Origin of the sequence: Sunxiuqinia indica, from assembly GCF_009847015.1 — a bacterium.
GTDB lineage: Bacteria > Bacteroidota > Bacteroidia > Bacteroidales > Prolixibacteraceae > Sunxiuqinia > Sunxiuqinia indica.
Genome location: NZ_WVEM01000011.1, coordinates 1 through 57,671, shown reverse-complemented (window position 1 = coordinate 57,671; position 57,671 = coordinate 1). Strand labels below are relative to the sequence as shown.

The following is a 57,671-nucleotide window of genomic DNA, read 5'->3' as shown; positions in this document are numbered from 1 at the left end:
TTTCGGTCAAAATAATAAAGTTCATTAATATAGTCAGCATACAGGTTATCATCAATAACCCAAACACCTAAATTAGTATTGAAATAAACAAAATAGGAACCATTTGAGTAAACTTGATATCCTTCGCCATCACCTTTATCCTGAATATTTACTGCAGAATAAACTCCGTCAACATCGGCAGTACCAGCCCCAGAGATTGCAAAAACATCACCGCTAAAGGATCCTGTTGGAATTGGATCAGCCCCGAGCATTCCTGATGGAACACCTGTTGTTACATTCGCGGAAGGAGGAAACGCATTGGACACCCGGCTGTACTTTAAATTAGATTTAGAATCAGATGTTTTAGCTTTACCACCCCACACCGGAATTAAATTTGACCAAACGGCATCTGCCAAATTAAGAGATCGAGTTTCATCCAAATAATATAGTTCATCCCAATCACCTGCCACTAAATTATCATCAATTAGCCAAGCCTCGGGACCCCAATGAAAATAAATAAAAAAGACCCCATTGGAATAGATGTCATTCAAACCAGCATCTCCACGATCGAGAGGAAAAACTGGAGAATAAATACCATTAGCATCTGCTGTTCCAGCTCCTTCAACTAAATAAGTATTTCCCGCGCCTTGTACGGAAATAAATATCGCACCATTGTTTCCATTAGTACAAGAAGCACTGATGACGGAATCAAGGCTGACCTCAACTGACGTAGTTGGAACAACATCAATAGAAAATGCCAGAAAGCTAATCAATACAAAAGAAAAAAAAGTAAAAATGTGTTTCATAATTTTATTATTCTGGTTTTTAATTCGAAAACTGACCTAAATGTATCATATTTCATTGTTTTAAACATCATAGAATCATTCTGAATTATCAAACATGTGTTCACAGCTATCACCTGAATAGGCAGCATCGTCTTTTAAGAAAAATATCTGACTCTTTGCTGTGATTGCGTGTGCAGCTCATTCACTTGCCGAGAACAGGATCCATCCGGGTAACCTTTTAGACAATACGATTTTTTTTTATAGTATTGCCTCTTCTTTTTTGAATTATTTTGAATTTGATTACTTCTTAATAATCTTCTTGGTAAATTCCTTGTCGCCCAATTTTAGTGTGACAAAATAAATACCACCAACCTGCCCAGACAGGTTAATCATAATCGGATCAGACAATTGATATACCTGACGATGAATTTCCTGACCAACAAGGTTACGAACAAAAATTTCTCCTTCTAACAAATCACCATTCTTCACATCAACTTTAATAAATCCATCAGTTGGGTTAGGATAAACTCGGTAGCCAAATTCACTAGTCAGCTCATCGAAACCAGTTGGAATTTGAACAACTACAACTATTTCTACGCTTGCAGTTGCACCCATTTTATCAGTTGCGGTTAGCATAAACTTATGCTCTCCCAACTCATCTGCTGTGGGAGAAAGAGTCAGTTTCATATCCGCTTCGTTCATGCTGATCCAGTCCGGAAGTGCAGAACCATCTTCTGCAGTTGCAGAAATGCTCAACTCATCACCCTCATCATTATCGCTAAATAAGCCGGATGCAGCCGCCAACTCAACTGTTTTCGTACTGTTTTTATCGATATAAACAGTATCGATTGAACCATTTGCTTCGGGTGCTGAATTAGGCAGAACAGTTACGGTAAAGCTGGTACTTGTTTCATCAACTCCTCCGTTAGCAGTACCTGCGTTATCTTTCAATGTCACGGTAATTTCGGAGCTTCCACTGACCTGTCCTGCTAAAGTGAGGGTCAGCACAGCTGTTTCTTCTTCTTCGATGTAAGTTACAACCGCTACTGTTACCAAAGATGGGTCTGCAGCTTCTGCTGTAATTGTGCTTACAATTTGCTCCATGCAATCATCTCCAGCACTAATGCCTGATAATGGCACTTCCATTGTTACGATATAAGGTGATACGGTTTGATCTGCGATAGCGTCGATCACCGGAGCTTTATTGATTCCTGCAACGGTAACTGCAAATGAGCTTTCTGACGTATTTCCGGATGCATCAGTGGCAGTAAATGTAACAACAGTTGTTCCTACGGGAAATTCGCTTCCGCTAGCTAAACCTGCCGTTTGCTCTACCGTAACTCCGCCACAAATATCAGTTGCAGTTGGAGTTTCAAACTCAACCACCACAGAACAGTCATCAGCTGATGCAACAACAGTGGAGATGTCCTCCATGCTATCAATTTCCGGTTTGATACTGTCTGCTACTGTAACAATACTTTCGCAAAAATCATAATTACCATGATAATCATTAACGGTCAGTGTAATCAGATTTGGACCTAAATCGTCACAATGAAACTTCTCTGTATTTACGTAAGGAACAATGTGAACTCCACAAGCATCATACGAGCCATTATCTACCGTTGGTCCATCAATTTGTACAAAGCCTGTTTCATCCAGATAAACCGTTACATCTTTACAGATAGCAACAGGCTTGGAATTATCCTCGACAGTAACAGTTGAAACACAGGTAGAAACATTTCCATAGATATCTGTTACACTCAAGGTCAATTCATTCTCTCCTATTTGTTCACAACTCAATGTAATCGCGGCATCAGATTCAATCTCCAAAACAACCTCAGTACAAGCATCATAAGAGCCATTATCAATCATGTCGGGAGTAATAATAACAGCTCCCAGCGTATCTAACGATATCGTGATGTCTTTACAAATAGCAATTGGGGCAATAGTATCCAGAACCGTTACGGTTGATTGACATTGACTTGAATTTCCTGAAGCATCTTCAGCCGTTAGAACAACTGCATTCTCTCCAACATTGGAACAATCAAAGGCAGTAATATCAAGTGAAAGGTCAAAACTACAGTTATCAGACGAACCATTGTCTATAAATGTGGGATCAATCGCAATATTACCAGTTGCATCCAGGTAAACGGTAGTGTCCTGACAAATGGCAACCGGTGTAATGGTATCCAAAATAGTAACGGTAGAAACCTCAACTGTCGAGTTACTGTTAACGTCAGTTAATGTAACATCTACTGGTACCGGAGTAAACAGATCATCACAACTAAATGAGCTAATACTTAAAGTGGTATCCTGAATGGTACAATTATCAGATGCATTGGTAACAACGTCTGCTACTACAATTGAGGCATTACCGTCAATATCTAAGTATAAAGTGGTGTCTTTTACCGTTAGTGCAGGATCAACATTATCTTCTACAGTAACCATTGCCGTTTTGCTTGTCGAATTACTGTTTACATCGTTCAACGTAACCTGAACCGAATTTGAACCAATATCACCACAATCAAATGAGCTTACGCTTAACGTAGTGTCTTGGATCGTACAATTATCAGAAGCGCTTGTTACCAAATCAGCAGCAACAATCGAAACATTACCTGAAGCATCTAATTGAACTTTTAAATTCTGAACTGAAAGTGTCGGAGAAATGGTATCTTCAACAACAACATCAAAACTAGTACTTGAAGTATTTCCTGACATATCCATTATAATGTAGGAATTGGTAGTTGTTCCAACAGGAAACATATCCGCTAAAGGTATTCCGTGTGTTTGCTGAACTGGAAGATTTGGCGTAATTGAAGGGGTATCTACCAAAACCTGAAGATTATCCATTTTTGAACCATAATGCCCCACCCAGAACTCAGCATCCTTACCCCCATGCTCAACAAAAATGTACCGGACTCCAGTTCCATAACCACTAAAAGTATGTGATATAGTTTGCAAACTGTTCGTACAAGTGAGGTTCCCGGTGTTAAACGTAGTGATAACAGCCCCCTGTGCATCTCGGAGCTGAACATTTAGGAAATAGGTGTCGCCATAGTTGGGCCATCTTCCAATATAATCTTCCGAAACTGTAATATTAGGAGCAGCATTTAAGGTGGCTGTATCATATCCCTGGGCAAGCAAATCAATCACCTGACTCTTTATATTAGTTGCATAAGAAGTGACGAACATACCTCCTGAAACCGCCCAGCCATTCCCATAATTCTGGGTGATGTTCCATCCGTTCAAACTACCATTGGCATTACCATTGTATGCCAAATTCCCATTTGAGTTACAGTTATCGAAAGTCGAAAATTTTACGTTGACGTATGTTCCACATTGATTTGAGTCAGCATAGAATGACAGATTTACCGGTGGAACAATTTCCGGATCAGTTGTGTCTTCCACAGTAACCGTTGCTGTTTTGCTTGTCGAATTACTGTTTACATCGTTCAACGTAACCTGAACCGAATTTGAACCAATATCACCACAATCAAATGAACTCACATTGATCGTCGTATCCTGAACAGTGCAATTATCAGAAGCGCTGGTAACCAAATCAGCTGCAGTAATCATGGCACTACCCGAAGCATCCAACTGAACGGTGATATTTTGAACGGTAAGAGAAGGATCAACATTGTCTTCCACAGTAACCGTTGCCGTTTTGCTTGTCGAATTACCATTCACATCATTCAACGTAACCTGAACCGAATTTGAACCAATATCACCACAATCAAATGAACTCACATTGATCGTCGTATCCTGAACAGTACAATTGTCAGAAGCACTGGTAACCAAATCAGCTGCAGTAATCATGGCACTACCCGAAGCATCCAACTGAACGGTGATATTTTGAACGGTAAGAGAAGGATCAACATTGTCTTCCACTGTAACCGTAGCAGTATTTGATGCAGAATTTCCAGCAGCATCAACGGCAGTAAGTGATACCGTGTTTGCACCAACTTTACTACAATCAAAAGAAGTTTTATCCAGGCTAAGCCCTGTAATCCCAATATTGTCTGTTGAGCCATTGTTGATATCAGTTGTTGTAATAGATGCGCTTCCAGAAGCATCAAGCTGAACGGTTATATTTTGTGTCGTCACAACAGGAACAATGGTATCGGCAACTGTTATCATTGCAGTTGCATTATCTGTTGCAGTTCCATCAGTAGCAGTGTAGCTAAATGTAAACGTTCCAACATAATTTGTTGGTGCCTGATAAACAAAAGCCCCTGTTTCCAAATCAAACGAAGTAAATGATCCTTGAGATAAAGTCGGTTCGGTTGTTACGTCTAAGTCATCTCCATCAGCATCCGTATCGTTTGTTAAAACATTCCCAGAAACTGTGCCACCTGTATTCGCGTTATAAGTACCGTCGTTGTTGGCAACTGGAGGGGTGTTTGTATTTTCAGCGATGAAAGTTACCGTCCCTCCATAAGCGGTGTTTCCAAGGTTATTTGTAGCGTAAGCTCTCACATAGTAGGTCAAACCTGTAGTCAAACCTGTTATCGTACTTGTATAACTTCCAGTTCCCGCACCATCCGTGGTATGACTACCCGAAATGGTAGGTGAAACAGCGGTACTCCAGCATACTCCATGGGCTGTAATAGAAGATGCTCCTGTACCAACACTAGTGATATTCCCTCCACAAGTAGCTGACACTCCTGTAACACTAGATACTGCATTTGTAGTAAGTACAGGATAACCAGGCGCCATTGTGCCACCAGCACCATCATCAACAAAGAGATGTGGATTAGCAGATTGATCACTATAGTTGAAGCAACCAAACCCCAATCGATAAGTGCCTGCTGTTGGCGCCGTGAAAGTCACTGTGTGCCAGCCACTACTGCCATAATCTCCAGTTGCTGGTACCAACCCGCTACTTACAGTGCGAACCAGAGTAATAACTTCCTGATAACCCACTTTTGAAAAAGACGCAAACGATCCATCGTCATAAGGGTCATAATCTTCAGAAACGTAGTTCCACCAAAAAGTTATCTCTTGATTTGCCAGAAGAACTACGTCTTGATATAATATTCCAAAATTTGTCGCTGAGCTAAAACTTAAAGAACCTGATGTTAAGTTTAACTCCGTTTCAGCGGCAGATTGCATATATGAACCTACTGGAATAATATGTGCCATTTGACTGTCAGCAGGGTTTACAGTCCAACCTGTTATGGTTGTTCCTGTACTTACCGTGGCTCCATTTTGTGTCCAACCTGTCAAAGTAGCTGAACTATCCTCAAATCCTTCATTCGTAATTTGGGCTTGAATGCTATAAAAACTTCCTGTCCCAAAGAATAACGCTAGAAAGAAGACGCCATTAATTAAAGTTATAAATCTCTTTCTCATCGTGACATTTCATTTAATATTAAGTCTTCAACACTCCACATCTTATCAGATTTTTTTAAGGAAACATTAACTGCTACCATTTTGTAGGATTCGGAATCAAGATCATAATCATAGAAATAGTTCACTGTCGCACTTGCACTATTATGACCAACTTCAAAAAAACGGAAAGCAAAATACGCTTGTACCTTATTCACTTTGACCATTTCTGAAGTCTGAAAAACAACTTTTGAAGGATCCACCAGCTTGATCATTTCATTTGAAAACTCAATTGGATATTGGCTGACTATCTTGACAACATTCTCGTCTGAAGTCAATTGTCCATATTGCTCGAAAACAGGCAAATCAATACACAACTGCATAATCTGCGCCTGATTCAGCGAACTCTGAGCAAACAAACTGCTCCCAAAAAGCAAAATAGTCAATAACGCTAAGTAAATTTTTCTCATACGAACTAAATTAGTTATTGTTTGATAAAATTAAGATTCCCCACCCCTTTTACTTTTCATATTATTTTCTGCCCCTACGCTCACGAAAGTCATAAACACGAAATATAAATTAAGACAACAAGGTATTTTTTTCGTAACTTATTATAAAGAAGTATAAATTTAAAAGAATAATAGTTCATGACAACTTTAAAAAATCGAAAAAAATACGAAATGTACATTTCAGATAGCAAGCAAGCTATTTGAAGATGTTAAATGGGTAGTTCCGGCTATTAAACGGAGTTTCAGAAGACATGATCAATCAGAGAGACGAAACCAAACCAACAAATAAAAAAAGGGTGTCCCACAGGAGCACCCTTAAACAACAATATAGAATTAACTGTTAGATCATTACCTCATCTTCTCTAAGTATAATTTTTTAATTTGTTGCAGATATTCCAGGCTCAGTTTATTGCTGTAAATACGAACAAACTCTCGCAGTCTCCCATTATAATAGAAAGATCCTACGGCAGCATCAAACTTGCTTTCATCCCAATTATACTGTACACGGTTGCTCAATGCCTTAAAGTCATCAAATTCAAAATAAGTAGGTAATTCAATATAGGCATGGAAGCGCTCCTTTTTGTCAATATAAATGCCATTATCAATTTCTTCCAACTTAAAGAATTTGACCACCTTTATATTGGCTTTTTCCTTCAGGCTCTTTTTGTTTTTCCCTAAAAAATGGATGCCATTATCTTCGTACGCCTTTTGTAACGCACCAATTAAATCATACCGATTCAGGTGGCGAACTCGTAACACATTGTAGGTGGTATTGTAAATATTTAAAAAACCTTTTCCGGCATCAAATTTCTCATCAAACACTTTCTCAACTTCCTGAGTCGCCCGAATAATATTCTCAAGCGGATAATGTTCCGCCAGGGCAATGTACATATAGATCGGTTTGGTATCAAAAGGCGTTTCATGATAATACCCCGGAAATGGCTCAAGAGCTTCAAACACCAGCGTACCGGGCTCTATTTTATCGTCAATAGTAAAGACCGTTTCCCTTTTGTTTATCGTTCCAAATACTTCAATGTCGTTTTTTTGTTCCATAGTTCAAGTTTTGAAGGATTCATTATCTTCGTCAGCAATTCGTATCGTATGAGTGCTGAAAAAGTAATCTTAATTGAACCTGTCGGACAGGTTACTTTAGTTCGAAATGAACGTTCCCGTTATTTTCGGTTACGGGTAAAACCAACTGGTCATGCTCATGTCTCCATGCCTGTTTTAGCCTCCGAGGCTAAAGCTGTCAACTTTGTAAAGTCAAAATCAGCATGGATAATACAACAACAACAAAAGATTAAAACAGGTTTAACTGTTTTCGGACAAGATAACTCTTTTCGAACAAAGTTTCATCAATTAAAAATAGTAAAAGTTGATCAGGGGCAAGTGACGAATTTAATCGGAAACGGAATTATCCAAATTAACATTCCAAATAAATACGATTATCAAAGCCCAACCATTCAACAGTTTATACGCAAGATTCTTATTGAAGTCATGCGACAGGAAGCTAAAATTTATTTACCCGTTCGACTTCAGGAATTAGCCTCAAACCACGGGTTTCAATTTCAAAAAGTATTTGTAAAACATGTAAAAAGCCGATGGGGAAGTTGCTCTTCAGTGAACAACATCAATCTGAATCTGCATTTGATGAGACTTCCGGATCGTTTAATTGACTATGTTTTACTGCACGAACTGGCTCACACAAAAGAGAAGAACCACAGCAAGAATTTCTGGCATCTGCTTGAAGAAATATGCCCGGGCTCAAAACAACTGGATCGGGAACTCAAAAAGTACCATGTTGATATTTTTTGAACAGAAAGACCTTTAAACAACTTATTCTATAAAAAAGGAATTATGAACTGGAACGAACTTATATCGAGCAAACGACTTGGCACAAAGCCCGCGGTAAAACAAAACGAACTGTATAACCGCACACAATTTCAACGCGACTACGATCGCTTGATTTTTTCGTCACCCTTTCGTCGCATGCAAAACAAAACCCAGGTATTTCCTTTGCCCGGCAGTATTTTTGTACACAACCGACTCACCCACAGCCTGGAAGTAGCAAGCGTTGGCCGTTCGCTTGGAAATATATTGGCTGAAAAACTAATTGTAAAAGGCGAAACAAGTCCATTGATTCCTGAACTCGGAGCTGTCGTTTCGGCCGCCTGCCTGGCTCACGATATGGGAAATCCTCCATTTGGCCATGCCGGCGAAGAAGCTATTTCAAGCTATTTCAAAAATGGTAGGGGACATAATTTACAACTCATGCTTCAAGCCGAAGAATGGAACGATTTTGTCTACTTTGATGGAAATGCCAACGCTTTTCGTTTGTTAAGTCACCAGTTTAACGGACGTCGCGCCGGAGGATTTGCACTAACCTACACAACCCTGGCCAGCATTGTAAAATATCCATTTGAATCAGTTGGTATTCAAAAACCCAAGTTTGGTTTTTTTCAATCGGAAAAAGAGCTTTATCACGAAATAGCCACCGAGCTCGGCATTAAACAGCTTGGAAATAACCCATTGAAGTTTGTTCGCCATCCATTAGTGTTTTTAGTTGAAGCAGCCGATGACATCTGTTACCAAATGATGGATCTGGAAGATGCACATAAACTGGGAATATTGGGCTACGAAACAACCAAAGAACTATTCCTGAACTTCTACGACCAGCAAGCCGATAAAGAAATTCGTAAAAAAATTGAAGAAACCTTTAACGTAGTTTCAGACCACAATGAACGAATTGCCTACCTACGAGCCGGCGTAATCAACAAATTGGTGCACGAGTGTATTGCTGTTTTCGAAAGTAAGCAAGACGACATCTTCGAGGGTACGTTTCAAAAATCACTAATCAGCCAGCTAAAAGGGACTTCCAGAATAGCACTGGAAGAAATAAAAGATCTATCGGTTGACAAAATTTACAAACACCGATCGGTTGTGGAGGTTGAAATTTCAGGACACCAAATTATCGGCACATTACTGGAAGCGTTTATTGAAGCCCTGCTGGCTCCGGATGAAGGTTACTCTAAACGATTAATCTCCATGATTCCGGAACAATACCGCAACAACCACCAAACCACCTATGAAAAAGTGCAATCGGTGATCGATTTTGTTTCCGGAATGACCGATTTATATGCTTTGGATTTGTTCCGGAAAATAAAAGGAATCAATTTGCCATCGATTGGCTAACGTTATTTACCGAGCTGGCTCTTTAGCAAACTGACATTGTTATTTAGGCGTTCAATAGTTTCGTCTTTACTCTGAAGTTCAACTTTCAGCTTTTGCACATCGGCTTTCACCGAAGCTAATTGACCTGAAAGTTGCTCGATTTTTGAATTTTTCTTTTCTAGTTGAGCTTCCAGCTTGGTATTTTCTCCTTTGTTGCGATTCAAGTCAAATTGCACTTCGGAAAGATCGCCGGTTGCTTTTTTTAGTTCCGAAGACAAACTCTGCTTATCAGCTTTCAGTGTTTTAATTTGCTCCTGATACTCTTCCATCTGCTGCGCCATTCGTCTTTTCTCATAACCAAAAGCGTAAATTTTCTCTTCAATACTGTCATCTCTCTCCTGCACATTAGTCGAAAGATCATTAATCTCTCCATGCAGGTCACTTATCATCTGATCCTTTTCGGCATTGCTCGACATCAAGTCTTCCTTGGTTTGCTCATAATCTGCAATCAACTGTTTAATCCGATCGGCTTTGTCACTATTTTCCGAAGTCAAATCTCGAACACGCTGTTCTGCACGCAGTTTCGAAGACTCCATATCCAGATATTTTTTCTTCGACACACAAGAAGTCACTAAAAATCCTAAGCAAGTGATCAATATGATAAGGTTCTTTGTTTTCATTATTGAAGTAATTTTTATTTGTTTGTTTCAAAATTAATAACGCTGGCACAATAAATATGTTATTCAAATTGTACTTTTAAATTTGTTTTGGCGTTATTAGCTAAAGTAGAAAAAACCCCGAGCTAAAAAAAACATTATGCGAAATCTAATCATATCTCTGTTTCTAGTCTTCTTTATTTCGGCCTCGGTACGCGCCCAAGTCATTAAAGGTCGTGTAGTTGATTCGAACACACAAGAAGGAATTGCTTATACAAATATTGGAGTTGAAGGAACTTTTTACGGCACAGCAAGCGATTCGGAAGGATTTTTTGAGTTGAAGGTTCCTGATGAATTCAAAAATGAAAAGCTATTTTTCTCGGCCGTGGGGTACGGGAACATGGTTCTTCGGATTCCTGAACTTTTGAAAAGAGATTTTACGCGAATTCAATTGGTTGAGCAAACGTACGATATTGATACGATAGATGTAGCCGCACAGTCGAGAGTTTTGTTTCGTGTGATCAAAACAGCTGCAGCGAAAGTACCCGAAAACTTTTACCATGGTCCACTCGGTTTGAAACTGTATTTTGAAGAAACAAAACAAGTGGCGGGTGCTTTGGAGCAAAAACGCGAAGCGGTTGTTCAGCTATATGATGAATCCGGCTATGCATCACCCTCAATTACCGACGCGTTTAGCAAGCGCCACTTTAAATTTTCGGAGGTGAAAAAGAATTTTGAATCGTACTCCATTCCAGCAGCAAAAACCGGTTTTGAAGAACTGCTTGAAATGGATATTGCCCGGCTGTCGAACACGATCTTTGATGAAAAACTATTGAATGACTTCGATCTGCAGCTGGAAGGAATCAGCAAGTTTAATGACGATTCGGTTTGGATTATCTCCTACAAAACAAGCAAAGCCGACTTGGCTCACACCGGAGATTTCTACGCTACGCAGTTAGATGGAAAAATCTATATCAGCAAAAATAACTACGAAGTAATTCGCAACGAATGTATGATCGATGCAGAAAAAAACCATCCACACAACAGGTCGCTGGCAACTAAAAAGCTTGAACAGTCCAAGGTTAATTACCATTATACTGCGACCTACAACCCTTTTAACGGGAAGTATGCGGTAAACTATTTAGATTGTGAAAAAACTTATTTAGATCAAGATAACAAAGAAGTGAGTTATAGTCGAAAAGCAAGTGTTCTGGAATTAAACACAACTGCTGAGAAAATTCAAGGGAAAGATTATTTCGAAAATGCAGATTATGTGGAGAGCTTTTGGAATAGTTTTAAAAGGCCAAAGTAAAAGCAATCAAAAACTTATAAAAAAAACCGCCCCATTTGGAGCGGTTTCAAAACCTGTAAAATAGCAGTTCGTATTTACTAACTTTCCAACGATTTTTTTTCGTACGACCAGCCAAAGGCCAGTCCAAATACATGATACACCAACACAAAAACGCCAGCTGCAAAAATGGTATCACCAATTACACGCAACCATTTTAAGGTTACCATAAATGGTTGCTGCATAAATTCAGCCGAACGTGCATACCAAAGTCCGTATTTGACACTCGCCCAGGTTTGAGCTAAGCCAACCGGCAACACACTAATTAACACCATCAGCAATAAACCAATATTAATGGCCCAGAAAGCAAACTTAACCGGGCCATTTCGCCACTCTTTCGTTAAGTTCATGTCGCGCAAAACAAACAGCATCAATCCAATACCAAGAAAACCGTAAACACCGAACAAGGCGGTGTGCCCATGAACCGGAGTCGTATTCAATCCTTGCATGTAATAAAGTGCAATGGGTGGGTTAATTAAGAATCCGAAAATTCCGGCTCCCAGAAAGTTCCAAAACGCTACGGCAATAAAACAGTAAATCGGCCACTTGTAAGCCTTTACCCATTCTCCCGATCTACTCAAGGTTAGGTTGTGGTAAGCTTCAAAGCCCATCAATACCAAAGGAACCACTTCGAGTGCACTAAACGTAGCGCCAAGTGCAAGCACCGCAGTAGGCGTTCCTGTAAAATACAAGTGGTGGAAAGTTCCTAAAATACCGCCACTCAGAAAAATTATTGTTGAAAAAAGAACGGTAGTTGTCGCAATTTTCGAATGAATCAGTTGCATTCGTACAAACAGGTATGCAATAATTACAGTTGCAAAAACTTCAAAAAAACCTTCAACCCAAAGGTGGACAACCCACCAACGCCAGTACTCAGCGATTGCCAGATTGGTTTGCTGCCCCCACATCAAACCGGCACCATAAAAAGAAGCAATTGCAATAGAAGCAATCAGAAACATAATCAGTAAGTTCCGGTTTTCCGTTTTTTCTCTTAAAGCCGGTAAAAGGGCTCTCCCCATTAAAAACAGCCAGATGAATAAGCCTGCAAACAGGAATATTTGCCAGAAACGCCCCAAGTCAACATACTCATAACCTTGATGTCCGAACCAGAAATTCTCGACCAAATCAAGTTTTTGCATCACGCCCATCCACTGCCCGGCCAATGAGCCAACGACGATCACAAGCAAGGCGAAAAACAGGACATTCACTCCCAACTTCTGGTATTTAGGCTCCCTTTCGGAAATGGCCGGAGCAAAAAACAAGCCTGTGGCTAACCAGGAAGTTGCGATCCAGAAAATTCCAATTTGAACATGCCAGGTTCTCGAAACGGAATAAGGTAGCCACTGATCAAGGGGAATACCATAAAAAGCACTTCCCTCTACACCATAGTGAGCCGTAATAACCCCGGCAATTATTTGTACCACCATTAAAAGCGATACAATCCAGAAATATTTCAATGTGGCTTTCATGGAAGGAAAGAGTTTCATTCCTGAAACAGGGTTTACTGCCGGCACCTCCAGTTGGTGTTCATCGTTCCTACTTGTAGCATAATACCAGGACAACCAGCCAATTCCGGCCAACAAAACAATTACACTGAAACCAGTCCAAAGAATCAAAGAGCTTGTCGGTTTATTACCAACTAGTTCTTCGGGTGGCCAGTTGTTTGTATACGAAATTTCCTGTCCGGGTCGCTCGGTAACTGTGGCCCAGGTGGCCCAGAAGAAGAAGGTGCTCATTTTATCCATACGATCCTGAGTTTTGACCGTATTTGCAGGGATAGCATAAGCTTCTCGAAGATCAGCCTGCTCCTGCCCATTCATAAAAAGCCCCGAGTAATACTCGCCTAAATTACGAAAAGCCTGAGCACGTAATTCTGAAATAACGAGGTTCCCGGTTGCTTTATCGTATGTGTTTGTGCGCATTTCCTTTTGAACCCGGGCCTCCAGGCTTGCTTGCTGTTCATTATCCAACTCCGAATAGGGCTTTCCAAAATCCCTCTCACCCCAGTAATTCAACATGAACATGGCTTCACGATGCAACCAATCAGCAGTCCAGTCAGGCGCCTGATAGGCACCGTGCCCCCATACCGTTCCCAACTCCTGTCCTCCAATCGACTGCCAGACATTTTGACCATCTTTAATATTCTGACCGCTAAAAACGGTTTCGCCTGAATTTGTTATTACTTGATTTGGGATAGGCGGTGCCTGCCGATAAATTTCCCAACCATAAAATAGAAGAACCGCAAATGACAGTACCATCACTGCGGCGAATCCATACCATAACTTCCTTGTACTCATAAGTGTTTTTATTTAGTGGATATTAATCTCCATTGATCTTCTGTTGCAAATGTAAAAAGATTATTTTAGTTTTGCCAATCAGTGGACACGTTTATCCACCTTAAGTTTAAATATCAATAAGTCGAATAATATCTTATAATTTACCACTATGATTAATTTAGAAACACGAGTAGGAGAAATTGCAAAAAATCATTTTCAGACAGTCAAAGTTTTTGATGATTATCAAATTGATTTTTGCTGTGGAGGAAAACAAAGTCTTGGTGAAATCTGTGATACGAAATCACTGGACTCAACAGAAGTTATTCAAAAACTGGAAGACGTAATTAAACAACCAACATCGTCACCGGATTTTGATGCGATGTCGTTAGAAGACCTAATCCAGTACATAAAAGACAAGCATCATGCATTTGTGCGGGAGAACATTCCCTTGCTTACCAAGTTACTGGATAAAATTGAAGAAGTGCACGGCGGGCGCCACCCTGAAATTGCCGAGGTTAATGCTCACTTTAAAGAGTCGGCCGGACAACTGACCATGCACATGCAAAAAGAAGAAATCATTCTTTTTCCTTTGGTTGAAAGGTTGAATCAACTAAAAAATGACAATAAAACGATTACAATTGCCAGCAATCAATCTGTTACTCATCCCATAGAAGCAATGATCCAAGAGCACGAGAATGAAGGTGCCCGGTTCGAAGAGATCTCGCGATTAACACAAGTCTACTCAATTCCTGACGATGCTTGTAATACCTTCCGTGCAGCCTATGAAACCTTGCATGCGTTTGAAAAAGATCTGCACCGGCATATTCATTTAGAAAATAACATTTTGTTCCCAAAAGCAGCCCTATTAGAGCAAGAAGTCGTGAAAAAAAACTAATTTTGTCGATAAAATAACGATATGCTGTCAAAATCTGCAGAATATGCGATTCGCGCACTGGTGTACATTCAACTTCAAAACTGGGAAGGCAAACGTCCCGGTTACAGAAAAGTTGCGCGTGAAATTGAATCACCAGAGCATTTTACCGCAAAAATTCTGCAGGTAATGACTCGCTTTAATTTAATCTATAGTTTGAAAGGTAGAAATGGTGGTTTTGCTTTTGATGAAAAAGATGAACCACTAATACTCTACCGGGTAATTGTTGCGATAGATGGCGAACGTTCATTTACTCGCTGTAGCTTTGGTTTCAAAAGTTGTGATGACAACAATAAATGTCCGCTGCACGATGAATTCTCGAAAGTGAGAGGAGATTTTACACGGCTAGTCAATGAAGAAACCATTCAATCGCTTGCTCAAAAGATAAAAAACGGAGAAGCTGTTTTAACTCAGGATTAGTTCAAAGATTTTCCAAACACCAATTGTAATAAACATTGCGGCAACCAATCGGCGCAACCAAAATTCAACATTTTTAATCCGGATAAACCACTGATTGATGCCTGAAAAGGCGAAGGCTATCAGAATCGTAAAAGCCAGGACAATTACACTTGTCCCCAGCGCAAAAAACAGGGGAAGCAATAAACCTGAAGGAGCTGAAAGGGTCATTGGAATTAACAGGCCAAAATACATCACTCCACTATACGAACAAAAAGCCAGGGCAAAAACGACCCCCAATAAAAAGTGCTGTATCAACAGATCACGTTTTTGTTTTTCAATTTTCTCAGAAAGTCCGTTAAATGAAGGGAAACGAATTGGAATAATATTGAGCATCGCCAACCCAATGATCAGCAACAAAGGACCAATCAATTTTTCGCCATAGCGAGCAAAAGGTTTGGAAATATTCAAAGCATCAGCTCCAACAAACAAAAGCAAAGCAATTACGATATAGGTAAATGCGCGACCAACGGCATAAAGCAAGCCTCCCAATAGTACCCGTTTTTTATTGGAGGCCTCTTTGCTGACAAAACCAATAGCAGCAATATTGGTCGTGAGCGTACAAGGTCCAAGCGAAGTAATCAGCCCCAGCAAAAAAGCGGACCACAGGGGAAACGAAGATTGATCCAATAAGCTGGTGAAATATTCCTGCATCAGAGTTGATCAATTGTATTTTCAAAAAGCTCCCGGCTCTTTTCTGGTTTGGATAAACTATACAAGAACAAGTCATTGGTCAAATTAATTGCTCTTTCATCTTTCAAAATAATAACCGACTTAAACACCACATCAAACTGCTGTGCAAAGTCAGCCACCGCCGGATCGTCCAGATTGAATTGACGAAATACAATTTCGCCTTTTTCAAGCTGGCTTGCATAGTTACCTGCAAGTTCATCTTTAATTAGTTGCTCAATGGCATCGCAAGTTTCACAGCGAATCGACGTTCGAAAATAATAAATGCCAATCTGCCCCGGTTCCGGCATCAACAAATCATCACTTTTAACAGGCTGATTGTTTGTACAAGCCATCATAAAAAGCAAGCCAAGTAATAATACTCCGGTCAATCTCATATCACTCTTTTTACAGATTCAGCAAAAGCTCCTTCAGTTGGCTATACGTTGGAAGTTGGCCGCTCATCACAACCTTGTTGTCGACCACCAACGCAGGAGTTCGTGTGACTCCAAAATGCATTATTTCAGTCAGATTTTCTATCTTTTCAACCCGGGCATTCAAGCTCAATTCGGCAACGGCTTTTCGTACCCGATGATCCAATCCCCTGCATTTCACACATCCTGAGCCTAATACTTTAATTTCCATTTCAACGTAAAAGTAAGTATTCTGCTTCTAAAATTCACAAACAAATACGCCAATAGGCTGAATTGCAGATCCTGTTAAAAACGTTTAATTTCTTTTTCGAATTAGTCTGATTTCAAAGATTGTACTATCTTCGCAAACATAAAAATTTCATGAATTTCAAAGTGAGCAAAGCGATATTGCACCGACTTAATTGAAGCAAAATGAGTGGCTGAATATTAACAACTTGCAAACGTTTTGGCACACCAAAGCAACTATTGAAGAATGAAAAACTACAAGTTCATTAACACGGTTACAGGATGGCTGGTATTTATCGTGGCAGCCATTGTTTATTTAATGACGATTGAACCCACTACCAGTTTCTGGGATTGCGGTGAATTTATTACCACTTCGTACAAACTGGAAGTTGGCCACCCGCCCGGTGCACCTTTCTTCATGATTTTGGGACGGTTTTTCACCCTCTTTGCTGACTCCTCAAATGCTGCGATGATGATTAATGCACTTTCGGCTTTGGCTAGTGCGTTTACCATCCTGTTTCTATATTGGACCATCACCCACCTGGCACAAAAGCTGGTCAATGCAGAAAACGAATTCAGCATGGGGCAGGCAATTGGCATTATTGGTAGCGGTGTAGTGGGTGCTCTAGCCTACGCATTCTCCGACACCTTTTGGTTTTCGGCGGCCGAAGGCGAAGTTTATGCATCGTCCTCGCTAATTACCGCCATCGTTTTTTGGGCCATCCTGAAATGGGAAAATGTAGCCGATCAACCACAGGCCAATCGCTGGATTATTCTTATCGCATACCTCATGGGTATTTCTATTGGGGTTCACTTGCTAAACCTTCTTGCAATTCCCGCAATCGTTTTCGTTTATTATTTCAAAAAATATAAAGCCACCCGCAATGGAATTATTGCAAGTCTGGCAATTTCATTAATTATCCTGGGCGTGATCATGTACGGTATTATCCCGGGAGTTATCACAATTGCAACCTGGTTTGAATTAATGTTTGTCAATGGCTTTGGGCTTCCTTTCAACACCGGAACTATTATTTATGCTATCTTGTTTATTGGACTGATTGTCTACGGAATTCATTACACAACCAAAAAGAACCTCGTGCTTTGGAATACCGTGTTGGTAGCTTTTACCGTTATTGTCATTGGCTATTCCTCTTTTGCGATGATTGTTATTCGTTCATCAGCCAACACACCGATGGATCAAAACAGCCCCGACGACGTATTCTCCATGTTGGGCTATTTGAACCGTGAGCAATACGGAGATCGTCCGTTGGTTACCGGTCAGTATTATAATACACCACTCAATCCTCAAAATCCATATGTTGACACCAAACCATACTACATACAGAAAGATGGCAAATACGTAATATCTGACATTCGCCAAAAACCACAATACGACTCTCGCTTTACCACCTTTTTCCCACGCATGTACAGCAGTCAATCCCAACATATTGCGGATTATAAAAGCTGGGCCGGGATAGAAGGAAAGACCGTTCAGATTACCAACCGACAGGGGGAAAGCGAAACCATCAAACTGCCAACGTTTGGTGAAAACCTACGATTCTTTGTGCGATATCAGGTAGTTCACATGTACCTGCGCTACTTTATGTGGAATTTTGCAGGACGACAAAATGATATTCAAGGACACGGAGACATCGTAAATGGGAACTGGCTTAGTGGAATCGACTTTATCGATTCCATACGCTTGGGTGACCAAACAAACCTACCTGCCAAATACGCTAATAATAAGGCTCGAAATACCTACTTTTTTCTTCCATTGCTGCTTGGATTAATCGGTGTATTTTTTCATTACCAGCGGAATAAAAAAGACATGTGGGTGGTCTCGCTCCTATTTCTAATGACGGGCTTGGCTATTGTGGTTTACCTGAATCAATACCCACATCAACCGCGCGAACGGGACTATGCCTACGCCGGTTCGTTTTACGCCTTTGCCATTTGGATTGGACTGGGGGTGATCGCACTCTCCGAGACACTGAAAAAATGGATGCCCGAAACCGTAAGCGCCATAGCTGTTTCAGCGATTAGCCTGGTATTAGTTCCCGGAGTTATGGCCAGCGAAAACTGGGATGATCATGATCGCTCAGGGCGTTATACGGCTCGTGACTTTGGTGCCAATTACCTGAACAGTTGCGAGGAGAATGGGATCATTTTCACCAATGGAGACAACGACACCTTCCCCCTTTGGTACAACCAGGAAGTAGAAGGTGTAAGAACCGATCTGCGTGTTTGCAACCTCAGCTACCTGCAAACCGATTGGTACATTGATCAAATGCGTCGTAAAGCTTATGAGTCAGAACCGCTGCCGATTACGTTTACCGAAGATCAGTATGTACAAGGAAATCGCGATGTTGTATATCTGATGAATGATCCTCGCATAAAAGGGGCTGTGGAACTGAAAAAAGCACTCGACTTTGTAAAAGACGACAACCCAAAAACCAAGCTTTCACAAGCAGACAATGCTTCATATATTCCTTCAAAAAGGTTATTCCTGAAGGTTGATAAGGAAGCCGTAATTAAAAACGGAGTGGTTCCGGAATCAGAATATGACATGATTGAAGATACCATCTTCTTCAATTTTGAAAATAAAAACTACATCACCAAAGATGAGTTGATGGTACTGGATATGATTGCCAACTCGGAATGGAAACGCCCGATTTACTATGCCATTACTGTTGGGCGAGACAAATACCTTGGCCTGCAAGACTATTTCCGGTTGGACGGTTTGGCTTATCGTTTTACGCCCGTCAAGTCAAAACAAGACGGTATCTATTTTGGCCGTGTGAATACCGACAAGATGTATGAACACATGATGAAGGATTTCAAATGGGGAAATATGAATGATCCGGATGTATACATCGACGAGAATAACCAGCGCATGATGATGAACATCCGAAACAACTTCAACCGCCTGGCGGAAAGCCTGATTGAAGAAAACAAAACAGATTCGGCGATTAATGTACTGAACAGAAGCATGGAGCTAATCCCAAGTGAAGTTGTTCCTTACAACTATTTTTCGTTGAAACTAGCCGAGAATTATATGGCTGCCGGAGCACTGGAGAAAGGACAAGAAGTCATGCGTGACATTTTCAATTCGTACAAAGAAGAGATGGACTATTACTTGTCACTGAACTACAAGTACATTGTTTCAGTTGACGAAGAAGTGCAACGGTTGATGTACTTTATGCGCGAAATGGGCGTAACGGCGAGCAAATATAAACTGGATGATTTTTCAAAAGAAATATCAGATAGTTTTAACAGTTATTATCAATCGTACAGCACATTAAACTAATGTTTCGATTTGATCCGAGAATACAACTTCCGAAAATAGTGACACGCTATTTCCCAAAAGCGCTTTGGCGTTTGCCGGGAAACCAGAAAAGGGTGGTTCTCACCTTTGATGATGGCCCCATTCCGGAAGTAACACCTTGGGTTCTGAAATTACTGAAAGAAGAAAATATAAAAGCCTGTTTTTTCTGTGTAGGTGAGAATGTAAAACAGAATCAGGAGATTTTTCAGCAAGTGATTGATGCCGGTCATCAGGTCGGAAACCATACATTCAACCATTTGCAGGGATTGAAAAATACGGACGAAGTTTATTTTGAAAATATTGAAAAAGCAGCATCCTATATCGATTCGAAACTGATGCGACCACCGCATGGCTGGTTGCGAAAGTCGCAATACCAGAAAGTGATTAAAAGCTACCAAATGGTCATGTGGGACATAATCAGTCGTGATTATGATGCAAAAAGCAGCCCCCCAAAAGTGATTGACAATGTGTTGAACTTTGTACGTCCGGGGTCAATTATTATTTTTCACGATTCGCTAAAGGCAGAAAAAAATTTAAAAGTGGCCCTGCCGATTGTTATAGAAAAACTGAAAGAAGAAGGATATCAATTTGCCTTGCTACCCGAGACAAAAGAGGCAAAAGTAGCAAGCTAACAAACAGACAAATTTTTAAGATCATGTTGAATATTTTACTTGTTGGATCAGGAGGAAGAGAACACGCGATGGCGTGGAAAATTAAGCAATCAGAAAAAGTTGACAAGCTGTTTATTGCGCCTGGCAACGCCGGAACTGCCGATGTCGGTGAAAACATTGCTGTAAGCGTTTCTGATTTTGAAGGACTGAAAAAAGTGGTTCTTGAAAAATCGATCAACCTCGTGGTGGTTGGCCCGGAAGTCCCTTTGGTTGATGGCTTGCACGATTTCTTTTTGGACGACGAAGAACTGAAAGACGTAAAAGTTGTTGGTCCTCAAAAAGAAGGTGCAACTCTCGAAGGATCGAAAGATTTTGCGAAAGACTTTATGGATCGTCATAACATTCCAACTGCAAAATATAAAACAGTAACCCCCGAAACACTTGGCGAAGGAATTGAATTCCTGAAAACCATGAAAGCACCGTACGTTTTAAAAGCGGATGGACTAGCTGCCGGAAAAGGAGTGCTGATTATTGAAGATTTGGAAGAAGCCGAAGCCTCGTTAAAAATTATGCTTGATGGCCAATTTGGTGAAGCAAGCAGCAAAGTGGTAATCGAAGAATTCTTGTCGGGTGTGGAATTGTCTGTTTTTGCCATTACCGACGGGAAAGATTACAAAATTCTTCCCGAAGCCAAAGACTACAAACGAATTGGCGAAGGCGATACCGGACTAAATACCGGTGGTATGGGAGCAATAAGTCCCGTTCCATTTGCCAATGCCGAATACATGAAAAAAATTGAAGACCGCATCATCAAACCAACCGTTGACGGCTTGCAAAAAGATGATATCCCATATAACGGATTCATCTTTTTTGGGTTGATTGACGTTGATGGTGACCCGTACGTCATTGAATACAACGTTCGCATGGGTGATCCGGAAACCGAGGCCGTAATGCTACGAATCAAATCAGACTTTGTCGACCTGCTTGAAGCAGCAGCCAACGGCACCATGTCCGAACAATCCATCGAAATTGATGAGCGCACGGCTGTAACAGTCATGTTGGTTTCTGGCGGATATCCGGGCACATACGAAAACGGAAAAACCATGACTGGATTCGACAAAGTTGAAAACAGCATCTTGTTCCACGCCGGAACCAAGCAAGAATCGAACAAGGTGGTAACTGCCGGAGGACGCGTTATTGCCATCAGTTCATATGGTTCATCGATGAAAGAAGCCCTGAAACAATCGTATGCGAATGCTGAAAAAATTGAATTTGACGGGCGTTACTTCCGAAAGGACCTCGGGTTCGATCTATAAGATCATAACAAAGGCTATTTAAGATAAAAACGATGATACTTCGAATACTCAAAACCAACCAGGCCTATCACTTTATACTCATTCCGGTACTTGTATTGGTTTTATGGTTTCGTTCGTATATTCATCCGGAGTATTTCCCTTTTTTTGAGGGCGAAAGCGATATGTTTCTTTACCAACTGGTGCATCACTGGCTGTCGAAATCGCCATTGATTAGCAACCTACTTGCCATCTTTTTCGTCATTACACTTTCGTTTCTGATCCTTCGCTTAAATACGACCTATGCCTTTATTCGGGTCCGCACCTTTCTGCCTTCCAACATATTTGTTTTAATTGTTAGTGGTCTGATTTCATTGCATGCTCTTCATCCGGTTTATTTTGCCTTGCTGTTTATAGTCTTATGCGTCGACCGTATCTTTCAATCATACAAAAAAGAAACGTTTTACGCGCAAGCTTTTGAAGCCGGGTTCTTTATCAGCGTGGGAAGTTTGTTCTACTTCAATCTTATTTTTTTCTTTCCCATTATCTGGCTGGGTTTTCTGCTAATTAAAAGCAGCCCTAAATGGCGAAATTTTGTCCTGCCCATTTTGGGGCTCATGGTTCCCTGGCTATTTGCCTGGTCATACTATTTCCTCACCGATCAGATTCACGTTTTCAACGCAACCATCTCAAAAAATTTGTACACCGAAAATTACTTTTTGAGACAAAACTTACCGCTTCAGATTTACCTTGGATTTTTAATCCTAATCACCTTAATTTCGAGCGTATTTCTACTAAACCAATACGATGAAAAGAAAATCAGCACGCGTAAGTACTTTCAGGTTTTCTTTTTAATTTTTCTGGTGTCATTCGTTTTGCTTATTGCTGTACCTGCGGTTTCTCAAGAAATTCTGATCATCATGGCACTCCCGCTCACATTTCTGATCTCGAATTACCTCATCTTCATGAAGAAGAGATTCTGGAGTAACCTAATTATGTACCTTTTTCTTGCCTTGACAATTTACATGCAGTTTACCTGATGGATCCTCAAAAACCAACTTTGGCAATTTATGGAATTCAGGATCGTGATGACTATGAATATCCGCTTTATGTACACGACCACAATCTGGCGATCATGCAAAACGGGCAGGTTCGCGACTTTTTACAACTCGAACGGATTACTCGCAGAAAACGGGACAACAATTTACACAAACACCTCTATTCCATTTTAAAAGAAAAGAAACGACTGGCTGAAGACTTTGATCTCGTATTTGTTGACAACGTTATTGGAAGAAGTTTTATTACAACACAAGGGAACGCCCGCTTTGAAGCACCATTAAATCAATCGCTGGCCAATGATCTGGAAGCAGGAAACGGCTGGTGGTTTGGCAAAGAAGTCAAAGCCTGGGCACTGAACCACGAACTGGCGCATGTTTTTACCTGCCTGCCTTTCTATGGCAATTTCAAAAACAACAGCCTGCTTGTCCATTTCGACGGAGGTGCCAGCAAAAGCAATTTTTCAGCCTGGCTTTTTCGAGACAACGAGATTGAAAAAGTTACAGCCAATTGGGATTATCAGCACCTCACAGCCCTGTTCAACGCCAATGCGTTGGTATTTTCCGTAATTGGAGCAAAGCTGAATGAGCAGAATTCAGTTCCCGGTAAAATGATGGGGCTTGCCGGCTATGGAACGTTCCGGCCAGCGTTAGCCGAATGGCTGAAAAAGCATGATTTCTTTCAAAACATCTGGGCAAAAAAATCAGTCTTCTTCCGACAAGCAAAAGAGGATTTTAATATTGAATTGAAATCGTTTGACCAGAAAAACCCGTTTCTGCAAAATATCATCGCCACCATTCACGAACTGTTTGTGCGTGAAACTCTTTTAATTTTTCAGAATCTCCGACAGCAAACCGGATGCAAAACGCTTTACTACTCTGGCGGCTGTGCGCTAAACATTGTGGCCAACACGCGACTGATTGAATCCAAACTATTCGATCAGATTTTTATCCCGCCCTGCTGCGAGGATTCGGGGCTGGCATTGGGTGCTGCAGCATTTGTCGAGTGGAAAAAACATGGGCAGGTGGAGCAGCATTCAGCGTACCTCAACAATTGGAATTTGCCAACAAATAAATTTCAATACAACACCGATGATTTAGAGCAAGCTGCCCAATTACTAATCTCCGGAAACGTAATTGGAGTCTGCAATGGCTTTGGCGAATCGGGTCCTCGTGCGCTAGGCAACCGAAGTATGCTGTGCATGGCCAACAACAAAAGTCTCGCTAAAAAAATAAGCATGCAACACAAGCAGCGCGAGTGGTATCGCCCGGTTGCTCCCGTGATGTTGGAAAAAAATGCCCGCTATTTTACCGGGCAAACAACCATCCATAAGCTCAGTCAATTTATGCTCCTTGATTTTTCAATCCTGCCTGAGAAACAAGCCGAACTGGAAGGTGCTGTTCATCGTGATGGAACTGCCCGCATCCAAACTCTTTTTGGTCGGGAGCAGAATCCCTACCTCTGGGATTTACTCAATCTGCTCGGCGAAAAATATCAGGTCAGGGCATTGATCAACACGTCTTTTAATACCAAAGGAGAACCAATTGCACATACGACAGCAGATGCACAGAAATCGGCAAAAGAAATGAAAATTGGAGGAGTTGTGATCAATGGAAAGGTGCAAAAGATAGCCGATTACTGAAAGATACTTCTACTTGGAATCCTTCTTCAACACCTCACGAATTAACGATAATAATTTTGTTCTCTGAATCGGTTTCGAAATGTAATCCGTACAGCCAGCAGCCAGAATCGTACTTCTTTCTTCGGGCATGGCATAAGCAGTTTGTGCGATAACCGGCATGGTCAATCCGCTTTTGCGAATTTCGGCAATCGTTTCATAACCATTCTTAACAGGCATATTAATATCAAGCAGAATCAAATCCGGAGTATCCTCCTTCAATAGCTCTAGCAATGACTGACCATCCAGCGCTGTCTTAACAATCACGCCCTCGATAAGTAAAACCTCTTCCAGGTAAGTTAATGAGTCCAAATTGTCTTCTGCTATAAAAACTTTGCTTCCGCTAAGACTCCATTTACCGTTATGTTGCTCTACCTGTTTTGTCACCCCCATTTCACCTTGATCCGAAAAAGGTAAGGTAAAGTAAAAGCAACTGCCTTCGTCCACAATCGATTCAACCCAAATAACTCCACCAAGCAATTCAACTAATCCTTTGCAAATACTCAGCCCCAGCCCGTTACCTTCTTTCATAGAAAAACTGTCAACCTGAATAAACCGTTCAAAAATGGCCTTCTGCTTCGTATCAGAAATACCAATCCCGGTATCTTTTACATAGAACTCAATCATTTCGCCTCTTGATCCTGCTTTTATGGAAAAACCAAATTCAACAAATCCCTCTTTCGTAAATTTTATGGCATTATTGATTAAGTTATTCAGAATTTGCTTCAAGCGCACTGGGTCCGTTTTCAAATAAATATCATTTGACAATTCAATTTGCGGCTCCTTTAACTGAATCGTATCACTTTGGCGAAGCTTTTTGCTTTGTTTTTGGGTGATATAAACCTCCTGCATAATCTTATTGATATTGCAAAGGCTGAAAAATAAGGGCAGTTGATTTGATTCCAATTTTGAAAAATCAAGAATATCGTCAATAATCTGAAGCAATTGAATTCCTGAATTCCTAATGATTTCGCTATAATCCTCGAATTGTCCCTCTTCGAGATCAGGGGATAACAATTCGGAGAACCCAAGAATTGAATTGAGTGGTGTTCGGATTTCATGACTCATATTGGCCAGAAATGCAGTCTTTAACCGCTCGCTTTCCTGCGCCCTGTCGATTGCCTTTTCCAGTTCGGTATTGATCTGTTTGAATTTTTCATTTTGAACTTCAACAGCGTGAGTGCTTCCTAAATCATCAATCATCATATTTAACCCCATGGCAAGTGAATCCAAGAGATCATCTTTTCCCGACAAATCCAGTTGAACAGAAAGGTCTCCCTGCCCGACCTTCATAATCACCTCAATCATCTCCTCAATCCGAATTCTATCTCTCTTTTTCTTCACCATTCTATTCAGCGTAAATTCTTATTGATCTTTAAGCCACCGTTCAAGTTACTCTCTCAACCAGGCTATGGCTTCCTCTTTTGTTGAAAAAAAACGCATTTTGTTACCACTGCTAACTCGCATAACAAAAGAGGCGATTACCTTTGCAACCGGATGCAGTCCGAAAGTGGCAACTTTTTCGGTATTGTCGTGCTCAATCAGGGTTTTCCACATTTTTCTAGCTCCCGGAGAGTTTTTTCCTGACTTGTTCAGGTCGATCAAAAAATTCACTTTCCCTTTAATTAAAGCAGACATCTTCATGCAGATTTCAGCTTGTGCTTTGGCAAATTCGGTTGTCTGCTCGCCAACCGCAATTACATAGATAATATTATCATAGATTAGAGAAAATTTATTTGTATTGACCCATATTTCTTTGTCACTTATTTCTCTCACCTTAATTTCTTCATCAATGTCTCCCATTTTTTTAAGGATAAGTAGTTTTTCTGCAATTAATTTAAAGATATCAAAGTTATTCAATTAATTATTCAGATGTATGTCATGTTGATTTTTATCAACTTCATCTGGTATCTCTTCAGATGTCTGTTTGGCATTTTTGCTTGTATTGATTACACTTTTGGACAAGAAGATCATCAACTCAGCCCCCCAACCGCATTAACCGACCACATTGCAACAAATTCAGGACAATCTGCCGGGCAATTCTATATTTTTCAGAAAAAAATCGTCATTTCTGCTGTAACGTCTGAAAAGATTATTCGTCCTATTTAGAGAATCTCGACAGGAGTAGGATCGAAAAAGACCACTCACATAGAAAAATCGGTTGTTCATCGAATTTATTACAGAAATAAGTCTTGAATTTCGGAATTTTAATACCTCAAAGCAGAAAACAATTAAACAAATGATCAAACTAAACAACATTCACAAGTCCTATGTCATGGGTAACAGCAAGCTACATGTGCTCAAAGGCATCAATCTGGATATTGAGCAGGGAGAGTTTGTTTCCATTATGGGATCATCCGGTTCCGGCAAGTCTACCTTGCTTAATATACTAGGTATGCTCGATAACCACGACCAAGGAAGCTATTACCTAAACAACCAACAGATTAAAAACATGAGTGAAAAGAAAGCCGCCCAACTTCGTAATGAATTGGTTGGTTTTGTTTTTCAGTCCTTCAACCTGATTTCGTTTAAAAATGCGATGGAAAATGTTGCTCTTCCGCTCTATTACAAAGGAGTAAAGCGCAAAAAGAGAAACATCATAGCCATGGAATACCTCGACAAGCTTGGATTAAAAGATTGGGCTGAGCATATGCCGAACGAAATGTCGGGAGGTCAGAAACAGCGCATTGCCATTGCCCGGGCGCTAATATCGAAACCAAAATTAATTTTGGCCGATGAACCAACAGGAGCTCTGGACACCACAACATCGTACGAAGTAATGGAGATTCTGAAAGAGATCAATAATGACGGAATTACCGTTATTCTGGTAACCCACGAGCACGACATCGCTTCGATGACCAAAAAGATTATTCGCCTCAAGGATGGACAGATCCATGAAATTATTCGAAATGGAGACCTGACTAACTTCAGGGAAGCCTATACGAAAGAATTGGAAACCATTTAGCCCTGAAACCATGTTCGATATTGACAAATGGCAAGAAATCATCGCCACCATCAAAAAAAACAAATTGAGAACTTTCCTTACCGGGTTTGCCATTGCATGGGGTATTTTTATGCTCATGGTATTGCTGGGTGCGGGAAACGGACTAAGTAATGGTGTAGGTTCAAACTTTGAGGGTAATGCAACAAACGCAATGTGGATTTGGAGCCGCGAAACAAGCATGCCTTATCAGGGACTAAAAGCAGGCAGAAGGATTTATTTTGATATGAAAGATTACGATGAAATAAAAAAACTGGATGACATCGATAAAATTTCAGCAAGATATTTCAGCAATTCACGGACCTATTCATTCAAAAACGAATACGGACAATACACCACACAAGGCTGTCATCCTGATTATCGGGATATCGAAAAATTAAACATTGACGAAGGCCGTTTCATCAACGAAATCGATATTCAATATAAACGAAAAGTGGTCGTCATTGGTAAAGACATTAAAGAAGCACTCTTTAAAGGAATTGAGCCGGTTGGAGAATATTTGAACATTGGAGGTGTACTCTATAAAATTATTGGCGTCTATGCCGAGTCTGATCCGCGGGAAGGAGCACAACAGGGGCTCATCCCTATTACAACTGCTCAATTAATATTTAACATTGGCGATCGCATTCACAATCTGGCTGTTACCACCAAAGATATTTCGAAGAAAGAGAGCCTTCAAATTGAAAAGAAAATTCGCACACTGCTTGCTGCCAATCATAAAGTTGACGTAAACGATACCCGGGCAATTGGTATTTACAATTCGTTGGAAAATTACATCGAGACCATGAATATCTTTAAAGCCATAAATATCTTTATATGGCTAATAGGTATTGGGACACTCATCGCCGGCATTGTTGGGGTTAGCAACATTATGCTCATTGTTGTAAAAGAGCGAACCAAGGAAATTGGTATTCGAAAAGCCATTGGAGCCTCGCCTTCGTCAATTATTGGTTTAATCTTGCTCGAATCGGTATTTATCACCCTATTGGCTGGATATATCGGCATGCTGTTCGGAATCTCACTGATGGAGCTTATTAACTTTGTTATGGAGCAACAAAGCTCGGCTGCATCAAGCAGCGATCGCGGGCAGTTCACAATGTTTTTGAACCCGACTGTTGATCTTCGTATTGCAATTAGCTCGTTATTACTTTTGGTTGGCGCCGGTACCTTGGCCGGATATATTCCTGCAAAACGAGCAGCATCAATAAAACCGATTGAAGCACTCCATAACGAATAAACAAATACGATGATAGAAAGATTTAACGAAATATTATCCGCCTTAAAGAAAAATAAGCTACGCAGCTTTTTAACTGCATTTGGGGTTTTCTGGGGAATATTCATGCTTATTATTATGGCAGGAGCCGGAAAAGGACTTGAAACCGGTATTACTGATGGTGTTGGTAAAATTGCCGTAAACTCATTTTTTATGTGGACACAACGAACAAGTAAGCCTTATGAAGGGTTCAGGCGTGGCCGCAACTGGGATTTCAACAATGAGGATATTGAATATATTCGCAACCATATTCCTGAAGTTAAAACAGTTGCGCCTCGACTTTTTGGTTCGTGGTTGAGCGGAAATAATACGATCAGGGGAGACCGAAGCGGTTCATTCAACATTAAAGGAGATTACCCGGAGTGGGCAAACATCGATCCCGCCGAATTTCCGAAAGGGCGCTGGTTAAACGAAATTGATATTAAACAACGCCGAAAGGTTTGTGTTGTTGGCGAGAAAGTTGTTGACGAGATGTTTTCGAAAGACGAAGAACCTCTTGGTGAATATTTAAAAATAGGAGGAGTTTTCTATCAGATAGTCGGAGTCATTCATCCGGTATCAAATATGAATATGAATGGCAAGACCGACGAAAGCATCTTTCTGCCATTTACAACGATGCAAATTGCCTACAACTACGGAAATGATGTTCACATGATGGGCATTACTGCCGCCGAAGGATTGAGTGCAAGTGCTGTTGAAGAGAAAGTGATTTCAGCGATTAAGAAACGACATAAAATTGCACCGGACGATGTGCAGGCAGTTGGACACATAAATATTGAAAAGCAATTTAAGCAATTCGCGACCTTATTTGGCGGCATTAGTATTTTAACATGGATTGTAGGAATTGGTACGCTGCTGGCAGGAGTTATCGGTGTTAGCAATATTATGCTGGTAATTGTGAAAGAACGAACCCAGGAAATCGGAATTATGCGAGCTATTGGTGCCACCCCTCGTGTAATCATTGCCCAAATAATCTCCGAGAGTGTTTTTTTAACCACTATTGCCGGATATTTTGGACTCTTTTTCGGAATTTTTCTTTTAGAACTGGCCAATAAGGGGCTCGAAAGCGCTGCTGAGAATGGAGCTGACATTTTCATTAAAAACCCGGAAATAAACTTAACCGTTGCTGTTTCGTGCCTGCTAATCCTGATTATTTCAGGAGCTTTTGCAGGTTATATTCCTGCACGCAGAGCCATTCAAATAAAACCCATTGATGCACTAAGAACAGAAAATTAAAAAATAATAATACCACAGCCATGAAAAAATTCTTTAAAATCTTACTAATTGTAATCCTTATTGCTTCCTTCTTCGGAACGATTTATTTTTTATATTCAAAGTCGAAAAGCCAACCTGATGTCTATAAAACCGAAACCCCGAAAATAGACAACATTACAAAAAAAACGGTTGCAACAGGTTCGGTTGTTCCCCGTAAAGAGATTGAAATAAAACCACAAGTATCCGGAATTATTGAAGAAATTTACCTTGAAGCTGGTTCGGAAGTAAAAATGGGGGACATTATCGCCAAAGTAAAAATTATTCCCGATATGGTAACCTTAAACAATGCCGAATCGAGAGTAAATCAGTCACAATTAAACTACGAAGATTCAAAAATTGACTACAACCGGCAAAAAGAGCTTTTTGACAAAAAAGTTATTCCTTATGGAGAGTACCAAAAAGCACAACTGTCGTTTAACGCGGCTCGCGAAGAGCTAAATGCAGCACAAAACAACCTTGATCTGATTCGAAAAGGAGCGACAAAACAAACAGCGCATGCATCCAACACGCTTATCCGCTCAACGATTGATGGAATGATTCTGGATGTTCCGGTGGAGGTTGGAAATTCTGTTATCCAATCAAATACCTTTAATGATGGAACCACAATCGCCGTTATTGCCGATATGAGTGACATGATTTTTGATGGAAAAGTAGACGAAACCGAAGTCGGTAAAATCCACGAGGGAATGGACATCGTCTTGACAATTGGAGCGATTGAAAATGAAAAGTTCGAAGCAAAGCTCACCTACCTCTCGCCCAAGGGAGTGGAAGAGAACGGAGCCATTCAGTTTGAAATTAAAGCCAACGTAAACCTGAAAGAAGGACAATTTATACGTGCCGGGTACAGCGCCAATGCCAATATTGTTTTAGAAAAAAAGGATAGCGTAATGGTGATACCTGAAGGTTTTCTGAATTTTGAAAACGATTCGTCCTTTGTTGAAATTAATACCGGAACAGAGGAAGAACCCAACTTCGAAAAACGATTTGTACACACCGGTCTTTCTGATGGAATTAATATTGAAATTACCGAAGGCCTCAGTCTGAAAGATAAAGTTAAAGGGGAGAAAATTGATCCAAAGAAATTAAAAGAAAAAGAAACAAACGCTGGCTAACCGACTGGATCAGGCCAACATTTTTGCGGTTAAAATAACGCGACTAAATCAGCACTATTTCAAACGAATGACTAAATTAGCCCATTGGATAACAAAAAGAAATCAACCATGAAACATTTATTTCAGATTGTTGCACTGATCACTCTTATTTTTTCGGGAACTGCGAAAGCCCAGCAGAACTGGGATTTGCAGCAATGCATCGATTATGCACTCGAAAATAACATTCAGATTCAGCAACAATCAATCAATACCGACTATTATCAGAATGAATTGCAACAAGCCAAAAATAACCGCTTGCCATCGCTAAGTGGAAGCTTGTCAAACAGCTTTAATTTTGGCCGCTCGTTACAATACGATAATACTTACGCCAATTATAATTCGAACCAGACCGGAGCCAGCCTAAGTGCCAATGTTCCTCTTTGGAATGGTTTCAAGTTGCAAAACTCAATTGACAAAGCAGACCTGGACTTAAGAGCCAGCCTGGCAGATTTGCAAAAAGCCAAGGATGACATCAAGTTATACATTGCAGCCGCATATCTTGAAATTTTGTTTGCCGAAGAATTAGTGCAAGTCGCCGAGGATCAACTGGAAGTAACCAAGCTACAGATTGACCGAACTCAAAAATTGGTTGATGCCGGAAGCCTGGCCAAAGGAAGTTTGTTGGAAATTGAAGCCCAACAAGCCAATGAAGAATTGAACCTGGTCAATCAGCAAAACAGCCTGCAACTGGCCTATCTTAATTTGTACCAGCTATTGGAGATCGCTTCTCCCGATCAATTTAAAATTGAAAAGCCGGTATTACCTGTTGTTAAAGCAAACGGATCGTTGCTTAACTCAATGGACGTGTTTCGAAATGCGGTCAAAATCCGCCCCGAGGTGAAAAGTGCCGAATACCGCCTGGGAAGTTTAAAAGAGCAAGTAGCCATTGCTAAAGGAAGTTTGTACCCTAGTTTAACGTTTGGTGCCGACTACTACAACTCGTACAACAACAAATACAAAGATTTTAACGGCGACGAAATTTCGCTAAACGATCAGTTGAAGAATAACGAACGCTACGGACTAGGAGTAAATTTAAGTATTCCAATTTTCAGCAAAGGGCAGGTTCGCACGCAGGTTAAAAATGCGGAGTTGCAGGTGCTGAATCAGGAATATGAACTACAGAGCACCAAAAATACGCTTCGTAAAGATATTGAACAAGCATACACCAATGCCCTGGCCGCCTTAAAAAAATATATGGCCAGTAATAAAGCAGTGGAATCAACACAGGAAGCTTTTCGGTATACCGAAGAAAAATTTAACGTGGGTATGGTTAACTCGGTCGAATATAACCAATCGAAAAATAACCTGGCCAAAGCTAAAAGTGATCTGGCGCAGTCCAAATACGAATACATTTTCCGAACCAAAATACTCGATTTCTACAACGGCAACCCGTTGAATTTGTAGAATTTTGTTGTTCTGAATTGAAAGATCCGGTCTGTCTCGTGCAGGCCGGATCTTTTTCTTAGGCTCTACAAGCGATTTTCCGGCTTGCGGGTTCCTTTGTGACTACTCTTACATGCCCACCCGCGGTTGCAGCTCACAAACTGAGCCTTCAGCTTCGTACTTTCGCAATTGCAGGGCCTTGCCGGAGGCGTCGGATTCCTTCCCGCGCTGTTGCAGGAGCTTGCCCGGCGCGTCAGATTGCCCCGCTCGCAGTTGCGGCTGGCTACCCGAGGGGTCGGGTAGCCAGCCGCGCAATTGCAGGGACCCACATTTCAATCTTTTAGGGTAATGTTCATTAAACTGCGTCAGTTGGAATAACAGGAAAGCTAGATCACTTCCAGCTCTTTCCCTACTTTTATAAAAGCTTCAACAGCCCGATCAATTTGCTCCGGCGCGTGAGCAGCCGACAGCTGAACCCGGATACGGGCTTTCCCTTTAGGAACTACCGGGTAAACAAATCCAATCACGTAAATGCCTTCTTCCAGCAATCGGTCGGCAAATTTTACAGCAAGTGGTGCATCGTAAAGCATAACCGGAACAATAGCTGTTTCACCCTTCACCAAATCGAAACCGGCAGTTTGCATTTTTTGACGGAAATGATTGGCGTTCTGCATGGTTCGGTTTTGCAACGCTGAGGAAGCAGAAAGCATATCCAGCACTTTCAAAGTAGCGCCAACAGTTGCCGGTGCCAGTGTATTGGAAAACAAATAGGGTCGGGATCGTTGACGAAGCATCTCAATAATTTCTTTTCGGCCAGAAGTACAGCCTCCATTTCCACCACCCAATGCTTTACCAAAAGTGGTCGTAATAATATCAATCTTACCCAGTAAACCGAAGTGTTCAGCAGTTCCTCGCCCGGTTGCTCCAATGTAACCTGTTGCATGCGAATCGTCCACCATCACCAGGGCATCGTATTGATCACACAGCTCAACAATCTCGGGTAGTTTCGCTAAATCGCCGTCCATCGAAAATACGCCATCAGTCACCACCACGCGGTATTTTTCCGACTGACTTTCAACCAGGCAACGCTCCAGTTCTGCCATATCCGAATGCTTGTACCGGTAGCGCTGCGCTTTGCACAAGCGAACTCCGTCAATAATCGACGCGTGGTTCAACTCATCCGAAATAATGGCAGAATCAGTTCCCAGCAAAGGCTCGAACACCCCACCATTGGCATCGAAAGCAGCGCAATACAAAATGGTATCTTCTGTGCCCAGAAACTCCGATGTTTTTTGCTCCAGCTCTTTATGAATGGCTTGCGTTCCGCAAATAAAACGAACCGACGAAAGTCCAAAGCCCCAATCATTCATTACGTTTTGAGCAGCGTGAACAACATCAGGATGGCTGGCCAATCCCAGGTAATTGTTGGCGCAAAAATTCAATACTTCGTTTTCGTTACCAACCTTAATCGCTGCACCTTGAGCCGAAGTAATAATTCGTTCGGTTTTATAAAGTCCCTGTGATTTTAATTCTTCGAGGGTTTGTTGTAAGTCCTGTTTTATCTTGCCGTACATTCTTGTAGATTTTAATAGTTAAGATATTGAAATCCGGGTGTTGACCCTTCATCAAAATAACTGAAAACAAATGAAATAAACAGTGATAAATAACAGGCAGGAATTCGAAGTTCCAAATTCCAAAAAACTAATTTTCGGAACAAGCTGATCTAAATGGCACCTCCTGATCCCCTGAAACTGCTTGTGACAACGATAATCAACTATTTCATTACCCTTTCAATCGGGGGTTGACCACATTATTATACAACGAACCAAATGTAAAAGACAATCCAACTCGAAGCCGATAATTATAGGCTGTAGCCTGTTGCACCTGTTTTGTTAAGATTTCTTCAACGGTAGCTTCGCTTTTCAAGATGGATAAACGGTCGTTAATGATAGAGTATTCGCCAGAGACGTTCAACGAAAGTCCTTTCCAAACCCTGAGATAAAGTCCTGAGTATATCGCAAAACTGTTTTTGTCGAAATCGTGGAAATAGTTTTTTGTCGAAATCGACGTGTATGCAGAGCCCCATTTCTCCTGTACTTTGTAGGCTATGGATAGAATTTGCCGAAAAAGATCTTCATTAATTTTGTTGTAAATCGTTGTATCCAGATACTCACGTCCGTTATAACCGAGACGATATGAAAACCGAAGCTGTTTTCGACTGGAAAGTTCGTAAGGAAAAAGATTGTATTCAACGGCAGGCAATGCCCAAAAGTTCAACTTAATGTTACTGTAGGTACTTGATGATATACCTGAATTCACTCCAACAGCCATGTGGTTTCCAATGCTTTTCACAATCAGGTTTTCAAAAGAACGGCTGGTTCTGGTCGCTGTAATTTCCTCTCCATCTGTTTTGTACCAGTCCTCATCGTATCTGCTATCCACATCAAACTCAACTCTCCATTCAGGGGTTATCCTTTCAGCATCAATGGCAAAATCCAGATCAAACTCTCGTTCGGTTTCTTCTCCATTAATACTGGTGTTGCCACGAATGGCGAAAACCCAACTGTCCCACTTGTCTTCATTTTCAATTTTCCCTACCGTATGTTCTCCATTAAACTTAACATCAACGATCTGCGAACCATGTGCCAGGTAGCGTGCCAACCCCAGTCTTATCACATTGGTATAGTTGTCCCTGATTTCGGAATTGGTTTTGTCTGGCGAAGAAAAATAATAGAGCGTATCGTTCAGTCCTTCAAACTCGCCGGCACCAATAAAATAGAAAAGATATTGCCGCCCGCTTCCCCCTGTCCGTTGCAAAGTACTCAATAAATGGACATTGGCCGCGTCGCTTGTGCGAGAATAATTAACGTGTTTTATCTCCTGCCTGATATGGGTCAAATCAATCCCCTCTGTGTCAAAAAAAACGTTGACCTCAATCGGATCTCCATCAGGGGTTGTAGAAGCAATCATGACTGTTGGGTGAGAAAATATTAAAAACAGAAGAAACAAGGTTGTGAAACTAATTTTCATTCGCATAAGGGTTAGTTGGTTTTTTTTCAAATAGTTAACCATTTGAACTACAAATTTGCAAATACCATTTCAGGAATAAAAGTACCATTAACAAATATTTTGAAATTTGTAAAATCAACCAATTATCCTGAGCAGCAAAAGGAGCTTTACAGCTCCAATCGGAGTTGCTCGTTCAGCAACCGAAAGCTCAGTCGGTGGTGCGAACTTGGCCCGTGTTCTCTAATTGCTTCACGATGTACTTTTGTTGGATAACCTTTGTTTTTTGCCCACTGATAATGAGGAAAGTCCTGATGAATTTGGTTCATATAATCGTCGCGATAAGTTTTTGCCAACACCGATGCGGCAGCAATCGGTAAAAACTTACCATCGCCTTTAATGATGCAGTCGTGTGTTATTTCCGGATAAATTGTAAACCGGTTACCATCAATCAACAGATGTTCGGGCTTTATCCTCAGGTTGGCAACTGCCCGGTGCATGGCCAAAAATGAAGCGTTCAAGACGTTGATCTCATCAACTTCCTGATTGGTTACCACTCCTACTCCAAAGGCTACGGCCTGCTCCTCAATAATTGGGCGCAACAGGTAACGCTGCTTTTCACTTAATTTTTTAGAATCGTTAAGCAATTCGCTCTCGAAAGTAGCTGGCAAAATTACTGCCGCTGCATAAACAGGCCCCGCCAAACAACCTCTTCCGGCTTCATCGCATCCGGCTTCAATCCGTCCTTCTTTTAAAAATAATTGTAGTGCTTTTGTCTCCTCGATCATCGTTTGCTACATTCAACTCATTACAAAATCAGGTGTTCAAACAAATTTGAATGCTTCCCCACAGTTGGTCTGCTGTTTTATCCCATGTAAATTTCGTCTGTTGTTTCCGACCTTTTTCAATCAGGTCTGCCCGAAGGTCGGCATCGTTGGCCACCCGGATCATGGCATCTTTAATCTGGCTCACCTCAAACGGATCAGCATAATAAACCGCATTACCACCAACCTCTGGCAGGGAGGTGGTGTTGGAGCAAATAACCGGAATTCCGGCACTCATTCCTTCAATAATCGGAATTCCGAAACCCTCAAAATACGGGACAAAAGTCATGGCCAGTGCAGCGCCCAGCACCTGATGCAATTCTTCAATAGGCAAGCGCCCGGTAAAAACCACATCATCTTTAAAACGCATCCCTTCGTAGGTTCTGGTAATATCACCGGTTTTAAACATTTCACCTCCGGTAATCACTAATTTAATATCCGAATCTACAGAGGTACGAAAAGCATCGAAAGCACGCAGCAATCCACAAATATTCTTTCGTGGATGTAATGACCCAATGTATAAAAAATATGCTTTCCCATTGGTATATTTTTCACGGGCAGTTGCTTTCTCTTCGTCTGAAGTAGCGGTATATAACTTGTTTACGCCATTATAAACCACGTCAACATCATCAGCAGGCACACGGTAGGTCCGGCAAATATCTTCTTTTGAGTAATACGAAACCGTGGCAATACGTTTGGCACGTTTGGCAAACCGGGGGAAAAAATAATTGTAATACTTCGCCGTCAGCCAAGGTAAATCCTTTGGACGGTGTGCAAAGTTAATATCATGAATAACAGCCAGCTGTTTCACACGGGTATTTAGCGACAAATAACCATCGGGAGATAAAAACAAGTCCGCTTTGTATTTCCGAAGCACCAATGGGATACGAATCTCAAACCACAAAAGCCACAATAATGGATGTCGGGTTGGTGGTGAAATCACAATTGGCTTCACATTATCCGAAAAAATAAAATCCTCATCATACTTCCGGTCAAAAATAAAAAGAAACTGGTGCTCAGGATGATTCTGAGTGATTCGGGAAAGTGTTTCCTTGGTAAACCAACCAATCCCTTCCAGTTTTCCTTTTTGCAATAGTCGGGTATTTACAGCGATGATCATTCGATTTTCGGATTATTTAAATTCAATGTGAGAATTATTCTGCCATCATTAAAAAAATAGCCACAATTAAAGTTAAACCGTTTAATAAAAAGCAACTCATAAAATCGTGGGCATTTCAAGTCAAATTTACAAAGTCTGCCTAAAAAATGCTTATTTTTAACCAAATTAATCAGAAAAAGAATACGCCTGTTGAAACGCAAGTTTGTCACAAACCTTTTACTACTCCTTTTCCTGAATCTGCTAATCAAACCTTTTTGGATTTTTGGTATTGACCGCACGGTTCAAAATATGGTTGGCGCAGAAAGCTATGGGTTGTATTTTTCGTTGCTTAACTTTTCAATCGTTCTCAACATCTTACTTGATCTGGGAATCACCAATTTCAACAACAGAAACATAGCGCAACACAGTCATTTACTTCAGAAATACCTCAACAATATTGTTGGGCTTAAATTTTTGCTGGCTGTTGGCTACGCATTTGTTTGTCTGCTCGTTGCCATGGTCATTGGCTACAACGAGGTACAACTGCATTTGTTACTCTTTCTGGTTTTTAACCAATTTCTGATTTCCTTTACCTTTTACCTTCGATCGAATATTAGCGGATTACACCTGTTCCGAACCGATAGTTTGCTTTCGGTGCTTGACCGAAGCCTGATGATCGTGTTTTGCAGTGTATTGCTTTTTACCGATTGGTTTGGCGGCTTCTTCTCCATCACCTGGTTTGTGTATGCGCAAACACTAGCCTACCTGTTCGCAGCTCTAATCACCTTTTTTACTGTTTTACACTATACCCGGGGAATCCGTATCAAAATCGATTTAAAATATATTCTACTCATTCTAAGACAAAGTTACCCGTTCGCCTTGCTGATTTTATTGATGTCTTTTTATAACCGGATTGATTCGGTGATGTTGGAACGCATGCTGCCTGATCCCCTCGGAAAACAACAGGCCGGTATTTATGCGCAAGCTTTTCGCCTATTGGACGCATTTGCCATGTTTGGGGCTTTGTTTGCCGGATTATTGCTCCCCATTTTTGCACGCATGATTAAACAGCGTGATGATTTGGGGCAGCTCATTCAGATTGCGTTTTTACTGATTATTGTACCTGCAATTCTGGTTGGAGTCGCGGCCAATTTCTACGGCTTCGAAATTATGAATCTGCTGTATCACGAGCATGTTCAGGAGTCAGCACCAATCTTTGGAATTCTCATGATTGGTTTCATCTGCATTGCCACTACTTACATTTTTGGTACCCTTTTAACGGCCAACGGAAGTTTAAAACAGCTCAACTGGATGGCTTTCTCGGGTATGATCATTAATGTCGTACTCAACCTGATTTTGATCCCACAAATACAGGCAACCGGATCAGCTTACGCCAGCTTGGTAACCCAACTGCTAACCGCTGTTGTACAGGTTGCTATTGCTGTTTCTATTTTTAAAATGAAAGTCAACTACTTGCTAATCCTGAAGATCACTGGATTTACCTTATTTGCAATTTTAGCAGCAAAACTCAGCCTGTTGATTGATAACTGGGCCATTGGTTTTGCCTCCATGATAATTGCCGAAATCAGTTATGCATTTGTAAGCCGATTAATTTCGCTAAAAGCCCTTTTCCAAATTTTAACCAAAAAGCAAGCATGAAACGGGCATGGAAAAACTCATTACCAGACAGGAGATTGAATATATGCGAGTTCCAGATGAACCGATAAAAAGTAACCAATTATAGTCTGATGAAACATCGTCTAACACCAAAAGATTTAACTGAAGGCAAAGATTTTGAGCTGCTGGCCGAAGTCGATCACTTACATATCAAGCAATTTATTACCGAACAAATTGTAAACGAGAAAAAGTTGATCCATCAATATTCGGTTTACCAAATAGCGATGATTGCCCTATTTGTTTTTCTTCTGACAAAAGCTATTCTTTCGTATACGAGTGGTATTAGTCAGCCACTTTGGGCAATTGGAGCCTCCCTGGTGTTTTCATTCTCATTGCTCATTATTCTTCACGAATTGATTCATGCAGCCGCTTACCGGTTGGTTGGCACGGGCAAGGTTCAGTTCGGAGCTATTTGGCGGAAGTTTATTTTTTATGCAGCCGTTGATCAGGAAGTCATTGATCATTCTTCATTTCGAACTGTTGCTTTGGCTCCTTTCATCGTTGTAAAGGTAATCAGTATCGTGTTCGCCCTTATTTTTTGGAGCACCTCATGGGCATACTTCTTTGTCAGCCTGATGTGCATTCACTCCTTGTTCTGCGCGGGCGACATAGCGATGTTGGCTTTTTACAAACTACACCCCGATAAAGAAATTTACAATTTTGACGACCTGGGCCAAAAGAAAACATTCTTTTATTTCAAAAAAAAGAATTTACCCAAGTAGATGAGTGTAACCATACAAATAATACTGAGCTAAAAGAAGAAAAAAACGATTTGTGTGAAATTAAATCTACCGAACATGAAGTAACAAAGCATAATAGCTCCGGATGTTTATTTCACATCAACGATATCAATAATCATAAAATAAGCTTTAATCCGAGAAGGACTAAAGCTAAAGTCCAGATGAAAACCAAAGGGTAGAAAAAAAAATTGAAATGGTTGAACAAAGAAGCTCCGAACTGTATTATTATAAAGTTGGTTTGACAAAGCACAATTGATTAGTGAGGTATTAAAAAAATTCAACATTCCTTACAACTAATCATGACACCGACATTCAACATATAATTAAAAACATCACTATGAAAAACAAAATTTCTATTTTTGCTTTTGTTCTTTTTGTCATGTTCTCTGCGAACAGTTACGCTCAGTACAACCCATATTCCGATGGTTCGTCATTGTTCACGGTTGGAGTGGGAGCTTCAAGCTGGGGAATTCCACTTTTTGTCAGGTACGAAAAAGCTGTTGCTGATAATATTACCGCAGGCGGCTCTTTATCTTTTCAGTCAAAAGGGGAAACCTATGGAAGTAACAAATGGAAACACACCATTGTTGGGCTGAATGCCCGGGGGAGCTATCATTTTAACGAGCTCTTAGAAGCACCAGACGAATGGGACTTTTACGGAGGAATGTCGTTAGGCTATTATTTCTGGGATACAAAATATGACGGGGCAGGAGGTTCATATACCTACTCTGGCTCTGGAAGCGGAGGACTAGGCATTGGACTTCATCTGGGAGCGCGTTATTTTATTAAGGACAATATGGGCATCAACCTTGAGTTAGGCGGCGGTTCAGTGCTGGCCGGTGGTACAGTTGGTGTAACATTTCTACTCTAATTGCACCCCAAATTGATCTTAATTGGTATTGACAACAATCTTTAAAAAAGATTACAATAATTAAAACATACAGAATAACTTGGGTTTGATATTAATATCGAACCCAGGCTATTCTGTTTATATCGTAAAATCTTTCTTTTTTTTTTGATTTCTGATAGAAGGAAACAGCGGTAACATCAATTATTTCGTTACTATTTGCTCTACTTCTCCGGGATAAACAGAACAAGAATCTATTCCCATCATTAACATTTCAAACCATATTGTAATGGTATTTATAAAGCGATATTGTCTCCGCTATTAGGCCGGCGATTTTGTTCCGAAAGCTACAACTCTGTCAACCAAAGACTATCGCTTCTATAACACCCGGCTTTTTCGTCGTTTCTTTTTAATCGACGTATAAGCAAGCCGAAAGTTGTGTCATCAAAATATAAAATTTTAATCTATCCCAAAGTTTTATGCACAAACTATACTCCCCTTAAATTCTATTTGATATCTTGTATATCTATTCAGAGTAAGAAAATAGTTTTATGGTCATCAACTTAAGGGTCATTTTATAATAAACGAAAACATCCAATTATGGCTGCTCCTAAGAAAGAATTTGGTACTGCTCCGGTATTTTTCACCGCTATTTCCACCATTTTAGGTGCTATCTTATTTCTCCGCTTTGGCTACGGAGTTGGCACATTGGGCTTTTGGGGTGTGGTTTTTATTGTTTTAATCGGTCACCTGGTAACCATTCCTACTGCGCTGGCCATATCCGAAATTGCTACCAACAAGCGAGTCGAAGGAGGAGGTGAATACTTTATCATTTCACGTTCGTTTGGGTTGAACATTGGAGCAACGGTAGGAATTGCCTTATACATGTCTCAAGCCATTAGTGTGGCATTTTATGTAATTGCCTTTACCGAATCGTTTGAGTTCCTATTTCACTACATACAAGTAAATTACGACTTTGTGTTACCGCGTCAGGCCATCAGCATTCCTGCCATGGCTGGCTTATCTGTACTTATTCTGAAAAAAGGAGCTTCCATGGGTGTGAAAACCCTCTACATTATTGTAGCCATTTTAGCTGTTGCATTGGTCATGTTTTTTGTTGGAACCACGGAATACGCGACCAATAAAAGTTTTTCCATCTTCTCAGCCGATATGCGAAATATGGGTAGTTTTTTTGCTGTTTTCGCCATCATCTTTCCTGCCTTCACCGGCATGACTGCTGGGGTCGGACTCTCCGGCGAGCTGAAGGACCCGTCTAAATCGATCCCTTTGGGAACAACCATAGCCACTGTTGCGGGTATGGTTATTTATCTTTTCATTGCGTGGAAACTAGCTTCATCGGCCAGCGAAACCGACTTAATTCAGGAACAATTAATTATGGGTAAAGTCGCATTGGGCGGCAGCATCATTATTCCTATTGGATTGGCGGCATCTACCTTGTCATCGGCTATTGGCTCGGTGATGGTTGCACCACGAACCTTGCAGGCACTTGCTGCCGACCGTTCTTTCCCAGGAGCCCGAATCAATGCCTTTTTAAGACTAAACGACAAGCAAAAAGGAGAACCCTTTAATGCCACATTGGTCACCATTATTATTGCTTTTATATTTGTTGCAGTTGGTGATGTTGATGCCGTTGCCGGAATTATTTCCATGTTTTTTATGGTTACTTATGGTTCCCTTTGTCTGATATCATTCTTAAACCATTTTGGTGCATCTCCTTCTTATCGACCATCATTTAAATCGCGCTGGTATTTTTCACTAATTGGTTTTGCATCTGCTCTATTTATCATGTTTAAGATCAATGCACTATACGCTTTTCTGTCGCTTCTTGCCATGACCGGCATTTATCTAATTGTAAATCACATACACAGGGATCGAAAGGGATTGGAAATTATCTTCGTCAACGCTATTTTTCAGCTTAACCGCAACCTTCAGGTTTATTTACAAAACGCCCGAAAACGAATATCGTACAAAGAGTGGCGACCGAGTAGTGTTTGCATTTCGGATAAAACATTTGAGCGAAAGGAAGCTTTCCGCCTGTTAAACTGGCTTTCGTATAAATATGGCTTCGGAACTTACATTCACCTGATTAATGGCTATTTCAGCAAAGCTTCAAATATGGAGGCGATGGAGACCTTGGAAAAATTAATCACTCAATTTGGAAAAATAGAAAGTCAGGTTTATGTTGATACTGTTATTTCGCCATCATATACTTCAGCCATTGCTCAGGTTGTTCAGCTACCGGGCATTGCCGGGCTTGAAAACAACATGCTTATTTTTGATAATGACACCAATGACGAAGAAGGACTGCAGCGAATTATCGAGAATTACGCTTTGGTAAACGCCGGAAACTTTGATGTGCTGATTTTGCGAACCGGAGTAAAGAAAATTGATACCCATAAAGACATCCACCTTTGGCTGAAACGTAGCGACGAGTTTAATGCCAACCTGATGATTTTACTGAGCTTTATTATCAATTCTCATCCTGATTGGAAAAAAGGAACCATCAAAATATTTGATGTCAATAAGCCCGGAGAACTGGAGGAGACAAAGGCATATCTTCAGGATCTGATTGTTAAAGGTCGATTACCGATCACCCTGAAAAATATCGAATTCCTGGAAGAAAGCACGGAAGTCAGCATCCGCGAAATGATTAACCAACGGTCGGTTGATGCCGGACTAGTTATTCTGGGCTTCAGGGGTGACCACCTGAAACACGAAGGAGCTCCTCTTTTTCAGGGATTTAACAATATCGATTCCATGCTTTTTGTGAATAGTCATGATGAAAAGGTGATTGAGTAGAAAAAGTCAATCATCCTTTTTACCAAACAATTTCCGGCGGATATAAGTGGCAAATAATCCGGCAGTAAAGGCCAGTAGCGGAAGCATAATTTTATCAAGCACCCAGGGAGGATCATTTTGGATAGTATCCCACAAACGGGTCCACAGGGTATTTTGATTCACCTTGACTTGTATTTTAATGGTTTGTGGCGAAACAAAGTTGCTCCACGAGCTATTGACGTAGTTTTCAATTTTGATGGTTAATTGCTTTTCACCAGGCGTTTGTGGTTCCACCTCCCAATCAAAATATTGAGTCTGTCCCTTTTCAAAATGGCAGTAATACACAGCATCCCGGCTAATAAGCTTAAAGTCTTCGGGATTGAACACCAAAGTTACCCGCAATGAATCGCTGAGCTGAATATCGTGTATTTTAGAATCATTCGCGGCTTGGCTTTCACTAATTCCCATGCTCTTTCCAAACTCCTGAATGGCCTTACTTTCATCGATCTGTTGTTTCACTAACGCCATAACGCGTTCGCCCCGATGCTCCATCATTGAATCGGACGCATAAACCATCATTTGACCGTCATACACCTGACTCCGGGGTGTCGGTTTCTTTGCCGGTATACTTGAACTGCCTGTTGGATTTCCCACATTCGGCTTCCAAACCCCAACAGTTGAGGGACTCTGCGATAAAACGTTGTCTTTTACCGATTTTGACATCGGCTTTTGCACTTTCGCAGGCGGAGGTGGAGGTGGTGGTGGAGCTGGAACCACGATATTCTCTTCCTCCACAACTGGTTCCGGAAGCTGCTCGGAGTCAGGAGAATCAACAATAGCATCAGTCGCTTCAGCAGGAGCAGCTGCCTGTTTTTCCGAGCTTGTAGAACAACCTTCAAACAAAATGAACACAAACAAAATCAGCACATACACCCTGCCGCCGGGTTGATTGATACATTTCATAGGTAGAAGCTAAAAAGGTGACTAAACTATAATTGTTTCCTACTACAAGTTACAAAATAGCCACTTCGAAGTCAACTCCGTATCAGCAGCAATATCAACAACATACAAAAACAAGCTGATCGTCAATTGAATTTAAGATCTTTTTTTCGTAAATTGACTACTCTTATTAGTGAATCACTTCACCAACGAAACCAAAATCAACCTAAATCCATGGTTCCTGCATGAGTCTTTTAGGCCTTTCCAACTATTTAGCCACTCTTTAATTAACCCGAAAACTAATAAATTATGGAGACACAATTCATCGATTTACACACTCACCCGGCCATTAAGCCAATGGGTAAAAGTTTTAACAGCCAAGCTGGCATCAATAGTTCGAATCGCAACCGACAAAATAGCCTCTGGTATACCGATGCTCCTTCTTTACTCGACAAGCTAGCCAACATTACCACCTCCTTAACCAAATTCAGACAGGCCGATTTTACGACATTGGCAAAGGGCGGTGCGCATACCATCATGGTATCGCTTTGTGGCTTGGAGAAAGGTTTTGTAATGACCAAGATGGGTACGAAACTACCGGGCGACCTACTCAACAACCTGGTAATTGGTATGGGCAAAAAACGAATTGACTATGTCCAGAAGATGGATAACTACTTTACCGATCTGGAAATGGAATACCAATTTTACCGCCAATTGGATGGGCACAAGCTAAAAATTAACGGACTTTGGCATCAATATAAAATTGTATCGTCGTTTGCCGAGCTGGAAATTGACTCCGAACCTGATATCCGAACAGTCTATATCATTCTGACCATCGAAGGCGGCCACGTGTTTAACACGGGCTTGCAGCGAATGAAAAAAACGGCTTCATCCACCGAAGTACTTGCTAATGTTGAGCAGGTAAAAAAATGGGATCACCGACTTTTCTTCATGGGGTTAACACATCATTTTGACAACGAACTGGTAGGCCATGCGAAAAGCCTGAGTGGCATTGTCAGTAAACTTTGTGACCAAAACGACCGCATGAATGAAGGATTTTCAGATTTGGGCTGGCAGGTTCTGAAAAAACTGCTTGACAATACAGATGGCAAGCGCATATTGATTGACCTAAAGCATATGAGCGTAAAAGCCCGGGAAGAATACTACCATTTCCTTGAGCAGGAGTTCCCTGACGAAATTATTCCGTTAGTTATAAGTCATGGAGCTGTTACCGGTTTTCGATCGCGTCGCCAGTTGGTTGAAGATGATCTGTTCAACTACGGCAAATTTCAGTCTAACGACATCAATTTTTATGATGATGAAATATTACGGGTAGCTCAATCGGGCGGAGTATTTGGGATTCAATTTGACGAACGACGGGTAGCCAGCAAACATGAGTTGAAGAAAAGTGGCCCATTTCTGAGTCGCCGAAAAATGCTGTTTCACAAATCAAAACTACTCTGGAACCAAATTGAACATGTTGCTTGGGTATTGAACCGACATGGTCAATTTGCCTGGGGCATTCAGTGTATAGGTTCTGATTACGATGGAATGATTAACCCCCTTAATGGCTTTTGGACTGCTGAAGAAATGCCACTGTTTGACAGCTACCTTGAAAAGCATGCTTTTAACTTCCTCAATTCGGAGGGAGCCCAATCACTGAAAGAATTCAATAAAATAAAGGCTTCCGACATTGTTGATCGATTTATGAAAGAGAATGCCTATGAATTTCTGAAAAGAAATTTTTAACACCTAACTGATTCAATAGTGCCCATAAAAAAACCCCTTGTCATACAAAATAAAATGTAGTCAAGGGGTCACTAACTTTGGAAAGATATTTATGAAAAAAAAACGTCTTAAAATCAATCTATTAATTGCCCGTTAACTTCAAGCTGGTTAATGGTCAATCCATCAAATAAATCTTTGTTTAACTCACCGTTTTCAGCCGTAATTGTAACGTGATCAAAAGTAAAGTTTTTGAGCAAATCGTATTCCGTAACACTAATGTCTGCAAATATTTTGCAGGTCAAATCAATATTCCGAAATGTAATGTGATTGGCTTGCGACAATGGTTGCGTTTTATGTCCTTTCAAATCAAAAAATTGAGTCCAGGGCTTGGCATAAATCAGTCGCTGTGCTCTTCCAGTAACGTTTTCAACCAGAATATATTCGTATAGCTGCGGGGTGTCGGGGCGGTTTTTCAACCACAACACACGCGAAGGTCCATCAACAGTACAATCGCGAACTATAATATTTCGGTTGTGAATAGATTCACTACCGCAAGTTACTGCAGAGTGGCAAAAGCCAAACTCACAGTTCTGGATGATAATATTTTTATTGGGTCCGTTATCCGGATCTTCGTCAGCAGTTGGCCCTTTGCCGCCTTTTAAAGCAACGGCATCATCATTCACTTCCATGTAACAGCCATTTACAAGAACGTCTGTGCACGCATCAATATCGATGGCATCGGTACTTGGTGCTTTAATTGGTTTTGCGGGCGAATAAATATGGAGATCGAGTGCCTTTACGCGATTGCACTTATACAGGTGGGTTGTCCAAAATCCGGAGTTATGAAGTTTGACGTCCTGCAATTGCACATCGTTACTATGTTGAATAAATACCAAACGAGGCCGAGAGACTTCCAGGTTCGTACAATCAGGGTTTTCAGCACGTCGTTGCCAAAAAGCCTTCCAATAGTTGAGGCCATTGCCATCGATTGTACCTTTACCTGTGATTGTAAATCCGTCAACGTTGTAGGCATTCACCACTGCCGGGAAATAGTCGATGCTCTGCCCCTCCATGCGCGAAGGCATTTTAGGGAAATTTGAGATATCATCTGAGCCAAACAAAATAGCGCTTTCACTTACATGTAAGTGTGTATTTGGTTTGAAAAAAATCGCCCCTGTTAAAAAACGACCTTCAGGAATTACAACCACACCTCCGCCACTTTTGGCAGCTTCGTCTATTGTTTTTTGGATGGCTTCGGTATTTAAGGTTTCACCGTCGCCAATAGCTCCATAATCGGTTATCACAAATTGAGCTCCTAAAGCTTTTACATCAATCTTGGTTGTATCGCTAAACCATGCAGGAATTTCGGTTCCATCAGGAAATTGGTCTGTAGTTTTCTTTTCTGGTGTAGAACAAGACGCCAGCTGAAGTATAAGTGCCAGCATCATCAAATAGGTCATTGCTTTCATTTTATTAGTCAGTCTATGTTTTACTTTTATCAACTACAAAAATGAGAATTCCCTGGCTTACTGACATGTAATTTTGTACGCAACACCTCGGACAAACTGTTTTTTCGTTAAAATGAGACTGCCTCTTGCTTGAAAAAGCAAACCACATGAATGAACGACTAATAAGAATCTGTTCAGAAAAAGGCAAAAAAAAAGCCTGCACATTTTACAGTACAGGCCGGGTTGTTAGTCTGGTCCAGAGACTAACTCTAGCTATCAAAAATCTACTTGGCTACATTTCATTAATCATTTGATATATTTCGCCCCATCCGGGTAATCCTCCAACATTTCGATCGTCAATAAACATATCGCAATGAATTTTTCGAGGCGCATTTTCATCAAACTTTTCTTCAGGGAAACTTTTGTTTATGGCGTAAAATTCAATCCCCTTCGACTCACAAAAATCAACAGCTTCATTGAGTAATTCATCTGTTCGGTAAGTCCATAAGATCAATCGATGTCCTTCCTCTTGAAGTTTCTTAAGTGTCATTGTGGCAAAAGGAATTTCCTTGCCAATTTTTGGGTATTTATGTTGTACAATTGTTCCATCAAAGTCAACTGCTATAATCATATTCTATTTTGCTATTTGGATGATGAGAAAGTTGGGAGAAACCACTAATTGTGTTTTCAAAAATCAACTTACTCTATATGGTTATTTTCAAAAATCAAAAGAAAAAAGCAAGGTGATCCGAAGACCACCTTGCCTCAGAATAAAAGTAAAGAAATCATCCAGCGTGACTAGGACTGGAATTAAAGTAGTAACTACCACTTTTCTTTTTAAAGCTATAGTCTGCTCCATATGACCCAGCATGGGCATGCTTGGAGAGGTTAATACCGTTCAAAATAATCCCCGCATTATTCATTGATTTTTTCTTATGAACATGATCAATAAATTTGATCTCACTTTTTTTACTGTAGTCTTGTCGGGTTACAAATAGGTTAATGTCGACTTTCTGTCCAATGATAATACCATCGGTAACAAGTGAAATAGGAGGATTATCAAAAACGATATAGTCAAATCGTTCTTTTGCCCGCTCAATTAACTCGTCAAGCTTTCCATTCTCTAATAACTCAGAAGGGTTTGGCGGAATAGGACCGGCAGAAACAAAATACAAGTTATCCACCCGGGTTTGTCTCAGTATATCATCAAAAGAGCTGAAAGCAGTTAAGAACGTACTTAGTCCTTCTTTGTTTTTATATTTTAACCGAGCGTGTAAGCTTGGCTTTCGCATATCGCAATCGATCAACAATACTTTTTTATTATTTATCGCAATCATTGAAGACAAGTTAGCAGCAGTAAAAGATTTTCCTTCACCAGGAATCACTGAATTCACACCAATAACTATAGCTTCATTCTGATCTTTCTTTTTTATAAAGTTAAGATTGGTGCGCAACTCCCGATAACCTTCTGCAATCGCTGAACGTGGATTGTCAACGGCAGTTAAAAACTCACTTCCTGAAGTCGCTGTTGATAGAACAATATTTCCAACAACCGGAATATCGCTATATTCCTCAATATCGTCGGCTGAACGAATACGATCGTAGTAATAAGATGCGACCACAATAATCATAAAAGGAATCATCAATCCCCCCAATATCCCAATTGCTACATTTTTAATTAAATAAGGTCCCATGTATGTTGCCAATTTAGGATTTGCAGAATCCAACACTTTTGTGTCTGCAACATTTGAGGCATGGGTTATAGCTGCTTCTGCTCTCTTTTTTAATAGAAAGGTATATAGCTCATCGTTTAGATCTAGCATGCGTTTCATGTTAATCATTTCCTGCTCTGTTTTTGGATATTTGGCAAGCTGTCGATTAACTTTCTCAATCCTCCGATCAATACCTTGAATTTGAACGATCGCATTATTAATTAAATTCCGAAGGTTTTCTTGTAGGTTGCGCTTCACCATCTCTATCTCATTCTGAATGAGGATCAATTTCGGATTTTTTTCTTGCGCTGTATAAGAAATAACCTCTCGATTTCGATACAGGTCGCTCAATCGAACAACTAAATTATTTAACGACTCATCAACAATTCCAACAACTGAGGGAGCTACAACTTCCTTCATTTTATCCTTGTCATTCAGATATTCCTTAAGGTTGCGATAATAATCCAGGTGGCTCTGTATGGTTGATTTTTCAGTATCAAGATCGACAAGTTGGTTCATAATGATACCACCTTCCTGATTCAAGTTAACGATTTGATTCTTTGATCTGAAACTTGTAAAATTGTTCCCGGCTACTTTTAAGGTATCTACGACATCCTTCAACTGAGAATCGATGAAGTTAATCGTTGTTGTTGATTTATGATTCTTTTCTCTCAGTTCATGATCAATATATACCCGGCTTAGTTCATTTAAATAATCTGCTGCTTTTTGTGGAACACGGTCGAGCATAGACAAACCGACTAAGTCTGCTTTCATCTCAGGATCAACTTCTCCGACACTTAACCTGTTCATATAACTTTCCAGCTGACTATCGAAGTTATTGAAGACGAAGAAAAATTCGTCTCCTCTTTCCGCAAACTCAGGATACAAGGTGAAATTAAAGTACGTATTTGAAAAAGGCTCGCCAAAAGTTGCTCTTTTAGTAAAATCTAACTCGACCTCGCGACCTGCAATATTTTTGTTTGCATTCACTGTAATTTGATAGGATGTGCTATCAATCATTTGTATATAAATAGGAATTCCTGTCACGTTTACTGATTGCCTATCATACCTAACATCAAAAGGCTTTTGTGGATAAATTTCAGATTCTCTAAACATGAGTTCTTCAAACCAGGAAATTGACCAATCTAAATTCTCCAAAACTTGCCTGTTAATTTGATATGAAGTAATTATACCAATTTTGTTTTGGAGCTTTGTATTCCCCTGTCGTCCTCCGGCAAAAGGTAGATCAAGGGTCATCTCTGCCATATTATCAGATTCGATCAAAAACAAACTATTAAGCTGGTAAGTTGGAGATTTCGTTTGTGTCAAAAAGTAACCAGCTCCAGCTCCAATAATACAGGCGGCAACAAACCAATACCATTTACGAAAAATCTTATAAATAAACTTCTTAATTGCTAATTTATCCTGTTCCTCCAACAATGTCGAAGAAAATGTTTCTTTAGTCATCATTTCTATGTCTTTACTATTATTCAACAATTGATATTGCTTGTTAACGACTTCGTCCTAGCCCCAGAAGTAATTAACAAATAGGATTATCGTAGTCAACGCTCCTGTAAAAATCGTGTAATATGAAGCATTCAACTTCACATTTTTCAACTGTTGAGGCCGTACTAATACGACATCGTTTGATTGTAGATAATATGCGTCAGAAGTTAATACTTCGCTATCAGTCAAGCTAATTTCATAGGGGACAATTTTATCTCCTTTTTGTCGGAGTACAATAACATCCTTAATTTTCGCAAAGTCACTTGCTCCTTTGGCCATTCCAATGGCTTCAAGTATGGTGAGTGTATTGTTATAATTGTAGTATACTCCAGGCGAATTCACTTCCCCTAATACGCTAACCTTAAAATTTAGCAACCTTACCTGGATGTCAGCGTCTTTTAAATATTCTTCTGCTCTTCGCCCAATCTCTTCTTTAGCTTCTTTTAAGGTTCGTTCAGCAACATAAACTGACCCAATAATTGGTAAAGTTATTTCTCCATGACTATCTACCTGATAACCGTAAATGTGTTGACCAACCTGCGACGAGTATAGATTTGTTTGCCCTATTCCTCCACCCTCACCCGAAGAGAACATCGCGTTTACTTCTGGGTTAATCGTTTTGACACTAACGTACAGGTTGTCGTTTGACTTGATCTTGTAGTCCTCCTCAGGACTTTTTACTCCATCTAGTGCAACTTTATCTTCCAAATCTCTGAAAAAATGCGTATTTCTTTTTGAGACACAAGACGTCAGTCCAGTCAAGACTAACAAGAAGATAAGAGTGCTTTGTCTACTCTTAATTCTGTGATACATACTTTTACTCTTTACTTTTATACTTACAATTTAGTCTATATATTGAAATTGAATTTCAACATTACTACTTTCCGGTTCCTACAAATACAACTTTGACCGTTTTAAAAATCAACACTAGATCTTTCGTTAAAGACCAGTTGTCGATGTATTTCATATCTAACTTCATCCATTCTTCGAATTTGATATCATTCCTACCTGAAACTTGCCAGATACAAGTAATCCCCGGCTTCATGCTTAGTCGTCGCACTTGCCAGCGTTTGTATTTTTCGACTTCGGCGGGTATTGGAGGCCTTGGACCAACAACTGACATCTCTCCACGCAAGACATTGATAAACTGCGGAAGCTCATCCAACGAAGTTTTCCTTAAAAAATGGCCAACTCGCGTCACCCTTGGATCAGAAGTTATTTTAAAAACGGGGCCCTCCTGTTCATTTTGCCCCATCAGTGACGCTTTTAATGCCTCAGCATTCACAACCATTGTCCTGAACTTATAACATCCGAATCGCCGTCCGTTTAAACCAACACGCTCCTGCTTAAAAAAAACCGGGCCTCCATCACCTAATTTAATTGCAATAGCAAGAACCAAATATATTGGACTAGAGAGAATGATTACAAACAAGCTAAAAAAGAAATCAAATACATTTTTCAGTTTTAACGCTATATAATCATTGGGAGTGCTCATATAGCTAACGAAAGGCTTTTGATTAACTAATGAAACAATGGTCTTTGCACTCCTCTTACCTCTCAATTTTGATATCACACCAGTATAATGGTGGAAGCTTACTCCAACTTCATTACATTCTGAAATAAACCGAGTAATTTCATCATGATTGTAATCAGAATTGCAATACATGACTTCGTCAATGGTTTCTCTATCCAAAATTGCTTTGAGGTTACTTCGCTTGGGTATAACATTATACCGATCTTGATACTTTTCCTTAACAAGCTTGCTATTTGTCATTATAGCACGAATACTGTACCCCCAGTCCTTTCGATGGATAGTCTCCTCGATATAATCAATTGCCTGCTCGTCAACAATCATCATAGCCTGGCGTATACCATATCCCCTACGACGTAAAAATCGCATTAGAGTAAGAAAGAAATACTTAAAGAAGGTTAAAGCAAGCAAGTTTAAGATTCCAAAATAGGAGATTATTAAAAGCTTCTCAACAGAAAAATTTGAAATAACGTTTACCGCGAACAAAACACCCATACCAATCGATATCGCTTTGAAATTTGATTTAAATTGATTTGCGTAGCTTGATTTTCGAGAAACATCGCCCAACCCAAATTGATCCAAAAGGAGGAACCATAAAAGAGCAATGACAACCAGGTTGTTTTTCAACTCACTAACATGATCTACTGTAATCAAATCAGAGGAAGAATCAAGCCACCAAATCAAGGTATAACACCCCATCGTAAGCAACACCTGTATGATGATACTTATTTTTTGAATCGCATATTCTCGTTCGTGTAACATAGTCATTTTTTAAAAGGAATTAAGTTATCTCTTGTAAAAAGAGTATTACAACTTATGTAGTCAAAACTTGATGAAATCATCAATAAATTTGAATACTGGTGTGAGAGATTTGGTAATCATTAATCATTAGATCTCTATTTTACTTCACATATCTTCCAACTAACTCACATTTTATACTTTCTGGTAATTTGAAGTTAGATGTAATTTATAATCCAAATATCTAATTAGTAAATGCTCAAAGCAATGGGTAATTTCACGTAAAAATATCTACGTGCTGAATCAAAGTCCATTAACGAGAACAGGGCTGCGGGAAAAATAGGATTGGAGGGAACAGAAATAATCAATCTAATCAGGAGAGCGTAACTCGAATTCACCATTAAAGACAGGCAAGTAAACTTGCCTAAAATCCAAGTTAAAGAGCTACTAACTATGAAGTAGAAGCTTGAAAAAATCATCAATAATCAGGTATTCCAACTAGATCTTTATCCGTACTATTGCCAGAAGTAAGAGAAAATTTATTTACGCCCAGAAGCCTTATGACTGAATGCTTTTATTCGCTGTTCCTCACCTTTACTACATATTAGCAATACGTTATTCGACTCGACAACTATATATTCACTAAGCCCCTGAACAACCACCACTTTATCTTCAGGAACATGTATAATATTATTTGAGGTTTCATACAAGTACGCATTTTCTGATGAAACAGTGTCCCCGCTATAATTTCTTGCTGATTTTTCCCAAAGTGCAGACCAGGTTCCCAAGTCAGACCAGTCAAAATTGGCCTTCTGAACATAGAGGTTATTTGCCTTTTCCAACAGGCTATAGTCGATTGAAATACTCTGGAAGGTTGGATACACTAAATCTATAAAGCTTTGCTCCTTATCTGTGAAATAAAGCTCTTCGCCGTTTTGAAATACGCGAGCCATCGCGGGCATATAGGTTTCAAAAGCTTTAATAATTGTTTTTACCGACCATAGAAAAATACCCGCATTCCATAAAAAGTCGCCTCTCTGCAAATACTCTTTAGCCGTTTCAACATTCGGTTTTTCTTTAAAAGCTTTAACCTTTCCGACCTCATCATCAGATTTCTCCATCTGGATGTAACCAAACCCGGTTTCAGGCCGATGAGGCTGAATTCCAATTGTCAATATTGCATCCTTGTCTCTCACAAAACTCAAGCCTTTTTCTAACGCTCCTTGAAATAACTGTTTCTGTTCAATTAAATGATCAGACGGAGTGACAATGATGTTGGCATTCGAGTTAAGCTTGTTAATTTTATAACTCGCATAAGCTATACAGGGCGCAGTATTTCGCATCACCGGTTCTGCTAATATATTCGAATCCGGTATTTCGGGACATTGACTTTTTACAATATCGATGTATTGGTCTGATGTTACGACATAAATATTTCGTCTGGGACAAATCTCATCAAACCGCTCAACGGTATGTTGAAAAAGGGTTTTCCCGGTACCCAACATGTCCAAAAATTGTTTGGGCTTCCGCTCGGTACTCACCGGCCAAAAACGGCTACCAACCCCTCCTGCCATAATAATTACAAAAGTGTCGCTTTTCATTAATTCTCGCATTAAATTTAAAATTATTGGATATCAGCAATCTGAATTTCCTTCATATTTGAATACCACTGACATAGTTTATCGATTCCATCCTTTATATCAACAGGGTGGTTCCATACAAGCTGATTTAATTTTGACAGGTCGGTTCGTTTTCGCCTTTTAGCATCCGGTAACGAGGAATTAAACACCAGCTACTCCCCCCCATACTAAATGGTCTTTTAATTGGCGATGGCAAATCCTTGATGCTCATACCTCTTTCCGCCGATATTCACATGCTTATTTTCCATGATAAACATACAGCCGTCTGCCTTTTCTTTACTCTCTTTGATAAAAAAACGCCAAAAGAAAAGACTACACCCACCTCTGTGGGTGCAGCTTACTCTTTCAGCTAATACTCAGCGTGGACTATATAATTTATTCGTAAAAATTCATGATTCGGCATCCCCTATTTTTTAGGTAAGATTCATTTTGAAAGAAGTTGACATCCGATTTCATCATAATATCAGCGATCAACGCTTTCAAGCCGCATTTTAGATTCCCGCCTAAAATTTCGTCCTAAGACATCTCAACCATTATTGATTCCATATCTTCCAAGGAGCCCTTCCCTGGTTCCATAATTCCTCAAGAAAATGTTTGTCTCTCAATGTATCCATCGGCTGCCAGAAGCCTTTATGTCGAAATGCAGCCAGTTTATCTATCGAAGCAATCTGCTCCATTGGCTCTCGCTCCCATGAAGTTTGGTCTCCTTCAATAAAATCAAATGCTTCAGGTTCTACGACAAAAAAACCACCATTAATCCATGCAGAATTATCACTACCTCCATTGGGTTTTTCCCTAAAATTGTCAATTTTATTTGAATCTCCAGCAAGCTTAAATGCTCCAAACCTTCCAGGAGGATTTATGGCAGAAAGAGTCACATATGCATTTTGCTTCTTATGAAAGGCGATCAGTTCATTAATATTAATATCAGAAACACCGTCACCATAAGTTAATAAAAATGGTTCATTGCCAACATAGTCCCGCACTCGTTTGATGCGTCCCCCCGTCAACGTATCTTGTCCTGTATCTACTAATGTAATTTTCCACGGTTCAGCGTGGTTTTTATGATATGTCATAGAATTACTTGCAACATCAATCGTTACATCTGACCGATGCATTAGATAATTTGCAAAATACTCCTTAATGACGTAACCTTTGTATCCACAGAGGATGATAAAATCATTAAACCCATATTGAGAGTAAATCTTCATGATATGCCAAATAATTGGTCTTTCACCAATTTCGACCATTGGCTTAGGCTTGACTGTGGTTTCCTCAGAAAGTCTTGTTCCAAGACCTCCCGCTAGTATTAAAACTTTCATATTTGGATTTTGCATTTATTTATTTCACTCGAAATTAATACCTGACACGCAAGGAATACAAACTAATGTTTATCTATCAACGACTACATTGGAGTCTAGAATCTCAACCTCCTTCATCGAAATCTCGGTGTGTAAACAATATCCCAAGCTTTGAAAACGAAGAACGATTCTAGTCTTTCCACGAATTTCCACAATCTCTCCGAGCACATCTTTCAGCAAACCATTTTTCACTCTCACTTGAGTCCCCTTAGTGATCTTTTCACGTGTCACATTTAATTTGTCGTTAAAATTGTCGACGATTTTCTTCAATCCGTCAATCTGATTTTCAGGGATTGTAGCAGCTCTGCCTCCAAAAGTAACATAACTCACTGCCCCAATATTGTTCAAAACGCCAAAATACTCACGGTTACTCACCTTAACAAAGAGATAGCCTCTAAGCAAAGGTTCTTCTACCACTTTTATCCGATCGCTCCATTTACGTCTTTCAAGCTTCAGTGGCAAATAGCTTTCAACTCCGCTGTTAAACAAATCGTGATGTAGCTTTTTCTCATATCTAGAACGGGTATACAAAGCGTACCAATTATAATCTGAGTTTATGTGCTCCATGTTTCATTGTTTTTTATACTCTTGCAATTTAATCAACCAGAATCCTCATCTTCCCTATACATAATATCGTGTGAAGCTGATACAGCTTCGCCCCTTGCATCACAGCCGGACTTAAACTAGTCCTTAATGCAATTAGCATTGAAGAGAGAAAAATAAGTTGATTCTACACAACTTCGCCATTCCATAGGAAACAACTAACAATTTGTATAAAATCGATATTCCAAATATCACATTAGGAGCTGCACAAAGCAATGGGTAATTTCACGTAAAAACAGCATGAGCCGTTAGCGAATGACTGTTCAGGATGATAAATCCATTGAATCACCGAACACCGAGGAACGTTTAGCAAACGCTAATAAATTCGATGTAGCAACGAATGAAATGATTAAAGGACTTATGGCCAAATACACTCACGATTCTCTTTTCTAACAATAGTATTGCTCATTTTAGTTCTGGTTTAGATGCGTGATGAATTATTTAGAATCCAACACTTAATCAATGTAGAAATCCCTTCTATCAGGCATTTCATCCATGGCTATTTCTAAATAGACCACATACTTACCCGAACATGACTACTTAGTCAATCCTTAAAAACAAAATAAATCACTGGTTATCAACAGGTAGTGTGAATAAAATCCGTGATTTCAAGGTGTTAAATTGCAAGGTTATTAGTAAATTAGGGAAAAAGCTTGCAGAA

44 protein-coding genes (1 of these 44 running past the window's edge) are annotated in these 57,671 nt (G+C 40.2%); 20 read left to right on the top strand and 24 right to left on the bottom strand.

Annotated elements, in window-relative coordinates; translation table 11 throughout:
• The 4 genes from GR929_RS15910 to GR929_RS15895 form a co-directional block, all read right to left on the bottom strand.
• A protein-coding gene (locus tag GR929_RS15910; RefSeq protein ID WP_159521579.1) for an HYR domain-containing protein crosses the window boundary here: on the bottom strand, positions 1 to 785 show its start. 2,494 nt of this gene lie to the left of the window's left edge; the window shows 785 of its 3,279 coding nt (coding positions 1–785); its start codon is at positions 783 to 785; its stop codon lies beyond the left edge, outside the window.
• 279 nt (positions 786 to 1,064) lie between these two features.
• Positions 1,065 to 6,116, bottom strand: a complete 5,052-nt coding sequence (locus GR929_RS15905) for an HYR domain-containing protein (protein ID WP_159521578.1) — start codon at positions 6,114 to 6,116, stop codon at positions 1,065 to 1,067.
• On the bottom strand, positions 6,113 to 6,562 hold the full coding sequence (locus tag GR929_RS15900; protein ID WP_159521576.1) for a hypothetical protein: 450 nt from the start codon (positions 6,560 to 6,562) through the stop codon (positions 6,113 to 6,115). The genes GR929_RS15905 and GR929_RS15900 overlap by 4 nt, the downstream gene beginning before the upstream one ends.
• Before the next feature lie 387 nt (positions 6,563 to 6,949).
• Complete coding sequence (locus GR929_RS15895) at positions 6,950 to 7,654, bottom strand: hypothetical protein (protein WP_159521574.1); 705 nt, start codon at positions 7,652 to 7,654, stop codon at positions 6,950 to 6,952.
• Between the two features lie 48 nt (positions 7,655 to 7,702).
• Here GR929_RS15895 and GR929_RS15890 point away from each other — a divergent pair, with 48 nt between their 5' ends.
• The gene (locus GR929_RS15890; protein WP_159521572.1) at positions 7,703 to 8,416 is read left to right on the top strand and encodes a M48 family metallopeptidase; all 714 of its coding nucleotides are present in this window, start codon (positions 7,703 to 7,705) and stop codon (positions 8,414 to 8,416) included.
• A 42-nt stretch (positions 8,417 to 8,458) separates the two neighbouring features.
• Entirely contained in the window at positions 8,459 to 9,793 is a 1,335-nt protein-coding gene (locus GR929_RS15885; protein WP_159521570.1) for a deoxyguanosinetriphosphate triphosphohydrolase, read from the top strand.
• Between the two features lie 2 nt (positions 9,794 to 9,795).
• On the opposite strand, the gene GR929_RS15880 is transcribed toward GR929_RS15885, so the two are convergent.
• Positions 9,796 to 10,452, bottom strand: a complete 657-nt coding sequence (locus GR929_RS15880; RefSeq protein WP_159521568.1) for a hypothetical protein — start codon at positions 10,450 to 10,452, stop codon at positions 9,796 to 9,798.
• A 136-nt stretch (positions 10,453 to 10,588) separates the two neighbouring features.
• On the opposite strand from GR929_RS15880, the gene GR929_RS15875 reads away from it, so the two are divergent.
• Positions 10,589 to 11,740 carry a carboxypeptidase-like regulatory domain-containing protein gene (locus tag GR929_RS15875; protein WP_159521566.1) on the top strand — a complete coding sequence of 384 codons (1,152 nt, stop codon included), beginning with the start codon at positions 10,589 to 10,591 and terminating at the stop codon, positions 11,738 to 11,740.
• Positions 11,741 to 11,817: 77 nt separating this feature from the next.
• Here GR929_RS15875 and GR929_RS15870 read toward each other — a convergent pair whose 3' ends face one another.
• Positions 11,818 to 14,073 carry a nitric-oxide reductase large subunit gene (locus GR929_RS15870; protein WP_159521564.1) on the bottom strand — a complete coding sequence of 752 codons (2,256 nt, stop codon included), beginning with the start codon at positions 14,071 to 14,073 and terminating at the stop codon, positions 11,818 to 11,820.
• A 148-nt stretch (positions 14,074 to 14,221) separates the two neighbouring features.
• On the opposite strand from GR929_RS15870, the gene ric reads away from it, so the two are divergent.
• Together ric and GR929_RS15860 are read left to right on the top strand one after the other, a co-directional pair.
• Positions 14,222 to 14,947: an iron-sulfur cluster repair di-iron protein gene (gene ric, locus GR929_RS15865; RefSeq protein WP_159521562.1), complete on the top strand. Its 726-nt coding sequence runs from the start codon at positions 14,222 to 14,224 to the stop codon at positions 14,945 to 14,947.
• Between the two features lie 21 nt (positions 14,948 to 14,968).
• Positions 14,969 to 15,403 (top strand): RrF2 family transcriptional regulator, encoded by a 435-nt coding sequence (locus GR929_RS15860; RefSeq protein ID WP_159521560.1) that lies wholly within the window; start codon positions 14,969 to 14,971, stop codon positions 15,401 to 15,403.
• Here the strand turns inward: GR929_RS15860 and GR929_RS15855 are convergent.
• Genes GR929_RS15855 through GR929_RS15845 form a run of 3 tightly spaced genes read right to left on the bottom strand, consistent with a single transcriptional unit; the run spans position 15,389 to position 16,753 of the window.
• Complete coding sequence (locus GR929_RS15855) at positions 15,389 to 16,093, bottom strand: aromatic aminobenezylarsenical efflux permease ArsG family transporter (RefSeq protein ID WP_159521558.1); 705 nt, start codon at positions 16,091 to 16,093, stop codon at positions 15,389 to 15,391. The two genes, GR929_RS15860 and GR929_RS15855, sit on opposite strands and share 15 nt — an antisense overlap.
• Positions 16,093 to 16,506 carry a nitrophenyl compound nitroreductase subunit ArsF family protein gene (locus tag GR929_RS15850; RefSeq protein WP_159521556.1) on the bottom strand — a complete coding sequence of 138 codons (414 nt, stop codon included), beginning with the start codon at positions 16,504 to 16,506 and terminating at the stop codon, positions 16,093 to 16,095. Before GR929_RS15850 ends, GR929_RS15855 begins: the two co-directional genes overlap by 1 nt.
• A 10-nt stretch (positions 16,507 to 16,516) precedes the next feature.
• Entirely contained in the window at positions 16,517 to 16,753 is a 237-nt protein-coding gene (locus GR929_RS15845; protein WP_159521554.1) for a thioredoxin family protein, read from the bottom strand.
• Between the two features lie 261 nt (positions 16,754 to 17,014).
• Between GR929_RS15845 and GR929_RS15840 the strand changes: the two genes are divergently transcribed.
• Genes GR929_RS15840 through GR929_RS15820 form a run of 5 tightly spaced genes read left to right on the top strand, consistent with a single transcriptional unit; the run spans position 17,015 to position 24,693 of the window.
• Positions 17,015 to 20,074: a protein O-mannosyl-transferase family gene (locus GR929_RS15840; protein ID WP_159521552.1), complete on the top strand. Its 3,060-nt coding sequence runs from the start codon at positions 17,015 to 17,017 to the stop codon at positions 20,072 to 20,074.
• Complete coding sequence (locus GR929_RS15835) at positions 20,074 to 20,724, top strand: polysaccharide deacetylase family protein (RefSeq protein WP_159521550.1); 651 nt, start codon at positions 20,074 to 20,076, stop codon at positions 20,722 to 20,724. Before GR929_RS15840 ends, GR929_RS15835 begins: the two co-directional genes overlap by 1 nt.
• Positions 20,725 to 20,747: 23 nt before the next feature.
• A complete protein-coding gene (gene purD, locus GR929_RS15830) occupies positions 20,748 to 22,019 on the top strand; it encodes a phosphoribosylamine--glycine ligase (protein WP_235934407.1) in 1,272 nt (423 codons plus the stop codon).
• A 32-nt stretch (positions 22,020 to 22,051) separates the two neighbouring features.
• Positions 22,052 to 23,035 carry a DUF6427 family protein gene (locus GR929_RS15825; RefSeq protein ID WP_159521548.1) on the top strand — a complete coding sequence of 328 codons (984 nt, stop codon included), beginning with the start codon at positions 22,052 to 22,054 and terminating at the stop codon, positions 23,033 to 23,035.
• Positions 23,035 to 24,693 carry a carbamoyltransferase C-terminal domain-containing protein gene (locus GR929_RS15820; RefSeq protein WP_159521546.1) on the top strand — a complete coding sequence of 553 codons (1,659 nt, stop codon included), beginning with the start codon at positions 23,035 to 23,037 and terminating at the stop codon, positions 24,691 to 24,693. Before GR929_RS15825 ends, GR929_RS15820 begins: the two co-directional genes overlap by 1 nt.
• 9 nt (positions 24,694 to 24,702) lie before the next feature.
• On the opposite strand, the gene GR929_RS15815 is transcribed toward GR929_RS15820, so the two are convergent.
• Both GR929_RS15815 and GR929_RS15810 read right to left on the bottom strand, forming a co-directional pair.
• Positions 24,703 to 26,076, bottom strand: a complete 1,374-nt coding sequence (locus tag GR929_RS15815) for an ATP-binding protein (RefSeq protein WP_159521544.1) — start codon at positions 26,074 to 26,076, stop codon at positions 24,703 to 24,705.
• A 45-nt stretch (positions 26,077 to 26,121) separates the two neighbouring features.
• A complete protein-coding gene (locus tag GR929_RS15810; RefSeq protein WP_159521542.1) occupies positions 26,122 to 26,532 on the bottom strand; it encodes a SpoIIAA family protein in 411 nt (136 codons plus the stop codon).
• 436 nt (positions 26,533 to 26,968) lie between these two features.
• On the opposite strand from GR929_RS15810, the gene GR929_RS15805 reads away from it, so the two are divergent.
• The 5 genes from GR929_RS15805 to GR929_RS15785 all read left to right on the top strand — a co-directional run bounded on the left by GR929_RS15805 (position 26,969) and on the right by GR929_RS15785 (position 32,833).
• Positions 26,969 to 27,694 (top strand): ABC transporter ATP-binding protein, encoded by a 726-nt coding sequence (locus GR929_RS15805; protein WP_159521540.1) that lies wholly within the window; start codon positions 26,969 to 26,971, stop codon positions 27,692 to 27,694.
• Between the two features lie 10 nt (positions 27,695 to 27,704).
• Positions 27,705 to 28,967 carry an ABC transporter permease gene (locus GR929_RS15800; protein ID WP_159521538.1) on the top strand — a complete coding sequence of 421 codons (1,263 nt, stop codon included), beginning with the start codon at positions 27,705 to 27,707 and terminating at the stop codon, positions 28,965 to 28,967.
• A 9-nt stretch (positions 28,968 to 28,976) separates the two neighbouring features.
• Positions 28,977 to 30,239 (top strand): ABC transporter permease, encoded by a 1,263-nt coding sequence (locus GR929_RS15795; RefSeq protein WP_159521536.1) that lies wholly within the window; start codon positions 28,977 to 28,979, stop codon positions 30,237 to 30,239.
• A gap of 20 nt (positions 30,240 to 30,259) precedes the next feature.
• Positions 30,260 to 31,390, top strand: coding sequence for an efflux RND transporter periplasmic adaptor subunit (locus GR929_RS15790; RefSeq protein WP_159521534.1), 1,131 nt, complete (start codon positions 30,260 to 30,262; stop codon positions 31,388 to 31,390).
• A 108-nt stretch (positions 31,391 to 31,498) separates the two neighbouring features.
• Positions 31,499 to 32,833, top strand: coding sequence for a TolC family protein (locus GR929_RS15785; RefSeq protein WP_159521532.1), 1,335 nt, complete (start codon positions 31,499 to 31,501; stop codon positions 32,831 to 32,833).
• Between the two features lie 365 nt (positions 32,834 to 33,198).
• Here the strand turns inward: GR929_RS15785 and kbl are convergent, their stop codons facing one another.
• The 4 genes from kbl to GR929_RS15765 all read right to left on the bottom strand — a co-directional run bounded on the left by kbl (position 33,199) and on the right by GR929_RS15765 (position 37,762).
• Positions 33,199 to 34,386, bottom strand: a complete 1,188-nt coding sequence (kbl, locus tag GR929_RS15780) for a glycine C-acetyltransferase (protein ID WP_159521530.1) — start codon at positions 34,384 to 34,386, stop codon at positions 33,199 to 33,201.
• A 208-nt stretch (positions 34,387 to 34,594) separates the two neighbouring features.
• Positions 34,595 to 35,842 (bottom strand): hypothetical protein, encoded by a 1,248-nt coding sequence (locus GR929_RS15775; protein ID WP_159521528.1) that lies wholly within the window; start codon positions 35,840 to 35,842, stop codon positions 34,595 to 34,597.
• 146 nt (positions 35,843 to 35,988) lie between these two features.
• Positions 35,989 to 36,606 carry a ribonuclease HII gene (locus GR929_RS15770; RefSeq protein WP_159521526.1) on the bottom strand — a complete coding sequence of 206 codons (618 nt, stop codon included), beginning with the start codon at positions 36,604 to 36,606 and terminating at the stop codon, positions 35,989 to 35,991.
• 28 nt (positions 36,607 to 36,634) lie between these two features.
• The gene (locus GR929_RS15765) at positions 36,635 to 37,762 is read right to left on the bottom strand and encodes a glycosyltransferase family 4 protein (protein WP_159521524.1); all 1,128 of its coding nucleotides are present in this window, start codon (positions 37,760 to 37,762) and stop codon (positions 36,635 to 36,637) included.
• 189 nt (positions 37,763 to 37,951) lie between these two features.
• On the opposite strand from GR929_RS15765, the gene GR929_RS15760 reads away from it, so the two are divergent.
• The 4 genes from GR929_RS15760 to GR929_RS15745 all read left to right on the top strand — a co-directional run bounded on the left by GR929_RS15760 (position 37,952) and on the right by GR929_RS15745 (position 43,825).
• Positions 37,952 to 39,400 carry an oligosaccharide flippase family protein gene (locus GR929_RS15760; protein ID WP_159521522.1) on the top strand — a complete coding sequence of 483 codons (1,449 nt, stop codon included), beginning with the start codon at positions 37,952 to 37,954 and terminating at the stop codon, positions 39,398 to 39,400.
• 89 nt (positions 39,401 to 39,489) lie between these two features.
• Positions 39,490 to 40,140 carry a DUF3267 domain-containing protein gene (locus GR929_RS15755; protein ID WP_159521520.1) on the top strand — a complete coding sequence of 217 codons (651 nt, stop codon included), beginning with the start codon at positions 39,490 to 39,492 and terminating at the stop codon, positions 40,138 to 40,140.
• 355 nt (positions 40,141 to 40,495) lie between these two features.
• Positions 40,496 to 41,029, top strand: coding sequence for a hypothetical protein (locus GR929_RS15750; RefSeq protein ID WP_159521518.1), 534 nt, complete (start codon positions 40,496 to 40,498; stop codon positions 41,027 to 41,029).
• A 576-nt stretch (positions 41,030 to 41,605) separates the two neighbouring features.
• Positions 41,606 to 43,825 carry an amino acid permease gene (locus GR929_RS15745; protein ID WP_159521516.1) on the top strand — a complete coding sequence of 740 codons (2,220 nt, stop codon included), beginning with the start codon at positions 41,606 to 41,608 and terminating at the stop codon, positions 43,823 to 43,825.
• Positions 43,826 to 43,831: 6 nt separating this feature from the next.
• Here GR929_RS15745 and GR929_RS15740 read toward each other — a convergent pair whose 3' ends face one another.
• Entirely contained in the window at positions 43,832 to 44,767 is a 936-nt protein-coding gene (locus GR929_RS15740) for a hypothetical protein (protein ID WP_159521514.1), read from the bottom strand.
• A gap of 285 nt (positions 44,768 to 45,052) precedes the next feature.
• Between GR929_RS15740 and GR929_RS15735 the strand changes: the two genes are divergently transcribed.
• Positions 45,053 to 46,492: a membrane dipeptidase gene (locus GR929_RS15735; RefSeq protein WP_159521512.1), complete on the top strand. Its 1,440-nt coding sequence runs from the start codon at positions 45,053 to 45,055 to the stop codon at positions 46,490 to 46,492.
• A gap of 113 nt (positions 46,493 to 46,605) precedes the next feature.
• Here GR929_RS15735 and GR929_RS15730 read toward each other — a convergent pair whose 3' ends face one another.
• From GR929_RS15730 to GR929_RS15695, 8 genes are all read right to left on the bottom strand, one after another.
• Entirely contained in the window at positions 46,606 to 47,940 is a 1,335-nt protein-coding gene (locus tag GR929_RS15730) for a rhamnogalacturonidase (RefSeq protein ID WP_201301035.1), read from the bottom strand.
• 271 nt (positions 47,941 to 48,211) lie between these two features.
• The gene (locus GR929_RS15725) at positions 48,212 to 48,550 is read right to left on the bottom strand and encodes a BT0820 family HAD-type phosphatase (protein WP_159521510.1); all 339 of its coding nucleotides are present in this window, start codon (positions 48,548 to 48,550) and stop codon (positions 48,212 to 48,214) included.
• A gap of 154 nt (positions 48,551 to 48,704) precedes the next feature.
• On the bottom strand, positions 48,705 to 51,101 hold the full coding sequence (locus GR929_RS15720; RefSeq protein ID WP_159521508.1) for a GumC family protein: 2,397 nt from the start codon (positions 51,099 to 51,101) through the stop codon (positions 48,705 to 48,707).
• Between the two features lie 54 nt (positions 51,102 to 51,155).
• The gene (locus GR929_RS15715; RefSeq protein WP_159521506.1) at positions 51,156 to 51,950 is read right to left on the bottom strand and encodes a polysaccharide biosynthesis/export family protein; all 795 of its coding nucleotides are present in this window, start codon (positions 51,948 to 51,950) and stop codon (positions 51,156 to 51,158) included.
• 64 nt (positions 51,951 to 52,014) lie between these two features.
• Positions 52,015 to 53,430, bottom strand: coding sequence for a sugar transferase (locus GR929_RS15710; protein WP_159521504.1), 1,416 nt, complete (start codon positions 53,428 to 53,430; stop codon positions 52,015 to 52,017).
• Positions 53,431 to 53,945: 515 nt separating this feature from the next.
• On the bottom strand, positions 53,946 to 55,007 hold the full coding sequence (locus GR929_RS15705) for a mannose-1-phosphate guanylyltransferase (RefSeq protein WP_159521493.1): 1,062 nt from the start codon (positions 55,005 to 55,007) through the stop codon (positions 53,946 to 53,948).
• A gap of 572 nt (positions 55,008 to 55,579) precedes the next feature.
• Positions 55,580 to 56,383, bottom strand: coding sequence for a glucose-1-phosphate cytidylyltransferase (gene rfbF, locus GR929_RS15700; protein WP_317162837.1), 804 nt, complete (start codon positions 56,381 to 56,383; stop codon positions 55,580 to 55,582).
• Between the two features lie 54 nt (positions 56,384 to 56,437).
• Positions 56,438 to 56,974: a UpxY family transcription antiterminator gene (locus GR929_RS15695; protein WP_159521491.1), complete on the bottom strand. Its 537-nt coding sequence runs from the start codon at positions 56,972 to 56,974 to the stop codon at positions 56,438 to 56,440.
• Positions 56,975 to 57,671 lie beyond the last annotated feature (697 nt).

Coding starts and splice junctions, on each gene's coding strand:
- GR929_RS15895 (WP_159521574.1), bottom strand. CDS start 7,654: ATGGAACAAAAAAACGACATTGAAGTATTTGGAACGATAAACAAAAGG.
- GR929_RS15735 (WP_159521512.1), top strand. CDS start 45,053: ATGGAGACACAATTCATCGATTTACACACTCACCCGGCCATTAAGCCA.
- GR929_RS15870 (WP_159521564.1), bottom strand. CDS start 14,073: ATGAGTACAAGGAAGTTATGGTATGGATTCGCCGCAGTGATGGTACTG.
- rfbF (WP_317162837.1), bottom strand. CDS start 56,383: ATGCAAAATCCAAATATGAAAGTTTTAATACTAGCGGGAGGTCTTGGA.
- GR929_RS15805 (WP_159521540.1), top strand. CDS start 26,969: ATGATCAAACTAAACAACATTCACAAGTCCTATGTCATGGGTAACAGC.
- kbl (WP_159521530.1), bottom strand. CDS start 34,386: ATGTACGGCAAGATAAAACAGGACTTACAACAAACCCTCGAAGAATTA.
- GR929_RS15880 (WP_159521568.1), bottom strand. CDS start 10,452: ATGAAAACAAAGAACCTTATCATATTGATCACTTGCTTAGGATTTTTA.
- GR929_RS15820 (WP_159521546.1), top strand. CDS start 23,035: ATGGATCCTCAAAAACCAACTTTGGCAATTTATGGAATTCAGGATCGT.
- purD (WP_235934407.1), top strand. CDS start 20,748: ATGTTGAATATTTTACTTGTTGGATCAGGAGGAAGAGAACACGCGATG.
- GR929_RS15810 (WP_159521542.1), bottom strand. CDS start 26,532: ATGGGAGACATTGATGAAGAAATTAAGGTGAGAGAAATAAGTGACAAA.
- GR929_RS15845 (WP_159521554.1), bottom strand. CDS start 16,753: ATGGAAATTAAAGTATTAGGCTCAGGATGTGTGAAATGCAGGGGATTG.
- GR929_RS15875 (WP_159521566.1), top strand. CDS start 10,589: ATGCGAAATCTAATCATATCTCTGTTTCTAGTCTTCTTTATTTCGGCC.
- GR929_RS15890 (WP_159521572.1), top strand. CDS start 7,703: ATGAGTGCTGAAAAAGTAATCTTAATTGAACCTGTCGGACAGGTTACT.
- GR929_RS15740 (WP_159521514.1), bottom strand. CDS start 44,767: ATGAAATGTATCAATCAACCCGGCGGCAGGGTGTATGTGCTGATTTTG.
- GR929_RS15790 (WP_159521534.1), top strand. CDS start 30,260: ATGAAAAAATTCTTTAAAATCTTACTAATTGTAATCCTTATTGCTTCC.
- GR929_RS15765 (WP_159521524.1), bottom strand. CDS start 37,762: ATGATCATCGCTGTAAATACCCGACTATTGCAAAAAGGAAAACTGGAA.
- GR929_RS15850 (WP_159521556.1), bottom strand. CDS start 16,506: ATGAGATTGACCGGAGTATTATTACTTGGCTTGCTTTTTATGATGGCT.
- GR929_RS15835 (WP_159521550.1), top strand. CDS start 20,074: ATGTTTCGATTTGATCCGAGAATACAACTTCCGAAAATAGTGACACGC.
- GR929_RS15695 (WP_159521491.1), bottom strand. CDS start 56,974: ATGGAGCACATAAACTCAGATTATAATTGGTACGCTTTGTATACCCGT.
- GR929_RS15755 (WP_159521520.1), top strand. CDS start 39,490: ATGAAACATCGTCTAACACCAAAAGATTTAACTGAAGGCAAAGATTTT.
- GR929_RS15860 (WP_159521560.1), top strand. CDS start 14,969: ATGCTGTCAAAATCTGCAGAATATGCGATTCGCGCACTGGTGTACATT.
- GR929_RS15710 (WP_159521504.1), bottom strand. CDS start 53,430: ATGTTACACGAACGAGAATATGCGATTCAAAAAATAAGTATCATCATA.
- GR929_RS15775 (WP_159521528.1), bottom strand. CDS start 35,842: ATGAAAATTAGTTTCACAACCTTGTTTCTTCTGTTTTTAATATTTTCT.
- GR929_RS15725 (WP_159521510.1), bottom strand. CDS start 48,550: ATGATTATAGCAGTTGACTTTGATGGAACAATTGTACAACATAAATAC.
- ric (WP_159521562.1), top strand. CDS start 14,222: ATGATTAATTTAGAAACACGAGTAGGAGAAATTGCAAAAAATCATTTT.
- GR929_RS15730 (WP_201301035.1), bottom strand. CDS start 47,940: ATGAAAGCAATGACCTATTTGATGATGCTGGCACTTATACTTCAGCTG.
- GR929_RS15840 (WP_159521552.1), top strand. CDS start 17,015: ATGAAAAACTACAAGTTCATTAACACGGTTACAGGATGGCTGGTATTT.
- GR929_RS15770 (WP_159521526.1), bottom strand. CDS start 36,606: ATGATCGAGGAGACAAAAGCACTACAATTATTTTTAAAAGAAGGACGG.
- GR929_RS15905 (WP_159521578.1), bottom strand. CDS start 6,116: ATGAGAAAGAGATTTATAACTTTAATTAATGGCGTCTTCTTTCTAGCG.
- GR929_RS15750 (WP_159521518.1), top strand. CDS start 40,496: ATGAAAAACAAAATTTCTATTTTTGCTTTTGTTCTTTTTGTCATGTTC.
- GR929_RS15745 (WP_159521516.1), top strand. CDS start 41,606: ATGGCTGCTCCTAAGAAAGAATTTGGTACTGCTCCGGTATTTTTCACC.
- GR929_RS15815 (WP_159521544.1), bottom strand. CDS start 26,076: ATGGTGAAGAAAAAGAGAGATAGAATTCGGATTGAGGAGATGATTGAG.
- GR929_RS15900 (WP_159521576.1), bottom strand. CDS start 6,562: ATGAGAAAAATTTACTTAGCGTTATTGACTATTTTGCTTTTTGGGAGC.
- GR929_RS15715 (WP_159521506.1), bottom strand. CDS start 51,950: ATGTATCACAGAATTAAGAGTAGACAAAGCACTCTTATCTTCTTGTTA.
- GR929_RS15705 (WP_159521493.1), bottom strand. CDS start 55,007: ATGAAAAGCGACACTTTTGTAATTATTATGGCAGGAGGGGTTGGTAGC.
- GR929_RS15795 (WP_159521536.1), top strand. CDS start 28,977: ATGATAGAAAGATTTAACGAAATATTATCCGCCTTAAAGAAAAATAAG.
- GR929_RS15825 (WP_159521548.1), top strand. CDS start 22,052: ATGATACTTCGAATACTCAAAACCAACCAGGCCTATCACTTTATACTC.
- GR929_RS15885 (WP_159521570.1), top strand. CDS start 8,459: ATGAACTGGAACGAACTTATATCGAGCAAACGACTTGGCACAAAGCCC.
- GR929_RS15855 (WP_159521558.1), bottom strand. CDS start 16,093: ATGCAGGAATATTTCACCAGCTTATTGGATCAATCTTCGTTTCCCCTG.
- GR929_RS15785 (WP_159521532.1), top strand. CDS start 31,499: ATGAAACATTTATTTCAGATTGTTGCACTGATCACTCTTATTTTTTCG.
- GR929_RS15720 (WP_159521508.1), bottom strand. CDS start 51,101: ATGATGACTAAAGAAACATTTTCTTCGACATTGTTGGAGGAACAGGAT.
- GR929_RS15800 (WP_159521538.1), top strand. CDS start 27,705: ATGTTCGATATTGACAAATGGCAAGAAATCATCGCCACCATCAAAAAA.